Origin of the sequence: Clostridium coskatii, from assembly GCF_001675205.1 — a bacterium.
Lineage (GTDB): Bacteria > Bacillota > Clostridia > Clostridiales > Clostridiaceae > Clostridium_B > Clostridium_B ljungdahlii.
On sequence record NZ_LROR01000038.1, the window covers coordinates 57,672 to 115,342 of the forward strand.

53 protein-coding genes and 1 pseudogene (2 of these 54 cut by a window edge) are annotated in these 57,671 nt (G+C 30.1%); 10 read left to right on the top strand and 44 right to left on the bottom strand.

The genetic code is table 11. From position 1 onward, the window contains the following. From CLCOS_RS07625 to CLCOS_RS07665, 11 genes and pseudogenes are all read right to left on the bottom strand, one after another. Positions 1 to 355, bottom strand: the 5' end (the start) of a protein-coding gene (locus CLCOS_RS07625) for a class I SAM-dependent methyltransferase (protein WP_063600563.1). The gene continues 401 nt to the left of window position 1, outside the view; the window shows 355 of its 756 coding nt (coding positions 1-355); the start codon lies at positions 353 to 355; the stop codon falls past the left edge of the window. Positions 356 to 580: 225 nt separating this feature from the next. After that, the gene (locus CLCOS_RS07630; RefSeq protein WP_153042918.1) at positions 581 to 1,051 is read right to left on the bottom strand and encodes an NUDIX hydrolase; all 471 of its coding nucleotides are present in this window, start codon (positions 1,049 to 1,051) and stop codon (positions 581 to 583) included. Positions 1,052 to 1,180: 129 nt separating this feature from the next. Next, positions 1,181 to 1,423, bottom strand: a complete 243-nt coding sequence (locus CLCOS_RS22960) for a GrpB family protein (RefSeq protein ID WP_082853507.1) — start codon at positions 1,421 to 1,423, stop codon at positions 1,181 to 1,183. Positions 1,424 to 1,437: 14 nt separating this feature from the next. After that, a complete protein-coding gene (locus CLCOS_RS22965; RefSeq protein ID WP_063600565.1) occupies positions 1,438 to 1,641 on the bottom strand; it encodes a GrpB family protein in 204 nt (67 codons plus the stop codon). Positions 1,642 to 1,772: 131 nt separating this feature from the next. Continuing rightward, entirely contained in the window at positions 1,773 to 2,216 is a 444-nt protein-coding gene (locus CLCOS_RS07640; protein ID WP_013239111.1) for an NUDIX hydrolase, read from the bottom strand. Positions 2,217 to 2,324: 108 nt separating this feature from the next. Beyond that, entirely contained in the window at positions 2,325 to 2,555 is a 231-nt protein-coding gene (locus tag CLCOS_RS22780) for a hypothetical protein (RefSeq protein WP_023161873.1), read from the bottom strand. Positions 2,556 to 2,564: 9 nt separating this feature from the next. Then, positions 2,565 to 2,843: pseudogene (locus tag CLCOS_RS23170) on the bottom strand (hypothetical protein); the annotation flags it as partial. Next, positions 2,844 to 4,796: a GTP-binding protein gene (locus CLCOS_RS07650; protein ID WP_063600566.1), complete on the bottom strand. Its 1,953-nt coding sequence runs from the start codon at positions 4,794 to 4,796 to the stop codon at positions 2,844 to 2,846. It lies immediately after the preceding pseudogene. A 298-nt stretch (positions 4,797 to 5,094) separates the two neighbouring features. Then, positions 5,095 to 5,829 carry an ABC transporter permease gene (locus CLCOS_RS07655; protein WP_013239113.1) on the bottom strand — a complete coding sequence of 245 codons (735 nt, stop codon included), beginning with the start codon at positions 5,827 to 5,829 and terminating at the stop codon, positions 5,095 to 5,097. Beyond that, a complete protein-coding gene (locus CLCOS_RS07660) occupies positions 5,829 to 6,671 on the bottom strand; it encodes an ABC transporter ATP-binding protein (RefSeq protein WP_063600567.1) in 843 nt (280 codons plus the stop codon). The genes CLCOS_RS07655 and CLCOS_RS07660 overlap by 1 nt, the downstream gene beginning before the upstream one ends. A gap of 143 nt (positions 6,672 to 6,814) precedes the next feature. Beyond that, positions 6,815 to 7,822 (bottom strand): LytTR family transcriptional regulator DNA-binding domain-containing protein, encoded by a 1,008-nt coding sequence (locus CLCOS_RS07665; RefSeq protein WP_063600568.1) that lies wholly within the window; start codon positions 7,820 to 7,822, stop codon positions 6,815 to 6,817. Positions 7,823 to 8,028: 206 nt separating this feature from the next. Between CLCOS_RS07665 and CLCOS_RS07670 the strand changes: the two genes are divergently transcribed. Continuing rightward, positions 8,029 to 8,949, top strand: coding sequence for a DMT family transporter (locus CLCOS_RS07670; protein ID WP_063600569.1), 921 nt, complete (start codon positions 8,029 to 8,031; stop codon positions 8,947 to 8,949). A gap of 5 nt (positions 8,950 to 8,954) precedes the next feature. Here CLCOS_RS07670 and CLCOS_RS07675 read toward each other — a convergent pair whose 3' ends face one another. The 7 genes from CLCOS_RS07675 to CLCOS_RS07705 all read right to left on the bottom strand — a co-directional run bounded on the left by CLCOS_RS07675 (position 8,955) and on the right by CLCOS_RS07705 (position 19,840). Next, positions 8,955 to 9,827 (bottom strand): cation diffusion facilitator family transporter, encoded by an 873-nt coding sequence (locus tag CLCOS_RS07675; RefSeq protein WP_063600570.1) that lies wholly within the window; start codon positions 9,825 to 9,827, stop codon positions 8,955 to 8,957. Positions 9,828 to 9,849: 22 nt separating this feature from the next. Then, a complete protein-coding gene (gene pglX / locus CLCOS_RS07680) occupies positions 9,850 to 13,374 on the bottom strand; it encodes a BREX-1 system adenine-specific DNA-methyltransferase PglX (RefSeq protein WP_063600571.1) in 3,525 nt (1,174 codons plus the stop codon). A 333-nt stretch (positions 13,375 to 13,707) separates the two neighbouring features. Then, positions 13,708 to 14,028 (bottom strand): hypothetical protein, encoded by a 321-nt coding sequence (locus tag CLCOS_RS07685; RefSeq protein WP_063600572.1) that lies wholly within the window; start codon positions 14,026 to 14,028, stop codon positions 13,708 to 13,710. A gap of 66 nt (positions 14,029 to 14,094) precedes the next feature. Next, a complete protein-coding gene (locus tag CLCOS_RS07690) occupies positions 14,095 to 15,240 on the bottom strand; it encodes a YibE/F family protein (RefSeq protein ID WP_013239120.1) in 1,146 nt (381 codons plus the stop codon). 42 nt (positions 15,241 to 15,282) lie between these two features. Beyond that, positions 15,283 to 17,526, bottom strand: coding sequence for an ATP-dependent Clp protease ATP-binding subunit ClpA (clpA, locus tag CLCOS_RS07695; protein ID WP_063600573.1), 2,244 nt, complete (start codon positions 17,524 to 17,526; stop codon positions 15,283 to 15,285). Positions 17,527 to 17,528: 2 nt separating this feature from the next. Beyond that, positions 17,529 to 17,828 carry an ATP-dependent Clp protease adaptor ClpS gene (locus tag CLCOS_RS07700; RefSeq protein WP_063600574.1) on the bottom strand — a complete coding sequence of 100 codons (300 nt, stop codon included), beginning with the start codon at positions 17,826 to 17,828 and terminating at the stop codon, positions 17,529 to 17,531. 293 nt (positions 17,829 to 18,121) lie between these two features. Next, complete coding sequence (locus tag CLCOS_RS07705; RefSeq protein WP_063600575.1) at positions 18,122 to 19,840, bottom strand: cell wall-binding repeat-containing protein; 1,719 nt, start codon at positions 19,838 to 19,840, stop codon at positions 18,122 to 18,124. A gap of 560 nt (positions 19,841 to 20,400) precedes the next feature. On the opposite strand from CLCOS_RS07705, the gene CLCOS_RS07710 reads away from it, so the two are divergent. Continuing rightward, positions 20,401 to 20,607, top strand: a complete 207-nt coding sequence (locus CLCOS_RS07710; RefSeq protein ID WP_063600576.1) for an alpha/beta-type small acid-soluble spore protein — start codon at positions 20,401 to 20,403, stop codon at positions 20,605 to 20,607. A gap of 58 nt (positions 20,608 to 20,665) precedes the next feature. On the opposite strand, the gene CLCOS_RS07715 is transcribed toward CLCOS_RS07710, so the two are convergent. Further along, positions 20,666 to 22,660: a methyl-accepting chemotaxis protein gene (locus CLCOS_RS07715; protein ID WP_063600577.1), complete on the bottom strand. Its 1,995-nt coding sequence runs from the start codon at positions 22,658 to 22,660 to the stop codon at positions 20,666 to 20,668. A 287-nt stretch (positions 22,661 to 22,947) separates the two neighbouring features. Between CLCOS_RS07715 and CLCOS_RS07720 the strand changes: the two genes are divergently transcribed. Continuing rightward, positions 22,948 to 23,493, top strand: a complete 546-nt coding sequence (locus tag CLCOS_RS07720) for a flavodoxin family protein (RefSeq protein ID WP_063600578.1) — start codon at positions 22,948 to 22,950, stop codon at positions 23,491 to 23,493. 67 nt (positions 23,494 to 23,560) lie between these two features. On the opposite strand, the gene CLCOS_RS07725 is transcribed toward CLCOS_RS07720, so the two are convergent. The 7 genes from CLCOS_RS07725 to CLCOS_RS07750 form a co-directional block, all read right to left on the bottom strand. Then, a complete protein-coding gene (locus CLCOS_RS07725; protein ID WP_063600579.1) occupies positions 23,561 to 24,730 on the bottom strand; it encodes a CynX/NimT family MFS transporter in 1,170 nt (389 codons plus the stop codon). Between the two features lie 238 nt (positions 24,731 to 24,968). Then, positions 24,969 to 25,175, bottom strand: coding sequence for a helix-turn-helix domain-containing protein (locus CLCOS_RS07730; protein ID WP_063556455.1), 207 nt, complete (start codon positions 25,173 to 25,175; stop codon positions 24,969 to 24,971). A 12-nt stretch (positions 25,176 to 25,187) separates the two neighbouring features. Further along, a complete protein-coding gene (locus tag CLCOS_RS07735; protein WP_063600580.1) occupies positions 25,188 to 25,700 on the bottom strand; it encodes a DUF2975 domain-containing protein in 513 nt (170 codons plus the stop codon). 69 nt (positions 25,701 to 25,769) lie between these two features. After that, positions 25,770 to 26,300: a DUF2975 domain-containing protein gene (locus CLCOS_RS07740; protein WP_013239129.1), complete on the bottom strand. Its 531-nt coding sequence runs from the start codon at positions 26,298 to 26,300 to the stop codon at positions 25,770 to 25,772. 103 nt (positions 26,301 to 26,403) lie between these two features. Then, entirely contained in the window at positions 26,404 to 26,565 is a 162-nt protein-coding gene (locus CLCOS_RS22345; RefSeq protein ID WP_192847885.1) for a hypothetical protein, read from the bottom strand. 427 nt (positions 26,566 to 26,992) lie between these two features. Further along, the gene (locus CLCOS_RS07745; protein ID WP_063600581.1) at positions 26,993 to 27,886 is read right to left on the bottom strand and encodes a hypothetical protein; all 894 of its coding nucleotides are present in this window, start codon (positions 27,884 to 27,886) and stop codon (positions 26,993 to 26,995) included. Further along, the gene (locus CLCOS_RS07750) at positions 27,883 to 28,401 is read right to left on the bottom strand and encodes a helix-turn-helix transcriptional regulator (RefSeq protein WP_013239132.1); all 519 of its coding nucleotides are present in this window, start codon (positions 28,399 to 28,401) and stop codon (positions 27,883 to 27,885) included. The genes CLCOS_RS07745 and CLCOS_RS07750 overlap by 4 nt, the downstream gene beginning before the upstream one ends. 250 nt (positions 28,402 to 28,651) lie before the next feature. Here CLCOS_RS07750 and CLCOS_RS07755 point away from each other — a divergent pair, with 250 nt between their 5' ends. From CLCOS_RS07755 to CLCOS_RS07770, 4 genes are all read left to right on the top strand, one after another. After that, entirely contained in the window at positions 28,652 to 30,550 is a 1,899-nt protein-coding gene (locus tag CLCOS_RS07755; protein WP_063600582.1) for a sigma-54-dependent Fis family transcriptional regulator, read from the top strand. 238 nt (positions 30,551 to 30,788) lie between these two features. Beyond that, a complete protein-coding gene (locus tag CLCOS_RS07760; RefSeq protein ID WP_013239134.1) occupies positions 30,789 to 31,844 on the top strand; it encodes an NAD(P)-dependent alcohol dehydrogenase in 1,056 nt (351 codons plus the stop codon). 606 nt (positions 31,845 to 32,450) lie between these two features. Continuing rightward, positions 32,451 to 34,352, top strand: a complete 1,902-nt coding sequence (locus tag CLCOS_RS07765; protein WP_063600583.1) for a sigma-54-dependent Fis family transcriptional regulator — start codon at positions 32,451 to 32,453, stop codon at positions 34,350 to 34,352. 250 nt (positions 34,353 to 34,602) lie between these two features. Further along, complete coding sequence (locus CLCOS_RS07770) at positions 34,603 to 35,769, top strand: iron-containing alcohol dehydrogenase (RefSeq protein WP_063600584.1); 1,167 nt, start codon at positions 34,603 to 34,605, stop codon at positions 35,767 to 35,769. A 338-nt stretch (positions 35,770 to 36,107) separates the two neighbouring features. Here CLCOS_RS07770 and CLCOS_RS07775 read toward each other — a convergent pair whose 3' ends face one another. The 5 genes from CLCOS_RS07775 to CLCOS_RS07795 form a co-directional block, all read right to left on the bottom strand. Then, positions 36,108 to 36,323 carry a heavy-metal-associated domain-containing protein gene (locus tag CLCOS_RS07775; protein WP_013239137.1) on the bottom strand — a complete coding sequence of 72 codons (216 nt, stop codon included), beginning with the start codon at positions 36,321 to 36,323 and terminating at the stop codon, positions 36,108 to 36,110. Positions 36,324 to 36,357: 34 nt separating this feature from the next. Further along, the gene (locus CLCOS_RS07780) at positions 36,358 to 38,808 is read right to left on the bottom strand and encodes a heavy metal translocating P-type ATPase (RefSeq protein ID WP_063600585.1); all 2,451 of its coding nucleotides are present in this window, start codon (positions 38,806 to 38,808) and stop codon (positions 36,358 to 36,360) included. A gap of 224 nt (positions 38,809 to 39,032) precedes the next feature. After that, the gene (locus CLCOS_RS07785; RefSeq protein ID WP_013239139.1) at positions 39,033 to 39,299 is read right to left on the bottom strand and encodes a metal-sensing transcriptional repressor; all 267 of its coding nucleotides are present in this window, start codon (positions 39,297 to 39,299) and stop codon (positions 39,033 to 39,035) included. 120 nt (positions 39,300 to 39,419) lie between these two features. Next, complete coding sequence (locus CLCOS_RS07790) at positions 39,420 to 40,250, bottom strand: HAD family hydrolase (protein ID WP_082853509.1); 831 nt, start codon at positions 40,248 to 40,250, stop codon at positions 39,420 to 39,422. Between the two features lie 196 nt (positions 40,251 to 40,446). Continuing rightward, entirely contained in the window at positions 40,447 to 41,355 is a 909-nt protein-coding gene (locus CLCOS_RS07795; RefSeq protein ID WP_063600587.1) for a WG repeat-containing protein, read from the bottom strand. A gap of 493 nt (positions 41,356 to 41,848) precedes the next feature. Between CLCOS_RS07795 and CLCOS_RS07800 the strand changes: the two genes are divergently transcribed. Further along, a complete protein-coding gene (locus tag CLCOS_RS07800) occupies positions 41,849 to 42,565 on the top strand; it encodes a TerC family protein (RefSeq protein WP_063600588.1) in 717 nt (238 codons plus the stop codon). 153 nt (positions 42,566 to 42,718) lie between these two features. On the opposite strand, the gene CLCOS_RS07805 is transcribed toward CLCOS_RS07800, so the two are convergent. From CLCOS_RS07805 to CLCOS_RS07825, 5 genes are all read right to left on the bottom strand, one after another. Beyond that, on the bottom strand, positions 42,719 to 43,168 hold the full coding sequence (locus tag CLCOS_RS07805; protein ID WP_063600589.1) for a PadR family transcriptional regulator: 450 nt from the start codon (positions 43,166 to 43,168) through the stop codon (positions 42,719 to 42,721). A gap of 5 nt (positions 43,169 to 43,173) precedes the next feature. Beyond that, complete coding sequence (locus tag CLCOS_RS07810) at positions 43,174 to 44,025, bottom strand: DegV family protein (RefSeq protein WP_013239144.1); 852 nt, start codon at positions 44,023 to 44,025, stop codon at positions 43,174 to 43,176. Between the two features lie 517 nt (positions 44,026 to 44,542). Further along, positions 44,543 to 45,658 carry a uroporphyrinogen decarboxylase family protein gene (locus CLCOS_RS07815; RefSeq protein WP_063600590.1) on the bottom strand — a complete coding sequence of 372 codons (1,116 nt, stop codon included), beginning with the start codon at positions 45,656 to 45,658 and terminating at the stop codon, positions 44,543 to 44,545. A gap of 76 nt (positions 45,659 to 45,734) precedes the next feature. After that, entirely contained in the window at positions 45,735 to 46,910 is a 1,176-nt protein-coding gene (locus CLCOS_RS07820) for an MFS transporter (RefSeq protein ID WP_063600591.1), read from the bottom strand. An 86-nt stretch (positions 46,911 to 46,996) separates the two neighbouring features. After that, complete coding sequence (locus CLCOS_RS07825) at positions 46,997 to 48,109, bottom strand: uroporphyrinogen decarboxylase family protein (RefSeq protein WP_063600592.1); 1,113 nt, start codon at positions 48,107 to 48,109, stop codon at positions 46,997 to 46,999. 150 nt (positions 48,110 to 48,259) lie between these two features. On the opposite strand from CLCOS_RS07825, the gene CLCOS_RS07830 reads away from it, so the two are divergent. Continuing rightward, the gene (locus CLCOS_RS07830) at positions 48,260 to 49,825 is read left to right on the top strand and encodes a PucR family transcriptional regulator (RefSeq protein ID WP_063600593.1); all 1,566 of its coding nucleotides are present in this window, start codon (positions 48,260 to 48,262) and stop codon (positions 49,823 to 49,825) included. Positions 49,826 to 49,873: 48 nt separating this feature from the next. On the opposite strand, the gene CLCOS_RS07835 is transcribed toward CLCOS_RS07830, so the two are convergent. Beyond that, entirely contained in the window at positions 49,874 to 50,665 is a 792-nt protein-coding gene (locus tag CLCOS_RS07835; RefSeq protein ID WP_013239149.1) for an ABC transporter substrate-binding protein, read from the bottom strand. Between the two features lie 97 nt (positions 50,666 to 50,762). Then, positions 50,763 to 51,032 carry a hypothetical protein gene (locus CLCOS_RS07840; RefSeq protein WP_013239150.1) on the bottom strand — a complete coding sequence of 90 codons (270 nt, stop codon included), beginning with the start codon at positions 51,030 to 51,032 and terminating at the stop codon, positions 50,763 to 50,765. 346 nt (positions 51,033 to 51,378) lie between these two features. On the opposite strand from CLCOS_RS07840, the gene CLCOS_RS07845 reads away from it, so the two are divergent. Next, complete coding sequence (locus CLCOS_RS07845; RefSeq protein ID WP_063600594.1) at positions 51,379 to 52,407, top strand: AI-2E family transporter; 1,029 nt, start codon at positions 51,379 to 51,381, stop codon at positions 52,405 to 52,407. A 208-nt stretch (positions 52,408 to 52,615) separates the two neighbouring features. On the opposite strand, the gene CLCOS_RS07850 is transcribed toward CLCOS_RS07845, so the two are convergent. The 6 genes from CLCOS_RS07850 to CLCOS_RS07875 all read right to left on the bottom strand — a co-directional run. Then, positions 52,616 to 53,047, bottom strand: coding sequence for an MOSC domain-containing protein (locus CLCOS_RS07850; protein WP_063600595.1), 432 nt, complete (start codon positions 53,045 to 53,047; stop codon positions 52,616 to 52,618). 28 nt (positions 53,048 to 53,075) lie between these two features. Then, complete coding sequence (moaC, locus tag CLCOS_RS07855) at positions 53,076 to 53,552, bottom strand: cyclic pyranopterin monophosphate synthase MoaC (protein ID WP_013239153.1); 477 nt, start codon at positions 53,550 to 53,552, stop codon at positions 53,076 to 53,078. A gap of 23 nt (positions 53,553 to 53,575) precedes the next feature. Next, positions 53,576 to 54,064: a MogA/MoaB family molybdenum cofactor biosynthesis protein gene (locus CLCOS_RS07860; RefSeq protein ID WP_013239154.1), complete on the bottom strand. Its 489-nt coding sequence runs from the start codon at positions 54,062 to 54,064 to the stop codon at positions 53,576 to 53,578. Positions 54,065 to 54,135: 71 nt separating this feature from the next. Further along, positions 54,136 to 54,405: a hypothetical protein gene (locus tag CLCOS_RS07865; RefSeq protein WP_013239155.1), complete on the bottom strand. Its 270-nt coding sequence runs from the start codon at positions 54,403 to 54,405 to the stop codon at positions 54,136 to 54,138. Positions 54,406 to 54,705: 300 nt separating this feature from the next. Beyond that, positions 54,706 to 56,640, bottom strand: a complete 1,935-nt coding sequence (locus CLCOS_RS07870) for an LTA synthase family protein (protein WP_063600596.1) — start codon at positions 56,638 to 56,640, stop codon at positions 54,706 to 54,708. Between the two features lie 115 nt (positions 56,641 to 56,755). Beyond that, positions 56,756 to 57,671, bottom strand: the 3' portion of a protein-coding gene (locus CLCOS_RS07875; RefSeq protein WP_063600597.1) for a HAMP domain-containing sensor histidine kinase. 611 nt of this gene lie beyond the right edge of the window; only the last 916 of its 1,527 coding nucleotides appear in the window; its start codon lies beyond the right edge, outside the window; it ends in the stop codon at positions 56,756 to 56,758.

Below are 57,671 nucleotides of genomic sequence, written 5' to 3' on the forward strand. Positions count from 1 at the left end.
TTTCATATTTGTTCATATCAATTTTCAATACATCACCAACTATAAAATCAATATCAACATTGGCTTCATCTGCAACTTCAAGTGCATACTTTTTATTATCTTCTAAAATATCAAAGATTGTAACTTCTGAACCAAAAATTGCTAATGGAATTACTTTTTTACCACATGAACCGCAAATATTAGCAATTTTAATGCCTTCATAAGTATCAAAATAGCCTGCATATCTTTTCAACATTCTTATCGGATCTTCTAAACCTTTCTTAGCTCTATCATATGGTTTTCCTGATGTATTTACCCAAAAATCATATGCATTATATTCCCAAGCCTTTTTATTTTGTTCACTATAATCTATCATATAATCTCCTTTACAAATTTACCATTTATCTGTATGTTATATAATTTACTTTTCCAAAGTCATTAATAAAATTAATAATTTTATGTCCTCATTTTGATTTACCCATTGTTTTATGTTATCTAAAAAATATGAAATATCCATTTTAACCTCCATTTGATTTTAAAGTTGCAATTTAATAATCAATATAAGAACATTGTGAACTATGGGCATACTCATTTAACAAGACTATTCTTTCGATATAATATGAATAATATTTTCATTTATTTTGGTTAAATTAGTTTTTAAAAAGTTAGGCACAATATTTATATGCTCCAATTCATCAATAGGTATCCACTGTAAAATTTCCTTTTCACCTTGGTCGGTATATGTAGCATCTAAAATATTTATTCCATCAATGTATTTCATTAAATAAAAAAACACAATTTCGTGATGATGTTCTCCTGCTATTTCAAAAAACTTTTCTTGGATAAAGGAAAGTCTATCAATTTCAAATTCAATTCCTGTTTCCTCATAGGACTCGCGGATAACGGCTTCCTCCGAGGTTTCATTTATTCTAACTTTTCCCCCAACTGTATAATAACATGGATAATCTTCATGTTTTGCCATAAGTAACCTGTTGTCTTTGATAATAATTGCCGCAACCCTATAAACAAAGCAACCTTGATTGGTTTTAAATACTATATCTTTATTTTCCACATACATACTCCTGTTCATTATATAAACATTCTTTTCTTCATCATAAATTATAATGGTTCATATATGATGATTTTACGATTAGTGAATTATATTAAGAATATTCCACAGTAAAATAATTTCTAATTATGCTTATTTGATTATGTCACCCTTGTATTTCCCTGAATCAATTTTTTGATATATCATTCTTACAAAACTTTCTTTTTTATCTGTATATGTATTCCTATCATCCGGGTATTGCTTTGCTAAAGATATTTTCAAATCACTATACTCTTTAGCATACTCTTTATGCTCATTTAGGAAATCTCTGAACCGTGTCACAAAATAAAAGTCAACATTGTTTGATTCATAACAATGAATGTGCCTTAATGAAATCTCTCCTTCACCTCTTAAAACAAAAGATACCTATTCTTTTTGTTGTTTTGTGTACCACAATAATCGTAACCTGCCTTTTTCATTCCTTCTATGTTCATATCTTCAAATGATTTTAGTACTATAGCAATGTCAAGTATTGGCTTAGCGTAGATACCACTAATTGAGGTGCTGCCTACATGCTGTATATCATTTACGTTATCCCCGAAAATTTCTTTCAATTATTTTTTTACTTCTTCAAATTCCTCTTTCCATTCTTCACAATGAGGCAATAGTCTAACCTTATGACGCTCAACTCCTTGCATTATTACTCCTCCTAATATCGTAGAATAAGAGCATTCCATCTTAACAATTAAATTTTCTTGCTAAGTCTTTTATTAAGTTCCCAAAGTGCTACTTTATTTCCATCCCATTTTAAACATGAAATAGCATCATTATAGCTCATCCACCTATATTCTGTATGTTCATGTGAAAGTATTAATTGCTTATCTATTATCTCAACTCCATAACAATTTTCAGGTATAACATAGATATTTTCATTCCAATAAATACTATCTGCAAATTCTTCAGCAGGAATTGAATTAACTGTGTCTAACTTCACATATGGTAAATCCTTAGAAATTCCTCCTTCTTCCCATGCTTCTCTTTTAGCCGATTCCATTATCGTTTCACCATCTTCTCCGCCACCAGAAATAGCTTGCCACCAATCTTCATCGTTTCTGTGAAATATAGCATATTCTATACCTTTATCATTTATATAATAAGGAAATACTAAAACTTGACATGGTGCTCTCATACTTACCCCCACTTTCTTATATTAACTTATAGTTCTTGCATAATATTTTATATTTTTAAAGTTGCAACTTAATAAACAATAATAAGAATATTACGTCGTTAAAGATAGTTAAACCCAAATATTAACCGGATTGTCATGAGGTATTCGATCAGATTTTAGTTTACTTAAAACTACACTTGTATTAAGTTCTGGATATACTTCATTTATTATATCTAAGGTCTCCATTATAATAACTAAAGTATTCTCATATGCCTCCTTTGGTGGATAGGTAAAAATATCTCTAAATCTTTGTTCAATATTTTCAGGTTTAATTTTAAAAGTCTCAAGTGATTTATACATCCATTTAAATGTAGGAAAGTATAGTTTATTTAAAGCAAGAAGTATTAAGAATATATTCTTTTGTAAATTTGCAATATGCTCATATATTAATGTTGAATTTTGCCTTTGGATATAAAGTTCAGCTTGAGTACTATCAATTGATTGCAGACTTTCTTTAATATTCTTTATTGCAAGCTCCTTTGGATAGCCTTTTGCTCTATCCTTCCAAGAATATACTATTTTTTCACCAAACAGTGGTATGCAAGTTCTTATAAATACCCCTTCAAATGATTTTCTAAAAACTAAAATCTACTTTAAGCAGTGCATATATTCTCTTGCTCTATCTCCTTTTACTAAAAAGGGCTGTCCTTTAGAACAAAATACTGAAGTAGATGTATATTCAATATCTGCATTTTTATCATAGCCTATCTTTTCAATAACTTCTTCTTCATTATGGCAAATATCATATCCATCCAATACAAAATTAATTTTACCTCTTCCTTTTGTAAAAGAAGTAAATTCCACAGCATAATTCATAAATGTAGATACTGGCCCTCTGCCTGTTATAATAATTTCACCATTTAAATTGTCGGGATTTTCAAAAGAGCCTTTTAACTTTTGTATATCGGATAAAACTCTTCCCATATAATCTGCACTTACCTTAATCTTAAATCTATAATAGGGTTCTAAAAGTATGTTTTTCACACCTTCAAGTCCCTGTCTAAGTGCTCTAAAAGTTGCCTCTCTAAAATCTCCCCCACAGGTATGCTTAACATGGGATCTTCCTGTAATAAGTGTAATTTTTATATCAGTTATGGGAAAGCCTGTTAAAATACCATGATGATCCTTTTCATAAATGTGTTTGCCTATCAATTTCTGATAATTTATGTCTAGGTCATCTGCACTGCACTCATTGTAAAATGAAATACCACTATTTCTCTCTCCTGGCTCCAATTTAAGGTATACTTCTGCATAATGTCTTAAAGGTTCAAAGTGTCCGCAGCCATAAGAAGCTTCTACTATGGTTTCTTTATATAAAATTTCACAAGGTCCAAAATCTACGCTTAAATCAAATCTTTCCTTTACTAGTTCTTTAAGTACTTCCAGCTGAATTGTTCCCATAATATTTACCTGTATTTCACCTAGCTTTTCATTGCAACTTACTTTAAGCGCAGGATCTTCTTCTTCTAAAACTTTAAAACAAGCTAATACATCTTTTTCATTTAAACCTTTGTCAAATATTACTCTTGATTTTAACGCTGGAACCATCTCATAATTAACTTTTCTATGGCAATTTCCAAGTCCACACCCTACAATTGAATCTGATAGGCCTGATACTGCAGCAAGTTCTCCTGCTGATGCTTCATCTACTGTTTTAAATTTGTCACCATTACAGATCCTAATTTGTGTTACTTTTTCATAGCAATCCTGAGATGTATTCACTGCAATTTCATCTCTAACTTTTAAAGTACCTTCTAGTATTTTTATATAAGTAATTTTATTTTTTTGCTTGTCATGGCGTATTTTATACACAATTCCTTGAAATTTTTCTCTATCATTGTAATTTGTAAAAGTAAGCACATCTAATTTTTCTAGAAAATCATCTATTCCTTTATCTTGAAGGGCAGAGCCACTCATACAAGGAAATAATTTACTCCTAAATATCATATCTCTTATAGAATTCAGCCACAGCTGATTTTCAAAATCTTCTTCTATATATTTTTGAAGAAGTTTATCACTGCGTTCTGCTGCAAACTCCATAATCTCTTTACTGATTTTATCTAACTGTACAGATTCAGAAATAAAACATACATCTTCTGTTAAGTTTACTCTAATATCTTTAAGTATACCTTCTACATTTGCTCCAATCCTATCTACTTTATTTATAAAGAAAAATGTAGGTATCCCATGTTTTTTCAAAAGCTGCCACACTATCTCAGTCTGTGCCTGAACACCTTCAACTGCACTTATGATAACAATGGCATAATCCATTATTTCAATAGTCCTCTCCATTTCAGATGAAAAATCGGCATGTCCAGGTGTATCTACCAAATAATAATTAGAAGATTTATACTTAAATACAGCTTGATCGGAAAATATGGTAATTCCTCTATTCTTCTCTATGTCATTATTATCTAAAAATGAATCCTTATGGTCTACTCTTCCTAAATTTTTAATACTCTTTGTATGATACAAAATTTGCTCAGCTAAAGTAGTTTTTCCTGCATCTACATGAGCAAATAATCCAATTGTCTTATTCATATGCTACCCCTCTTAAAAGATGTATAATGTATGTACATTTCATTCTAATATATTGTAGCATAAAAAAAACAATATTTTATACGTCTATTATAGCTAAACAAAACTGAAAATAATATATCCAATCGCTATCATTGCTAAAACCCCCATCTTCTATCAAAATGGGGGATAATCACTGCTACGTGCCTGGATAAGTTCTTCCCTTAAAGGATAACGTATTCTAAGTGCTAAAGACACTAAGAATACTGTTAATAAGGTTCAGCTGGAGAAAGTCATCCTTATAAACAAACTCCATCTGAACCTAAGAATCACTTGATATTCCATTTCTATTATAAACATACGCAAAAACCAAAGATGAACCTACTATCCATGCAAAAATTACAAATATATTATAACCAGAACCTTCAAGTATGTTTTTGCCATCAAAAACTTTTTTAAGAATTATCATTGAATTGTAATTTGGCAGCAAAGTTGCAATTTTATAAAAAGTTTTATTTAATCCTGAAAGCAGAGGTATCATAAATAGAAACATGCATAGAGGGGTACCAATAGTCCCTGTTGCCATTTGATTTTTAGATACAATTCCAATTACAGCTCCAATTTCTACCATACTAATTAAAACTACAATCGTTATAATAAAATACATTAACAAATACTGCATTTGAATTTTCAACATGAAAAATATAGCTATATTTACAATTACTGAAATAAAAATAGTTATAAGTGCCTTTCCAATTAAAAATTCTGCGGGAGAAAGCGAAGTTAACATAAGAGTCTTCAATGTATTTTTTTCCTTTTCCTCTGCTATTAACATAGCCATTATAAGTGTAGCCACCATAACTAAATTCATATTAAGTATGGTATTTAAGATATATATTTTTCCTTCTTGTGAATTCATTACATTTCTAAATATCTTTAAATATATAGCACAAAATATTACTGGAAGTGCAGCCATAAAAAGTACGTTTATATTCTTAGGCAGCTCCTTTAACTCCTTGCTAAATAATGCATTTACTCTTCTCATTGAAAATTCCATTATAATTCCCTCCCTGTAATATCTAAAAATATTTCTTCAAGATTTGGCTCCATTGAATGAATGGATAAAATCTCTCCATCTTCCATCCAGTTTTTAATTTTAATTGCTCCATCCCTATTATTCTTCACGGTTACTTCTTCATTATCTCTTAAGACAACTTTGATATTGTCTTTTGCATATTTTAACTTTAATTTTTTAGGGGCTCCTATATCAACTATCTCTCCTTCATTTAAGAAAGCTACTCTATGACACAGCTTGTCAGCTTCATACATATTATGAGTAGTTAAAAATATAGTTGTCCCTTCTCTATTAAGCTCAAGAAGCAGTTTGTAAACTTCTAAAGCCGTGCCAGGATCTAAAGCTGACGTAGGTTCATCAAGAAATAACAATTTAGGTTTGTGAATCACTGCTCTTGCTATCATAAGTCTTTGTTTCATTCCTTTAGATAGTTTCTTCACATCCCTTTTTCTATACTCTGTCATTTTCACTTTTTCAAGTATTTCATCTACATTTTTCTTTTTTACTCCGTTTATATTTGCAAATAGTATCAAATTATCTTCAACTGTAAGTCTTTCATATAACCCACTGTTATCTGAAAGCACTCCTATATTTTTAAAAATATCTTTTTTTTGTGAACGTAAACTTTTATTAAATATTTTCACATCACCGCCTGTTGGCACTAATTGGCATGTAAGTATCTTAATTGTAGTAGTTTTTCCAGCTCCACTTGGTCCTAAAAATCCAAATATTTCTCCTTCTTTAACATCCAGAGTTAAATCTTTAATTGCTGTATTTTCCCCAAAATCTTTTCTAAGATTTTTAATAGAAATAATATTTTCCATAGCTAAAAACTCCTTTCAGTTTTACTATGGTTAATTATTATACAAATGCTGCTATTAAACCATAAAATCAACATGAAAAGAGTAATACAACTTATGAATGCTGCTTTTTTAAAGCTGAATTTTCACATTTTGAGTTAAAAATATCATATATTTAGGATATCTTTTAACTCTTTCATTCTCCCTTTTGAAAGTGGAATAGAACTTTTAGTTTTATCATCGAGACTTAAACTATAACTATTTCTTGTCCACATCACAACTTCACGTACCCTTTGAAGATTTACCAAATAAGATCTATGACATCTAAAAAATCCAAAATGTTTTAGCCTTTTTTCCAGTTCTGTAAGTGGCAGCATACATGGAAACTTTTCTCCTTTTATGTTTAAGTTACTTACACCCTGTTCACTTTCTACATAATCTATTTCCATAGGATCAAAGAGAATCATTCTTTCATCAATTTTAGCAGGAATCTTTTCAATTTTATATACTGTCTCATCTCCACTATCTGATTCTTCCTTGCTGTTTTCCTCTCCCTGTATTTCTTTTAATCCATTTTCATCTATGCTATAGGATTTTCCACCAAGAAGTAGTATATCCTTAAAAGATACAGAAGTATTGACTACAATTGCACCACCTGAAATCAATTGATCCATACTTTGTATTATAAGTTTTGCATCATATCTGTCCATGTTAAGTATAGGTTCTTGAAATATTAGAAATTTAGGTTCTTTAAGCAATTCCCTTGCAAAACTAAGTCTCCTTTTTTGAGAATAAGTAAGCTTGTTTATTTTAGTATTTTCAATATCTATAAGAGCAAGTTTTACCATTATCTCCTTATAATTAACTTTAGAATTGGTTATATTTTTATAAAATTTCATATAGAATTTTACAGTCATATTTTCATAAAAACCTTCTTTTCTAAATACAACACCTATGTGTTTCATATTTTTTCTTATATAAGTTTTGTTACCTTCTCCATGAATATATATCTTTCCCTTAGTAGGTACCTCTTTGTCTAAAATAAGATCAATCAATAAATCACTTATTTGATCACTACACTCTATATTTATCAAATTGCCCTTCGCAACTTTAAATGTTATATTATTTATTACAATATCGCCTTTTACCTTATATAACTCACTTATTTCCAGCAAAACTAACCATCCTTGTACGATATATTTAGATTGGTGAAGTCAACCTATAAAACTCTTTTAAAATATTTCCAAATATCACAGTACAATTATAAATTAAGTACAATTGTAACTCAACTTTTATTTAATCTATATCCAAAATTTTACCTTCACTTAATTTTTAAAAAATGTATAATATAATTATTGCTTAAAGAAAGGAATTGACAGAATTGGACAACAAAAGTTTTTTTACAAATAAAAAAATAGTAATACTACTTGCATCTTTTTGCTGCATACTATGGGGAAGCGCCTACCCTGGAGTTAAAAGTGGGTATGCCCTTTTTAAGATAGGCCCAAAAGATATATTTTCAGAATTGTCTTTTGCCGGCTACAGATTCATACTTGCAGGATTAATTGTTTTAATAGTAGCTTTATTTTCTTCTAAAAACATATTTTCAATAACTAAAAAAAATGTCAAACAGATTATACTACTTGGTTTGACTCAAACTACTCTTGAATACATATTTTTCTATATTGGACTTGCTAATACCACGGGTTCAAAAGGCTCTATAATGAATTCCACTGGTACATTCTTCAGTGTAGTACTGGCCCATTTTTTGTATAAAAATGATAGGATAAATACTAAAAAAGCTATAGGCTGTATACTTGGTTTTATTGGTGTGCTAATTGTAAATTTCAGCAGTGAACTTTTGAGTTTTAGCTTTAAATTTACAGGTGAAGGTTTTATCATATTATCTGCCTTTGTATTTTCTGCATCTTCAATTTACGGAAAACAAATCTGCAAAAATATAGATTCAGTGCTTGTAACAGGGTATCAACTCCTTATAGGAGGTTTAGCTCTTTTAGCTCTTGGAATTTTCAATAAAGGCTACGTGACAAACTTCACAATTGGCTCTACTGCTATTTTATTATATTTAGCAATACTATCAGCTGCCGCATTTTCAATTTGGACAGTGCTATTAAAATATAATAAGGTTGGATTTATTTCCATGTTTAATTTTGTAATTCCTGTGGCAGGTACCATTCTATCTTCTATATTTTTAGGTGAAAGTATCATTAATGTCGAAAACATTGCAGCCCTTGTGTTTGTATGTATAGGAATTTTTATAGTAAATAGGGATTCAAAATAATAACATTATTTTGAATCCGGTTCTACATGTATAATTGCGTGTTTGATTTTAAATTCTCTATTTAACATTTCTTCTATTTCTTCTGTGATTTCATGGCTTTTAACTACAGTAAGCTTAGAGTTAACTCCTATTACAATGTCAAGCAAAATATTATTACCATGAACACGTGCTTTCGTACCTTTAACACAGCTAACGCCATCAATTTCCTTTATTTTAGAAACTATACTATCTAACTGTTTGCTGTCAAAACCATCTGTTAAATTATGCGCTGCTTCTTTAAAAATTTCGCCACCTGTCTTACAAATTAAAATTCCCACCAGTACTGCTGCTAGGGGATCTATCCAGGGGAATCCAAATTGAGAAGCTATAATTCCAGCAGCAGTGCCCATTCCTACCCAAGCATCTGAAAGATTATCTTTTGCAGCAGCCATCAACGCAGAACTTTTGATTCTAAGTGCAATCCTTTTATTATATACATAAACTGCATATATAAGTATTGCACAAATAATGGCGACCACTGCTGAAATAATATCTGGTGCCTTGTTCTTTAAAAAAATAGTGGAGTACACTGCATTGTAAATTACATCTAAACCTACGCCTATCATTATGATAGAAGCAACAAGTGAGGATACAGTCTGTGCTCTTAAATGACCATAGGCATGATCATCATCTGCAGGTTTTATAGATATTTTGAGTCCTATAATAATAGCAAGTGATGCAATTATATCCGTCGAATTATTTATTCCATTAGCTATGAGTGCTTTAGAGTGATAAAAATACCCTAAAGTTAGCGTAATCATTGATAAAATTATATAAGCTATAATGCTAATACGTGCACCCTTTTCTGCAATTTTAAGATTCTTATAATCTTCATCCATACCTTTCTCCTTAAAATAAAAATCATATTTTGCACAGCAGCTCTTTAAACTTTTTATAGTTAGTTTTCACACCTTTATCCAAATTTATTTCTATTTTTGCAAAATCCATGTATTTCATCATTTCATCATACTTTTCCAGTTCATCTATTTTTTTAAGAAGTAATAAAAGCTCTTTTTGGGCTTTCTTTTTTTTCAAACATCCACAGCCTTCTTCCATTATATTAAGGAGCTTCTTCCTTTTTTTATACAACATACTTTTGAGCTTTCTTATATAAATTATGCTTATTTTAGATAAAGTATCTTTATCGTATCTATGCATATAAACCAGGCAATTAAATGTCTTTTCCTTGCCAGATGTAAACATCCAATATATAGGTCTCTTTTTATACATCTTTACATGATCTTTAAAAAAATCACATACAAAGTATCTTCTTATAGTATCTTGATCTGTTTCATTGCTCTTTTTTCCAAGAGTTTTTGCTATAAATTGAAGATTTTCTGATAACTTTTCTTCTCCAAAAGTAGCACTTACAAATTGTACAAATTTGTCTACTATATCATCTTCAAAATAGTGTTCTGAAATTACTGGGATTATATTATCCTCATCAGGTGAAAAAGTGGAGTAAAACCATGCATCGCTTTTTTCACTTTTAACCTTCCATTTTTCATTTTCAAGTTTCCATTTATTATGAAAATTTCCTCCAGCATATACAATTCCATCTACATCTAAAGAATACCTACCAAACATACATCCTACGGCATAAGAAATAAAGCTCTTTATATCTCTTGATAAATCTGCTTTTCTAATAGTCATTTCGCCATCTGGTACTTCTGGTGTCAATTCATTTTTAAGTCCATAAATTTCTATAAAAATTCGATTTAATTCTTCCTCATTAGATTTTAACCTAGCAAACTGTTTATCAGTAAATATTCTCCATATATCAAATGCATCTGACAAGTGAGTAGTATTTTTTTGATTTTCATTACTTTCCACTGATAACTGTTTACTATCAATTATCAATTTTCCACTCTTAACTAACAAAAGAGGATGCCTTGTAAAATTCCAGGAATTTTCAAAAAAGTCCCAATCCGATTTAGATATAACTATGCACTCCTTACACAGTAAATCTATTTTTTTTCTGACAATTATATTATTGTCCATATATATGGGAATTTGCTTAACAGTTCCTGCAGTTAAATTTAATGTTGGAGATATAAATTCAAAAATATTCCTCATTATTTTAGTATTAAAAAAAGCCAGTATATAATTGTAATCAGGCTTATTTTTCACAAATATAGAATCTGCAGATTGGTCAAAAATAAAGCCTTCGTTTAACACCCTTATAGTATTATTTCCTGAAGTTATCCTTTTCCAGCTTATACCTCTTTTAAAATAGAATCTCTCATTTCTTATAACAGCACCTTTTTCTTCTTTCAACTTTTCTCCATTGTTTTTCCAATAAACTACTTCTGAAATATTTCCATACCATTTTCGGGCGTCTCCTCCCATTTGATAGGGTATCCAATATTTCCTTCTATTACTTTTACCTGTGAAATTAATAGTTTCATATTCCACCTCAAACCACTGTCTTACATATTTATCATTATTTCCGGTCTGCATACCAGTGCAGGGGGATGAAACATCAGCTATAACTTTTGCTTCATTTAATACTTGAATTTCACTATCTGTAAGCCAGTAACCAAATCTATTTTGTGGAATGTTCTTCATTTTATCTTGCTTTACTTCATACCTGTAATCCACAGTTGGATTATTTATTGCTTCCTTAACCTTCTCTGGCTGGCTAAAAACTCCCTTAAAGCGTGACAGTTTAATATAATTTTCTTTAATTTGTGCATTATAATTTCTTAAAGTGAACGTACAGATTGGAACTGTTGCTTCTTCAAATGCAGAATACTCCAGCTGTATTAGATTATTTATGTTTTTATCATCTACTATAATTTTCCTGAGCTTTTTATAAGACTGTATGAACATCCACACAAAAGGTGTCATAAACCCCAATTGACCGCTCACCTTAACTTTTGAAAAACTATATATCATAAATGCAGAAAATATATCTGACTTTCCTTCTGGATACTTATCTCCAATATATTTAGCCAAAAGTGGATTTAAATATTTGTTTCCTATATAGGGTGGATTTGCTACCAAAATATCATAAGTTTTAAGCATTATTTCACTCTGCTTTATAAGCTGCGTCATAAGCTTTAAAACCTTTTTTCTTCTACTTTCTTCAATCACATTATTGGAAGTTTCATCCTTTATATACTCTAGTCTATCCTTAAAAAATTGCATATTGAATTTATCTAATTGTATAAGAGAACCATATATTTTTGCATCCTTAAAATTTTCTATGAAAGACTTTGTTCTCTCATAATTCTCTCCTGAATTTTTCCCAGCTATATAAGCTATGTCTTTATCGTCAAGACTATTAGTCTCTTGTATAGATACTATGTTAAACTTTATAGACTTTTCCTTTGTTCTATTAAGTAACTCTTTATCATACCTCATACCCCTCATTATAATTGAAAAACGTGCAAGCTGACATGCCCTGTCATCTATGTCCAGTCCATAAAGATTATTTTCTATTATAAGAGTTGGTATATCCGCCTTTTTATATCCACATTTTACATATATATCATATAACAAATCAAACATATATATGAGTATGTGCCCCGAACCGCAAGCAGGATCAAAACACTTTATTTGTTCAACCTTCAATTTTTTATCTATATAAGGTTTCAGTTTATGACCTATATCCTCTTTTTTCTGTGAATTCTCTATATAAAATTGCCACTTTACCTTTAAATCATTGTGTTCTGGATGTGACTCTATCCAATATCTTCCCAGAGAATTTTCAACCATATATTTTACTATCCAATCTGGTGTAAACAGCTGTGTTGCACAGGGAATTTCTTCTTTAGTATACTTCTTTTTTGATTTTATTATCCTATTTTTTTCTTCAAGTTCATAATATTCGTAAAGCCATCCTATAATTTCTATGTCCTTCCAATCGTTTTCAGATATAATATTTTTGTCTAATAGATTTTTTATAAAAGAACCTTCTTTTATAAGTTTATGTGGGAAGAGTAATTCTACATAATTTTCTTTATTTTTAAACACACAAGGCAGTATTTTATTTAAACTGTTCCATTCAGTTATTATTATATACTTAAATAATTCATCTACATTTGCATTTAATTTCATTTCATCAATTTTTTCATTATCTATATTAAACTTCAAATCATTTGCTTTCGCTAATATATTCATTCCAATGTCAGCTGGATTAAAGCAAGATAATACTCCTATTTTGGTAGAAATATAATGATTCACTTCCATAAATCTAATTGAAATAAATCTATTAAACCAAATATATGCAGTTTCTTCAATGATTTTGTTATAAGCATCATTATCTTTTTCATTTAAGCTTTCAATTTTATCCTTTCCCATATCATATAATGATGCTTTAATTTTTACTTTAAGTTCTTTTCTACTTCGAATGGCAAAATTTTTTATTATACTTTTGTTCACTTTTGCACTTCCTAACTTAATGCATTTTCAAAGAAATAACTAGTGAGTATACTAGTCTATTTTCTTTCAAACACCTAAATAAAATTTCTATAAAAAACACTATTAAAATCATTATATCAAATGATTTTAATAGTGTTTTTAAATTACTGTCTATCAATGAATCTTACTTAGTGGGATTTTGTTTCTCCCACTAAGTTTAGATGAATTATCTAGGGGCGTAGCTACTGTTAGCTCCCACTTTGATAGAAAAGCAGGTATCCCAAATCTATGATTTGGTGATAATCGCTTTCACAGAGTGCGTGGGAGTGTTACAGTAGGTAGCCATCAGATAAATTACTCTTTTTTATCAAAGTCAAATGTATCTTTAATAGAATCCAATACTGATTTTACAGTCTTATTAGCCAGTTCTTCTATTTCATCCATTACTTCATCGTTACTTTTTATTCTACTTATATATATATCCAATTCTTCTTTTGCAAAATTTCTTACGGTTTTTAAAACCATATATTCTTCGTTATCTTCTTTAGGAATTATAGTATCCCCACTTTGTATATTTGTAAATATAGGATTATCTGAAGTTATTTGACTTTTTAATTCTTTTTTATTTTCTCCATTTTCATCTAAAACAACATAAAAATTTACAACAGTTTCCATTAATGTTCATCTCCATATTTTCAAATTGTTTCACTGTATTATAATATTGTTTTAGATGAAAAAATGTTACTTTTCCTTACCTTTGTTCAGTTTAATTAAAAACGCTGTTATAACTGCTGTTATAGGTACTGCAAATATAAGACCTATACTTCCTGCCAAAGCTTTTAAAACTTCAGAAGCAATAATATCCTGATCCAAAGCTGTAGAAATAGATGTACTATAAGAATAAGATGAAATCATAATCATTATGTACATGGCTCCTCCAACATAAGCAAGTATCAAAGTATTGGCCATAGTGCCCATAATATCTTTTCCCACATTCATACCCGATTTCACAAGTTCCTTCATAGTCATATCAGGTTTTACCTCTTTTATTTCCATTATAGAGGACGCTATAGACATACTTACATCCATAACTGCCCCAAGTGCTCCCATAATTATTCCTGCAAACAACAAACCTGAAAAATTGAAATTGGCATTTTGTGAAGTATATATAATAGACTGCATTTGATCATCAGTAAGTCCATTTAACATCATCATAGAGTTTGAAAAGAACGCTATGGCCCCTGCAATAAGTACTCCACCAGAGGTTCCTATAATAGCAGCAAGTGTTTTTTCATTTTTACCACTTATTATGAGTAGGTTCACTATGGTTACAAAAATACATACTGCAATAGATACTATCATTGGGTTAAATCCCTGTAGTATAAGTGGTATAAGCACTTTTATTACCACAATTCCAGTTATAGCTAAAGTTATTACGGATTTAAAGCCTTTTAAGCCACCTATAGCTATAAGCAATATGATTAGAAATGCAGCCAATCCATATAGATATTTATACCTTACTATCTCATAAATATAAGCTTTTTTCACCTTGTTTTTTGAATCATATTGTATATTAACTAATACTTCATCTCCTACTTTTGCAAAGCTCTGTGTACTACTTCCTTCATCTTTGATTTGCCCACCTGCAAAATTTTGAACTGTAATCACCTTGCCTTTAAGACTTCCTGATGTAATTTTTACATCTGCATTAGAAAATCTTTGGGAATTCTTGTCTCCACCTGCATGTATTTTAATAACTTTGCCATGAACTGGTTTATTATCGGTGTCTGAAGTCCCGCTTGCCATAACTTTTGCAGAAAACATACCTGCAGTCATTACAATAAAAGCCAACAAACTAATTACAATAATCTTGCTTACTTTTTTCACTTTAACTCATCCTTCCGTCATAGATCCCCTCTAATATTTAACTTATTCTCCTTCTACTTTAATCTTTATGCTATCATTTTCTATATCTATGACGCTAACGGTATCTTTAATTTTATTGTCAAAGAGCACTTTATCTACAAAATAAGGCTTTATTTCCTGCTTAACTATCCTCATTATCTCTCTTGCACCATATTCTAATGACACACCTTTTTGTGCTAACCATTTATAGCAATTATCTGTAACTGTTATCTTTATATTCTTAGTTAAAAGTTGCTTTTCAAATTCACCCATAGCCTTCTGTGCTACACGGTATGCCATCTGTTCATTCATTCCGTTAAAAAATATTATTTCATCCAATCTATTTCTGAATTCTGGAGAAAATACTCTATTTACCTCCTGGGAAATTGCATCATCTTTTACAATTCTATTTCCAAATCCCATAAGTGATTTTCCTAAATACCTTGCTCCTGCATTTGAAGTCATTATAAGTATTACATTTTTAAAATCAGTTTTTCTTCCAGTATTATCCGTAAGAGTAGCATAATCCATAAGCTGCAGCATTATATTAAGTACATCTGGATGTGCCTTCTCTATTTCGTCTAAAAGCAGCACACAGTAAGGAGTTTTCCTTATAGTGTCTGTTAAAAGTCCACCTTCTTCATATCCTACATATCCTGGTGGAGAACCAATAAGCCTTGCCACTGTATGCTTTTCCTGATACTCACTCATGTCAAATCTTATTAGTGGAATATTTAAAGCATTTGAAAGCTGTTTACTTATTTCAGTTTTTCCCACACCTGTTGGGCCTACAAAAAGGAGATTTGCCACGGTTTTGTTGTCTTCGTTAAATCCAGCTCTAGACCTTTTAATTGCCCTTACTACAGCCTTTACAGCTTCATCCTGCCCAAATATCTTTTCCTTAAGAATATTATCTAAATTCTTAAGAACTTTTGTCTCATCCTGTGACAATGTTCTTTCTGGTATCTTTGCCATAGATGAAATTGTCTTTTCTATATGCTTTTTTTCAATAACTATTTGTTCTTCATCTTTTCCATGAAGCCTTGCATAAGCACCTGTTTCATCTATTACATCTATAGCTTTGTCTGGCAAATACCTATCATTTATATATTTTATGGATAAATCTACTGCTGCTTTTAAAGCTTCATCTTCATAAACCACATTGTGAAATTTTTCATACTGTCCTTTTATTCCTAGAAGTATATTATAAGTATCTTCTGCCGTAGGCTCCGGTACTTCTATTTTTTGAAATCTTCTAGCAAGAGCTCTATCCTTTTCAAATATCTTTTTGTATTCATCATAAGTAGTAGATCCTATAAATCTAATTCTTCCACTAGTCAAAAAAGGCTTTAAAATATTTGCAGCATCAAGAGATCCACCAGATACAGATCCTGCTCCTATTATAGTGTGTATTTCATCTATATATACTATAGCCTTATCTTCTTTTTCTATTTTCTTCAATATATTTTTTACTCTCTCTTCAAAATCTCCCCTATACTTAGTACCTGCTAAAATAGAACCCATATCTAAGGAATATATTTTACTACCTTTTAAATTTTTAGGCACTTTGCCATCTGCAATCAGGCTCGCCAGTCCTTCTGTGATGGCTGTCTTTCCAACCCCTGGATCTCCAACATGAATTGGATTATTTTTGTTTCTTCTTGAAAGCACCTGAATTGTTCTACTAAGTATATCATCTCTGCCAATCAAGGGATCTATTTCACCATTTCTTGCCTTTTCAGTAAGTTCTACTGAGAAATCTGCTATTTGAAAAAGTAAAGGCATATCCTGTTCATCCGATGAGTAGTATATAGCATCATCTTCAATATTATAATTAAACATATTTGCTGGAGTTCCATGAGTTATATAATTTAATATATCTATTCTCTTTATCCCTTGTTTTTTTAGAAAAAAGCTAGCAAAACTTTGCTCTTCATCATATATTGATATAAAAATATCTCCTAATTTTATTATTTCCTTTTCAGCTGCTAAAACATGTTCGCCTGCAGAAGTTAATATATTTTGCAAGCTTACAGTTTCCAGCGGCTCTTTTTTTTCTGTAACTTGTATATTATCACTAAAATACTGTAGCAAATCATTTTTTATATCCTGTACACTTCCACCGCATCCTTCTACTATTTCCATTCCTTCCGGGAAAAATAAAGCAGCGTATAATAAATGTTCTGGTGTAAAATATTCATGCTTACAATATTTTGCTTCATTGTAAGCTGCAGTCATAATTTCATTTACTATTCTATCTAGTTTCATAATTATTCCTCTTCCATACTAAATTTTAGTGGGAACCCACTGCTCTCCGCCATCTTTACAGCTTGCATTATTTTAGTAGCAGCAATATCATAAACATATACACCTGCTACTCCTATGCCTCTTCTATGTACATCATACATTATTTTGGTAGCTTCTACAGCACTTTTTTCAAATATTTTTATTAAAACTTCAACTACAAATTCCATAGTAGTGTAGTCATCATTGTGTATAATGACTTTATACATAGAAGGTGGTTTAATTTTCAATTGAGGATTTTGCTTTAAAACAGTTTTTTGCGTCATTTTAACAACTCCATAGGCGTAAGGCATTTTAAAAAAATAACCAGTCAGTATACTATCCTATTTTCTTTCAAATGTCTAAATATATAATACATAAAATCATTTTAACATAATTTAATTTCAAAGTGTACAATAATGAATTGATATTACTGGAAAAGTAGATCACGGGAGCTTCAATTATACACATTTGGAAAGCAATTAATTGTATGCATATAAAAAACCAACCTCCAATCGTTAGATTTGAGGTCTAACTTTTGGGAGTCGGTTCAAAGAAGATGCTTTTTACATGATATTTTTTACTTTACAGGATAATAACTTCCCATATCAATATTAATAAGTTTTAAAGATGAATCCTTGTATTTATAAGATCCTTTCGCCCATCCAATTACATCTGCATGACAGCTTCCCGATATATCTTCATAAACCTTTAATTCATATACTCCATCACCATCTATGTCAGACACTGTAAATCTTGGTCCATGACCTATATATGGATCTACACTTTCTCCATCCTTTTTAATATTTTGTATACCTTCATCTCCTGTCAAATCCACAGAACAAGTCTTATCAAGAGATTTTGAGTACATTTTAAATGTATCGTATCCATCAAGGTTAAAAGAAAGATCACTTTCAGGAAAAGGATTTAAAGAATTTTCGGCACCATATTTTCCAAGTTCAACAAATTTATTATCTTTTAAAGTTTCTATATCACAAGTTTGTATACAACTATTTCCCCCATTTTCAACTACTGCTGTAATATCTGGGGTTCCATCTCCATTTATATCTGCAAGTACGATATCACCTTTTCCAGATGAAAAGTCTTTAATAGTCTTAGAATCAATTACTTTTCCATCTGAAGCATCCTGCACATATAATATTGGACTTAAATCATCACCTTTACAGGCTAATATAACATTTTCAGGTTTTCCATCATTATTTACATCAGCAGTTTTAAAATTAATTATTTTGTTTCCTTGAAAATCTCCATCAAGATCTAATTTAGTGCCATTAAAACTATTTTCTATAGAAGAATTTACAGAGCCTTGTCCACCCAAAATATATAGGCTTGTGTATTTTGAATCATCTATATATTTTTTTTGTACATTTGCATTTACTCCATCAGTTAGAATTATAGGTGCATTTAATTTTGAAGCAAGTGCACTACCGGATAAAGCATCTGGGAAATTTTCACCATTAGCTAAAATTACGCTTTTAGAATCCAAATTAAAATAGTTAGCTATTTTAATTGAAGTTTCATACCTATTGCTGCCGCTAATTCTAACTAAATCATCACTTTTTATATAATTCATAGCATTTTTAAGCTGACCTTCAACTTGACTATCTAATGCGCCTGTTCCACCAACTATATAGATCTTAGATGGATTTATAGAAGTTATCTTCTGAATTATGCTATCTGGAATAGAATTAGATAAACTCATAAATATAGGATATCCTTTAGACGCTGCTACACTTGATATACTAAGTGCATCTGGAAAATTTAATCCATTTACAAGCACTACAGGAATACCTTTTGAAGGATTTATTTCATCAACTATAGAATTGTTGGTTTCAAATCTATTCTTTCCTCCAAGTCTTTTTATATTGTTAAAATCTAATTTATTCAAACAACTTATAACCTGTGGACTTACAGATGCGTCTCCTCCTAAAACATATATGGTTCCATCTTTAGATACATAATTTTCTATATAACTTAAAGAGTCATCCTGAGAAGGATCATTAACATCATCCATAAGTAAAATAGGTGCATTTAATTTTTTTGAAAGCACAGAACCCGCAAGAGCATCCGGAAAATCTTTTCCTGATGCCAATATAACATTCTTTACTTCCTTTGAATCAAATTGTCTGCTTATATTTGCAGAGGTTTCATACCTGTTAACACCATATATTCTAGAAATATTGTAATACTTTCCACTGTCTGCAAAAACATTATGGAAAGATGATGCTATAATGGCACAGGTTAGAGCCATAGTTACTTTGATAAATTTTTTGTTCATAATATTGGTCCCCTTTTGTATAATCTAGGTAAAAATATATGTATTATTTCATCTCCTCATATCTGGCGATACATACATAAGTTCTTCTAAAATTTATTATATTATTTATATTTTACTATGAGATTAAAGTAACTGTCAAATAAACGAATAAATTACTTCACTGTACTCAATTACCTAGAATAATTGAAATCATAAATTCATGCTTAATTCACAAATACAATCATAGACTCTCTAACTTAAAAATCAAATTATATGCAGGGATATTTTTACAATAATGAAGCTCATTTAAATGTTTTGTATATAAGTCTTAGTAAAAAAATTTTAAAAAATCTAGAACTTTTGAATTGTTTGAGGTACGAGTTTTCAAAAGTTCTCAGTATTTTTTAATTTTTTTGCTTAGCCTTATCAAAATATTTAACCGAGCTGAAGATTGCAAAAAATATCTGGAGTATAATTTGATTTTTTGCTTAGAAAGCCTATGGGATACTTTAATGAACAATTTACTAAGTATATCTTTACTTAAAAGTATAAAACTAATATTGAAATGGAGGTGTTACTTTATGAGTAGGAGACCTTTAGTTCCAGAAGCAAAGCCAAAACTGGATAAATTAAAAACAAAGTATTCAAACGAATTTGGTATGGAATTTAACGACAGCTATAAGGGAAACAAGGCTTCAAAATTAAATGGCCATAATGGCGGACTGGTTGGCGGCTTAATGACTAAAAAAATGGTAGAGGAATTTGAGAAAAATTTAATAGATAAGTAATTGTAAAAAACAGTTAGTATCCTTAGGGCTACTAACTGTTTTTCAACTATCATATTTTCTAAAGTTTAAATTTAGTAACCTCTTTTTTCATATCATTGGTCATATCTGCCAAAGTATGTGCTGTTGCTGCTACTTCCTCAGTTGATGCATTCATTTCCTCAGACGATGCTGCTATTTCCTCAGATGAAGCTGAAACTTCTTCTGCAACAGAAGATATTTCTTCAATCTTGCCAAGTATAGCAGACTTTTCATTGTCAATATTTGCTGTTAACCCATTAACTATATTAATTTTGGAACCCATTTGAGTTATTTCATTGACTATGAGCTTGAATGAATCAATTGTAGTATTTACAATTGAAATTTGTGAATTTAACTCACTTTTTATTTTCCCTGATGATTTTACCATTATGTTTGAATCATCTGATACATTATTTATCAATGTGCTTATGTTTTTTGAAGATTCCGTTGTTTGCTCTGCCAATTCCCTAATTTCTTCCGCAACTACTGAAAAACCTTTACCTGCCTCACCTGCCCTTGCTGCTTCAATTGCTGCATTTAATGCAAGAAGATTGGTCTGCTCTGCTATACTATTAATTAAACTTGTTATTTCATCTATCTGCTTTATATTCTGACCAAGGGTAGTAGTCTTTGATATAAAATCATTAAAAGAATCACTTAACTTATTCATAGACTGGACAAGTTGTTCCATTTCAGTATTACTCTTTGCAGACATAGTATTTATACCCTTTGCATTAGAATCAACTTCTTTTATAGAATTAATGATTTCAACTAGTTCGCTTCCAAATTTATTTAGTATATCTGTAATGTTTACTAAATTTTCTGCCTGGGAACTTGCACCCTTTGCAACGTCCTGCATTGACGTTGCTATATCACTTGATGAAGATGCTATTTCTTCTGATATGGAAGATAAATTGTCCGCATGGCTGTTAATTTCTGAAGAGTTCATTCTAATATTCTTTATCATACTTATAATTGATTCCTGCATCACCTTTATAGCCCTTGCTAAGGTACCAGTCTCATCCTTAAGTTCCAAATATTCAGGACTTATTTCTGAACTCAAATCACCAGAAGATATTACCTCCAAATATTTAATTCCTGCAATAATATTCTTTATAATCTTGCTTGCGAGAATAAATACAAAAGCTAATCCTAAAATTATAAAAATTATAGATGCTGTACTAGTCCATAATCTTAACGTATTTGTACCACTTAATACTTCGGCTTTTGGTGAAGTAATTCCAATGGACCAATTAGTGCCATTAACAGGTGCATATCCTAAATATTTGATTACGCCACCATAAGTATATTCTCCAACTCCAGCTTCACCGTTCATCATTTTTTTCTCAATATCTGCAAAAGGCTTTAATTTGGCATCTTTTTTAACATCTTCATTAATATTGTCTCCCTTTAAAACCATTTGCTCATTTACGTTGGCAACTGCCGTACCTTGCTTATTTATCATAAATGCTTGTCCACTTTTTCCAAAGGTAATATCTTTTGTTATATCATTTAATGTCTTGCCATTTCTTACTGCAGTAATTACACCCACAATTTGACTTCCATTTTTTATAGGTGCAGCATATATTATAACCATAGTATTTTGTGTTTTACTTAAAATAGGATCAGATACGTTTTTTTCACCTGCCAGAGCCTTTTTAAAGTAATCTCTATTTTTAATATTAGCTGTTTTACCATTAGTATTTATAGCATTTCCATCTTTATCTACAATATTCATCTCAATATGTCCGCTTCTTTTTACTTCTGTATCTAATATAACCTTTTTATTCTCCCACGAATTGTTCATATCACTTATCTGTGTTTCGCTAGCTATAGCCTCCAAAGCATTCAACTGACTTTCCACTCTGCTGTGAACAGTTTTTGCAGACTCTTTTGCTATTTGAGGTAGAACTTCATTTACATTGCCAATTAATGCCTTCGACGAAGTATAATATGAAATTGTTGCCAAACCAATACATATAATTGCAAGTAATAATCCCATAGCCAACATTAACTTCGATTTAATACTTTTCATTTTGCATCCTCCTTTTTGATAACCTTTACAATAGTGAGTTATATAATACATTTCTTATATTAATAATAACATAATTTGATAAATGTTTGCACCGTTTCCAACTTATTTCCTGTATCTAATACTATTTGTCAAATCTAAACAAATTTAGTCAAACAATTAGAATAATATTACTTTCATTAGCTATAAAGTTTGATCATGCAAAGCAATGAAATATTGATATTGTCTTTATTTAGGACTATGATTATGTAATAATAATTATATTATAAAATTGAAGGGAGATATTACATATGAAAAAAGTAATATTGTTAAGCGGAAGTCCAAATCCAGAAGGCAACACTGTGCAAGTCCTTAAAGAATGTGCAAAAGTAATAGAGCAAAATGGTGTTTCAGCTGAAGTTGTGTCCTTAGCTGGAATGAACTTAAAAGATTCCATGAACCCTCAAGGAGGCTATAATGACGGATTTGACGAAATAATTGAAAAAATAAAAGGGGCTAAGGGACTCATTGTAGCATCACCTGTTTATTGGGGAACTGCAAGAGCAGAGCTCATGACAGCACTTCAAAGAATCGCTATGGCATCTATGAAAAGTGGAAATTTCTTATCCAGAATGGTAGGCGGACCTATTGCTGTTGCAAGGCGTGCTGGCCAGACATCATCAATACAGGAAATGCTTATGTTCTATCTCTACAATGACATGATCATACCAGGCTCAACATACTGGAATGTAGTCTTCGGGCAAAAACCTGGTGAAGCTTTAAAAGATGAAGAAGGAATGAGAACAGTAAAGAGATTTTCTGAAAATATAGCTTATTTGGTAAATAAACTGGATTAGTGCTATAGGAAATGAGCATGGATTTTTGTGCAGCAAACACAGTCTATGCTCATTTCTCATTTTATAACTATATCGTTACATCTTCTCCTGCTTTATTTCCTACAATAAGAAGACATATTACCATAATAATTAATCCCGTAAGTGGTATATTCCAGGAGTGAAATAAGTCAAATACACTTCCAATTATAAAAGGTCCGATAGCTGCTAGGGTATAACCTAATGATTGTGCCATTCCTGATAATTTTGCTGCCTCTCCTGCCCCACTGCTTCTAAGTCCAATAAAGGACATTGCAAGGCTAATGCATCCTCCTGAACATAAACCGCATAGGAGAACAGAAACTACAATAATCATAGTACTGTTTGCAATCAAAAACATGAATATACTAACTGCATAAATACAGGAAATGGTACCTGTTACTAGCTTCTGATTTTTTCTTCTTACTGCTAGTAAAGGAACAACAAAAGATGCGGGAATCGCAACTATTTGATAAGCCGAAGCATAATATCCTGCAATTTCAACGTTAATTCCTTTTGCCTGTAAAATCGTAGGAAGCCAGGCCACAAAACAATAATACAAAAGCGATTGTATACCCATATACAAAGCAACATACCAGGCAATAGATGACTTGTACACATTTTTCTTAGGACTATCATTTGCAAATTGATTTTTGCCTTTCAATTGTAAATTCCACTGAAAAAGCCAGATTAGCATAGTAACAATTACAAGTACAAGCCAAATTGCCAGTGCATCTTTCCAACCTAACCCTACATCTTCTGAAAGTGGCACACTAATTCCAGAAGATATACCTGCAAAAATAGACATTGAGGTAGTAAAAATACCTGTTATCATTCCAATCCTTAAAGGAAACTCAGATTTTATAATACTTGGAATCATTACATTACCCACTGCTATTCCTATACCAATAATGGCTGTACCAATAAATAAACCTGCTGTCCCTGCAAAAGAACGAATCCCAATTCCAACTGCCATAAAAATTAATGCATAGAACATAAGGTGTCCTGAGCCATATTTTTGACTTAGCTTACTTACAAAAGGTGATACAACAGCAAATGCAATCAAAGGAATGGTTGTAATAATTCCTGATGAACTTGCCGAAAGATTTAACTGTGTTTTTATTATACTGATAAGTGAACCAACTCCAGTAATAGGTGATCGCAGATTAAATGCCATAAATATAATTGCAATAATTAATAAAGTTTTATTTTTTCCATTCATTTTAAAATTCTCCTTATCGTATTTTTAACTGTAAAATACAATAAATCTATTTGTCTGCAATAAGAGCCTGAATAATTTGGGAATTAAATACAGGCAAAAATGGCATAAAAATCATTTTAAAATTCCTTCCTCCTGCTTTAATTTACTCATTTCTATAGTAAAACTTTTTAATAATTTCCTATATACATCATATTAGCATTTTACACCTTATTATTAAATAGTTTTATAAGATTACTAATTATTCTTTTTTATATTCTAATAAATCTGCAGGCTGACAGCTGAGTTCACGACAAATTGCCTCAAGTGTTGAAAATCTTATTGCCTTTGCTTTGTTATTCTTGAGTATTGACAAATTGGCATTAGTAATTCCTACCCTATTTGCAAGCTCTGAAAGGGAAATTTTATTTTTTGCCATCACTACATCTAAATTAACTATAATTGCCATAATATATCCCACCTAAATAGTTAAGTCATTTTCATTTTTTATTTTTATTGCCCTTTTTAAAAGTTCCGCAATAGTAGCAAAAGTGCATGACAACATTATAAATGCAAAAATATCAAACTTTAAATTACCATACTTATCAAATACAAATATTATTTTCAAACTTCCATTAATTTTATCATTTATCATATTTGCAATACCTAACAATAAAGTATAAACCCCTACTCTATTAAAACTCTTTACATTGTGAATAATAAAAACTTTATTATCCATAATTCTGTCAACTATATTTTTCAGCTCATATATTATTAATACAGCTATTATACAGTTTATTTCAGCAAAAGCAATAACCTTTGTAGTAACATCCAAGGTATTCCAAATTAAAAGTCCTGGTATTCCAATTAGGCCCAAAACTCCAATTACTAATAGAAAATTAAGAAGTAAATATAAAAAAGTCAAAACTCCATTATTCTCTTTATTAATTGAATCTAAAAAATTGTATTTAATAATACTTTTTTCATCACCCATATTTATCCATCTCCCTGCTTTAATTTACTCATTTTTATACTAAAATTTTATTTTTTACCATCACTACATCTAAATAGTTAAATCATTTTCATTTTTTATCTTTACTGCCTTTCTAAGCACCTCCCCAATAACGAGAGAAATACATGCTATTATTATAAATACAAAAATATCAGGTTTCAAATTTCCATCATCCCCAAATCTAAACAGCATTCCATCAAGCTTAAATGGCGGTTCACAATATGCATTTATTATACTATTTGCTTCATATACAATACCCCCGAGGAAAACATAAATACCTACTTTAGTAAATCCATCTGCATTTTCAATAATAAATATCCTATCTTTTTTAATTCTCTCTATTACATTCTTTAACTCATAAAGTATAAGGCTAGTTAATGCTAATTCCAACTCTAAAAAAATCAAATGTTTTATAGGAACATTAAAAGGTAGTGCTAAAAAAAATGGAAATATTAACATACTACTTAAACTCATTACAAAGAAAATATTTAGAATTACATTTAAAAAGCTTATTATAAAGTTTTTTTCTCCATTAAATCTAACAATAAGTTTTCCCATTAAATTTATTTTTTTACAAAACATATTATATTCATACCTCCAATTATCATATATTTCTTAAATTACGCAGTCTATTCTTCTCCTGTCTGTTCAATTACTTTTACTTCTCTATTAAGCTCTTGAATTACTATAGAAGCTTGTTTTTTGAAAGCATCTCACCTGGTCCATCTGCAAAATTACCATTTTTTAATTGTTCAGGTCTACTTTCAATCAAAAGTAAATCTGGTCTTAAATTTTCAATAACTGATTTTAAATTTAAATAGGAATAAGGTGTTGAATCTAACATCATGTTATGATACGTTCCTAAAAAATAAATCTTTTCACTACCTTTTATATATTCTCTAAAATAAAAATTTCTTGAAAAAAACACATAATGTAATCTGGTATAATCATAAATACTACAAGTACTATACAAATTACAGATAATACACAGTTTCTAAATATTTTGATGTACTTTCTCCCCATTATCCATACTACCCCCTTGTATGAATTTTATATTTTATTGTATTATATAGCAGTTTTTATTAAAATTCAATAGCTTTTTATTGTTTTTCAATATAAAATTATCGTATTTTAATACGTTCCTAATCATATCATTGTAATAAAATAGATGAAAATTATAAGGGAATAGAGAAATTTAATGGACAAAAATAATAGACCATATGGTGGAACTAATATCCATCATATGGTCTTAGTTAGTAACCAAAATAAAAAATTTATGAATTCAATTGGTTTATTGCCAATTTATTTAAATGTAATTTATTTTTTAAAATAATCACTGATACAACTCCAAATGTAAACATAGAAGTTGATAACTCAAAAGAATGCCCTATTCGAACTGATACTGGCATATAAGAATTAGGAAATATTAATGGAGATGTTATTAATATGCTAAAAATTAATCCTGTTGTTATATAAGTCAACCAATTTTCAATACCTAATGAATAAATTATTATAATAGCTAAGATAGACCATAAAATTCCTCTAAATAACTGAAATAAAATTATCACTGGATCTTGGCTTGACATGTGTGTGAAAAAACTTATGATGTGTGTACTCCCAGTATAATAATATCTCACATCGGCAAATTGCCATGCAACAAAATATCCAAATACAAAATAAATGATAACATAAACAATGGATAAGAGTATCATATTTGGAATTGCACTTATAATGATGGTTTTTATTTTAAGATTACTATATTGGAAATTTGTTTCTCCTTTAAATTTTCCAAGAATTAAAACTGCCAACAACGAAAATACAAAGATGTATATGGCACCCGAAGTAACATTTCTTATTAATTCTTCTAAAGGCATTTTTACAGCACTATTGAAATACAAAGTTTCTATTTGAGTCATAAAATATTGTGTTCCCCAAAAAATGATAAAACTAACTGCTACAAGCTTATAACTTCTCAATCTGGATTTAACAATAAACAAGGTTAATATTATTGTATTTAGAATACAATAAATTAATACTGGTATAACTGTATTCTCTGTAGACTCAGGACCATGTTTACCTCCAATAAGTATAGACGAAACTGCCATACTTATAAACATTATTGTAATTAACAAAATTACTTTTAGTGATAAAATTATAACTTTTTTCATAATAGACCCATCCTCTCTTTATAAATATTTAACCATTGAATATCTACTTCAAAATGCATAATTGAAGCTTCCAAAAGTATATCCATAAATTTATTTCTTTTTGTCTTATTAATATTTTTTATTTTATTAAATTCATTTAGTTGCTTTTCTATGATATCTATTTGTTTATCTATGTACTTTTTTGCATCCTCATTTTGGATTTGTGTAAGAAACATCATTTTTAAATAAAATTCATCCTTGGTTTGTCTCATTACGACTGGTTCTGATAACCACTTATATAGCTCATTTTTGCCTTTATCTGCAATTGTATAAACAAATTTATCTGGTCTATTTTTTTGAGATATTTCCTTCTTCACTATTTCATTTTCGCTTTCCATTTTTTTTAATAAAGTATAAAGCTGACCAATGTTTATGGACCAAATACAACTTACTGATTTTTCAAATTCTTTTTTTATTTCATAGCCATACATTGGCCTTTCATTAAGTAAACCTAATATAGCATGTTTTGTTGACATTAATAGTACCTCCTAAAAAGTAAATTTATATATTATCAGTATAATATATTATATGTAATATATTATGCTACTAATATATAATATGTCAATAAAAACTTTGGAAATTTTAATTAATATCTACTGTGAATAAATTAACATTTACGCCCAAGTTATGATAAAATTATATATTATAATTTCAAAATAAATATAACTATAAATTAATACACTAGTATAAAGTTATTTATGATATACAAAGGAAGGTAATCTAATAATGTTTAAATCATCTACTCATAATGAAATAGTTAGTAGGTCTCTTAATAGGTGCATTAAATATCATATGGAAAAAGGTATCCCAAAGCCTAAACGAAATCTTAACCGTAAAGAATTGGACAACTTAATAAAAGAAAACAGCTATATTATAGAAATAGCAAGACCATTTATGGAAATACTTTATGATTTTCTAAATGGATCAGGTTTTTCATTATATCTTACAGACAAAAATGGAATTGTATTAACTATTATAGGTGACAAAGATATATTAATAGAACAGGCAAAAGCTGGAATTGTGGAAGGTGCTGATATGAGTGAAAAAAGTGCTGGTACAAATGCAATAGGAACTGCTCTTTTTGAAAATTTGTCAGTTCAAGTTTCAGGCAAAGAACACTTTATAAATATTTTTCAAATTTGTACATGCTCTGCATCTGTCATACACAACGAACAAGGAAATATAATCGGATGTCTAAATCTAACTGGAAAACGTCAATTGGCTCATCCCCATACATTAGGCCTTGTTGTAGCAGCAGTAAAGTCCATTGAAAACCACTTAAAATTAAATAAGTCTCAAAATGAATTATTTAAAGCATACCAATACTTAAATAAAATCATGAATTCCATAGATTTTGGAATTTTAGCTGTAGATAACAATGGGATCATTAAAGCTATAAATAACAGTGCATGTAATATGCTTTGTATAGACCAAAAAGATATTATAGATAAAAATGCATATAAAGTTTTATATAATTGGCAATATATACTTAATGAACTTAAATCAGGAAACTCATATGAAGATAAGGAAATTTTATATTCGGATAAAAGAAGAAGATTTAATTTGAATGTATATCCTATAAGGGATAAAAGTAATACCGTAACTGGTATGGTAGTTACATTTAAAGACATACAAAATGTATACAACTTGGTTAACAAATACACAAGTGGATCTGCTACTTATACATTTGATGATATAATTGGCAGCAGTGAAAAAATGATAAATTTAAAAAAACAGTTAAAAAGTATATCTAACAGTCCTTCCACTGTACTAATTCAAGGCGAAAGCGGTACAGGTAAAGAACTTATTGCGCAGTCCATCCACAATGACAGCAGCAGAAAAAATAACAGCTTTATAGCAATAAATTGCGGTGCCATACCCAAAAATTTAATAGAAAGTGAATTATTCGGATATGAAGATGGATCATTCACAGGTGCAAAACATGGAGGGCGTGCAGGAAAATTTGAACTTGCAAATGGTGGTACTTTATTTTTAGATGAAATTGGGGAAATGCCTTTAGATATGCAAGTAAATCTTTTAAGAGTTCTCCAAGAAAGCTGCATTACAAGAATAGGCGGGAACAGATGTGTAAAAATAGATATAAGAATCATTGCAGCTACTAATAAAAATTTGAGGGAAGAAATACATAAAGGAACTTTTCGTGAAGATTTATACTATAGACTAAATGTAATACCTATATATGTACCACCACTGCGGGAAAGAGATATGGATATTAAAATACTGATAGACTATTTTTTAAAGATAAAGGCTTTTAAACTAAAAAAACCCATTCCAATAGTAAGACCTGATATATATCAAAAGCTGTTAAATTATAATTGGCCCGGAAATGTGAGAGAATTAGAAAATTGTATTGAAAATATCGTAAATATGAATGGAAATACATCTTTCAACTTTGAAAATAGTATTTCAGTAAATAAGCAAACTAGTCCTTGTACTACAAAATTCGAGTATGATATATGTTCATTAAAGGATTTGGAAAAAGAAGCAATAATAAATTGTATGAATAATTGTAATGGTAACATTGCAAAAGCTTCTAAAATTCTGGGGATAAATAGAAGTACTTTGTATACAAAGATAAAAAAATATCAAATTAACTTTTCTTAAAGTGTATGTAAACACAACTTTGTTGTAAAAAGCAACATTATTTTCTTAAAAAATGTTGCTTTCTACAACATTTTTCAATTATCTATATTAACCTTATAAAGTCCTAACCCCCTAAATTCAACCTTTTCATGATAAAAAATATACTGGCACAACATTTGCTTATATATTTAAATAGATATTTAAAAATACCATTTTATTTACTAAAATTTTTATATTTAATTTATTAGGAGGTTCTATTATGAAAGGTTTTGCAATGTTAGGTATTAACAAATTAGGATGGATTGAAAAGAAAAACCCAGTGCCAGGTCCTTATGATGCGATTGTACATCCTCTAGCTGTATCCCCATGTACATCAGATATACATACGGTTTTTGAAGGAGCACTTGGTAATAGGGAAAATATGATTTTAGGCCATGAAGCTGTAGGTGAAATAGCCGAAGTTGGCAGCGAAGTTAAAGATTTTAAAGTTGGCGATAGAGTTATCGTACCATGCACAACACCTGACTGGAGATCTTTAGAAGTCCAAGCTGGTTTTCAGCAGCATTCAAACGGTATGCTTGCAGGATGGAAGTTTTCCAATTTTAAAGATGGTGTATTTGCAGATTACTTTCATGTAAACGATGCAGATATGAATCTTGCCATACTCCCAGATGAAATACCTTTAGAAAGTGCAGTTATGATGACAGACATGATGACTACTGGTTTTCATGGAGCAGAACTTGCAGACATAAAAATGGGCTCCAGCGTTGTAGTAATTGGTATAGGAGCTGTTGGATTAATGGGAATAGCCGGTTCCAAACTTCGAGGAGCAGGCAGAATTATCGGTGTTGGAAGCAGACCTGTTTGTGTTGAAACAGCTAAATTTTATGGAGCAACTGATATTGTAAATTATAAAAATGGTGATATAGTTGAACAAATCATGGACTTAACTCATGGTAAAGGTGTAGACCGTGTAATCATGGCAGGCGGTGGTGCTGAAACACTAGCACAAGCAGTAACTATGGTTAAACCTGGCGGCGTAATTTCTAACATCAACTACCATGGAAGCGGTGATACTTTACCAATACCTCGTGTTCAATGGGGCTGCGGCATGGCTCACAAAACTATAAGAGGAGGATTATGCCCCGGCGGACGTCTTAGAATGGAAATGCTAAGAGATCTTGTTCTATATAAACGTGTTGATTTGAGTAAACTTGTTACTCATGTATTTGATGGTGCAGAAAATATTGAAAAGGCCCTTTTGCTTATGAAAAATAAGCCAAAAGATTTAATTAAATCAGTAGTTACATTCTAGAAATTCATATAAAAAAACTGTCGCATTAAAAAAATGTGACAGTTTTTACTTAAAATATTGGACAAAAGACTTCCTTTCTTATAGATGCAAAAAATAATCAATCCGATTCATAATTATAAACAGAGTTCTTGGCATCAGGTTGAGTTTTGACTCCACCTAATGCTTAGAAATCGTTATCCAGGCGCGTAACAGTGCTTATCCCCAACTTTGATAGAAGATTTGGGTGTTAGCAATGGTAGCGATCGGATAAACTGATAAATATTCGTATTTTTAATTGGAAATTTAAGATTTAATTAATATCTACTATGAGTAAGTCAACATATATACCTAAATTATGATAAAATTATATATTATAATTTCAAAATAAACACAACTATGAATAATACACTAAAATAAAGCTATTTATCTGATGGCTACCTACTGTAACACTCCCTCTTCTATCAAAGTGAGAGATAACAGTAGCTACGCCCCTAGATAATTCATCTAAACTTAGTGGGAGAAACAAAACTCTAAAGAGAAAGCGACTATCATCAAATCAAAGATTTGAGATATCTGCTTTTCCCACTAAGTAAGATTCATTGATATAAAAAGGAAGGTAATCTAATAATGTTTAAACCATTTACTCATAGTGAAATAGTCAGTAGGTCTCTTAATAGATGCATTAAATACCATATAGAAAAAGGTATACCAAGACCTAAACGAACACTTAGCCGCAAAAAATTGGACAACTTAATAAAAGAAAACATCGATATTATAAAAATAGCAAAACCATTTATGGAAATACTTTATGATTTTTTAAGTGGATCAGGTTTCTCATTATATCTCACAGACAAAAATGGAATTGTATTAACTATCATAGGTGACAAAGATATTGTAATGGAGCAGGCAAAGGCTGGAATAGCAGAAGGTATTGATCTGAGTGAACAAAGTGCAGGTACAAATGCAGCAGGAACTGCTATTTTTGAAAATTTGTCAGTTCAACTTTCAGGCAAAGAACATTTTATAAATACTTTTCAGATTTATACCTGCTCTGCATCTGTCATACATAACGAACAAGGAAATATAATCGGATGTCTAACTTTAACTGGAAAACGTCAATTGGCTCATCCCCATACATTGGGTCTTGTTGTATCAGCAGTAAAGTCCATTGAAAATCACTTAAAATTAAATAAGTCTCAAAATGAATTATTTAAAGCATACCAATACTTAAATAAAATCATGAATTCCATGGATTTTGGAATTTTTGCTGTAGATAATAGCGGAATAGTCAAGGCTATAAATAACAGTGCTTGTAATCTCCTTGGCATAAACCAAAAAGATATTATAGATAAAAATGTTTATAAAGTTTTACACATATGGCAGTATATACTTGATGAACTCAAATCAGGCAATGTATATACGGATAAGGAAATTTTATATTCGGATGAGAAGAAAAGATTTAATTTAAATGTATATCCTATAAAAGATAAAAGTAATATTGTAACTGGTATGGTAGTTATATTTAAAGATATACAAAATGTATATAACTTGGTTAACAAATATACAAGTGGATCTGCTGCTTACACATTTGATGATATAATTGGCAGCAGCGAAAAAATGATAAATTTAAAAGAACAGTTAAAAAATATATCTAATAGTCCTTCTACTGTATTAATTCAAGGTGAAAGTGGTACAGGAAAAGAACTTATTGCCCAGTCAATTCACAATGACAGCAATAGAAAAAACAAAAGCTTTATAGCAATAAACTGCGGTGCCATACCAAAGAATCTAATAGAAAGTGAATTGTTCGGATATGAAGATGGATCATTTACAGGTGCAAAACGTGGAGGCCGTGCAGGAAAATTTGAACTTGCAAATGGAGGTACTTTATTTTTAGATGAAATTGGAGAAATGCCTTTGGATATGCAAGTAAATCTCTTAAGGGTTCTCCAAGAAAACTGTATCACAAGAATAGGTGGAAATAAATGCATCAAAATAGATGTAAGAATTATAGCGGCTACCAACAAGAATTTAAGGGAAAAGATAAAAAAAGGAACTTTTCGTGAAGACTTATACTACAGACTAAATGTAATACCTATATATGTGCCACCACTTCGGGAAAGAGATATGGATATTAAAATACTAATAGACTATTTTTTAAAGATAAAAGCTTTTAAACTTAAAAAACCCATTCCAATAGTAAGACCTGATATATATCAAAAGCTTTTAAAACATAATTGGCCTGGAAATGTTAGAGAATTAGAAAATTGTATTGAGAATATTGTAAATATGAATGGAAATACATCTTTTGACTTTCAAAATAATCTTTCAGTAAATAAGCAAACTAATCCTTCTTGTACTACAAACCTTAAATATGATATGTGCTCATTAGAAGAATGGGAAAAAAAAGCAATAATAGATTGTATAAATAATTGTAATCATAATATGTCAAAAGCTTCTAAAATTTTAGGAATAAATAGAAGTACTTTGTACACAAAGATAAAAAAATATCAAATTATTTTTTCTTAAAGTGTATATAAAAACAACACTGTTGTAAAAAGCAACAGTATTTTAAGAAAAATTGTTGTTTTTTGCAACAGTATTTTTAAAAATAACTAAACTCTATAAAATATCCATCTAAATTCAATCTTTTCATGATAAAAAATATACTGGCACAATACTTGCTTATATATTTAATTAAATATAAACCAAAAAATCTAATTACCCCAATAATTAAATTCTAGAAAAGTAATATAACTTAATAATAAGGAGGACAAAAATGGGAAGATTTACTTTGCCTAGGGATATTTACTTTGGTGAAAATGCCTTAGAAAATTTAAAAAATTTAGATGGAAATAAAGCAGTAGTTGTTGTAGGTGGAGGATCTATGAAAAGATTTGGATTCTTAGCCAAAGTTGAAGAATACTTAAAAGAAGCTGGTATGGAAGTTAAATTAATAGAAGGTGTTGAGCCTGATCCATCTGTTGATACTGTTATGAATGGTGCTAAAATAATGAGAGACTTTAACCCAGACTGGATAGTATCAATAGGTGGAGGATCTCCCATAGATGCTGCTAAAGCAATGTGGATATTTTATGAATACCCCGACTTTACATTTGAAAAAGCGATAGTCCCTTTCGGAATTCCTAAATTAAGGCAAAAGGCACAATTTGTTGCTATACCTTCTACAAGTGGAACAGCAACTGAAGTAACATCATTTTCTGTAATAACAGACTATAAAGCTAAAATAAAATATCCTCTTGCAGATTTTAACCTTACCCCTGATATAGCTATAATAGATCCGTCCCTTGCAGAAACAATGCCTAAAAAGCTTACAGCACACACTGGAATGGATGCTCTTACTCACGCAATAGAAGCATATGTTGCAAGTTTACATTCAGATTTTTCAGATCCACTTGCTATGCATGCTATAACCATGATTCATAAATATTTATTGAAATCCTATGAAGAAGATAAAGAAGCTAGGGGCCATATGCACATAGCTCAATGTTTAGCTGGAATGGCATTTTCAAATGCACTCCTTGGAATAACTCATAGTATAGCACACAAAACTGGCGCAGTATTTCACATACCTCATGGGTGTGCTAATGCCATATACTTACCTTATGTTATAGATTTTAACAAGAAAGCTTGTTCAAAAAGATATGCTAAAATAGCTAAAAAGCTCCATCTGTCAGGAAATAATGAAGATGAATTAATAGATTCATTAACTGAAATGATTCGTACTATGAATAAAAAGATGGATATTCCTCTCACTATAAAAGATTATGGTATAAGCGAAAACGGCTTTAATGAAAACCTAGATTTTATAGCTCACAATGCTATGATGGATGCCTGCACTGTAGCCAATCCTAGAGCAATAACTGAGGAAGAAATGAAAAAACTCTTGCAGTATATGTATAATGGGCAAAAGGTTAATTTCTAGTTTAAAAGTTAATGTATTTATATTTAGGAAAATATATACAAACTAAAGCAGTATGCTCCCCTTAGAGTAGACAGCCCCAATCTGTTTATAATAAGGGGAGTATTTTTATCCGATCGCTACCATTGCTAATATCCCCATCGCACACAGCGAAAGCGACTATCACCAAATCAAAGATTTGAGATATCTGCTTTTCTATCAAAGTTGGGGATAAGCACTGCTACGCGCCTGGATAACGATTTCTCCTAAAGGATAACGCCTTCTAAGTGCTGAAGCACTAAGAATCCTGTTAATAAGCATCAGGTGGAGTCAAAAACTCAACCTGATGCCAAGAACTCTGTTTATACTTGCTCTATGGAAACAACTTCATAACCCACATCTTCAATAGCAGATTTTATGTCAGCATCTTTAATTTCACCACTAGATTCAACTAAAGCTGTTTTAGAATCTAAATCAACAGACACATTGGATGCACCTTTAAGTTCCTCCAATGCTGTTTTTACATGATTAACACAGTGTCCACAGCTCATTCCTTCAACAATTATCTTCTTTTTCATAACTTATTCCACCCTTCATTTTATAAATGTTTATTTATATTGATGGCTTAAAGCCTTTCAATCTTAAAGCATTACTTAAAACTGATACAGAACTTAAACTCATGGCAAGAGCTGCTATCATTGGGTTTAAAAGTGGTCCTCCAAATATGTGAAGTACTCCCATAGCTACCGGAATTCCTAAACTATTATAACCAAAAGCCCAGAACAAGTTTTCCTTTATATTTTTTATTGTTTTCTTGCTTAAATCTATAGCTGTGACCACATCCATTAAATCACTTCTCATTAAAACTATATCTGCAGACTCCATAGCTACATCTGTACCAGACCCTATAGCTATACCTATATCAGCCTGTGCTAAAGCTGGTGCATCATTTATGCCATCTCCAACCATGGCAACTTTCTTGTTTTCACTTTGAAGTTTTTTAACTTCATTAGCTTTATCTTGTGGTAAAACTTCTGCAAGTATTCTATCTATTCCAACCTGCTTAGCTATAGCTTCAGCAGTTTTCTTGTTATCTCCAGTTATCATTGCCACTTCAATTCCCATAGAATGAAGTTTATCTATAGCCTTTTTACTGTGTTCTTTAACCGTATCTGCTACAGCAATTACACCAATTGCCTTATTTTCAAGAGCTACATACATAGGAGTTTTGCCTTTATCTGCTAAAACTTGTGATCTTTCCTCTAATTTTTCTAAAGAGATATTACTTTCAAGCATAAGTTTTCTATTACCAAGCAATATTTTACTGTTTTCTATATTAACTTCTATTCCATGACCTGGTACAGCTTTAAATGACTGTAATTTTTTTAATTCAATTTTCCTATTTTCAGCTTCTTTAACTATTGCTTCCCCCAAAGGATGCTCTGATGATTTTTCACCTGAAGCTGCTAATTGAAGTAAATAGTTTTCATCTATGTCTGGAATTGTAACTATATCTGTAACCTTTGGATTACCTTCAGTTATAGTTCCTGTTTTGTCAAATACTATAGTTTGAATTCTATGCGCTGTTTCCAGTGCAGTACCACTTTTTATAAGCACACCATATTCAGCACCTTTTCCGGTACCAACCATAATAGCAGTTGGTGTTGCCAATCCTAAAGCGCAAGGACACGCAATTACTAACACTGATATAAATATGGTAAGTGAAAATACTCCTGTTTCACCATATATGTACCAAGCTAAAGCAGCAATTATAGCTAATGCCATTACTACCGGTACAAAGTATCCTGATATAACATCTGCTAATTTTGCAATAGGAGCCTTTGACCCCTGGGCTTCCTCTACTAATTTAATAATTTGTGCCAGTGCTGTATCCTTACCAACTCTTGTAGCTCTATACTTAATAGAACCATTTTTATTTATACTTGCTCCAATGACCTTATCAGAAGGATTTTTTTCTACAGGTATACTTTCACCTGTAAGCATGGATTCATCTACTGAAGTAATTCCCTCTGTAACCTCTCCATCTACAGGTATTTTTTTACCAGGTTTTACTACAATTATATCTCCAACTTCAACTTCATCTATAGAAATTTCTATTTCCTTATCTTCTTTAATTACAGTAGCAGTTTTTGGTGCAAGCCCCATAAGCTTTTTTATAGCTTCCGAAGTTTTTCCTTTAGCAACAGATTCCAGATATTTACCTAATGTAATAAGAGTAAGTATTGTACCTGCTGATTCAAAATATAAATGATAGTTTGTGTTTCCTATAAAAATTTCATATACTGCAAAAACACTATAGATAAAAGCAGCAGATGAGCCTATTGCTATAAGTGAATCCATATTGGGACTTCTTCTAAATAATGATTTAAAGCCAACAGTAAAATACTTTCTACCAACAATCATTATAGGTAATACTAAAAGTAACTGTATTATGGAAAAAACTTGCGGATGATTCATTGGGTCTATAGCCTGTGGAAGCATATATCCCAATTTTTCACTAATCATTGGTACCATAGCTATTATAAGTAGTGGAACTGCAAATACAGCAGATATTATAAATCTATTCCATAACGACTTTGCTTCTTTTTCTTTTTTTCCCTTATCTGTATCTACAGAAATTTCTTCTTCTAAAGCTTTATATCCTGCTTTTTCTATTGCCTTTTTTATATCCTGAACATTAACCTTTGAAGCATCAAATGCTATACTTAGCTTTTCCGTAGCAATATTTACATTTGCTTCATATACGCCTTCTAGTTTTTTTGAAACTCTTTCTACTGCTTTAGCACAAGCTGCACAGGTCATTCCTTCTATCTTCAAGGTTTTATTTGTAGTATCAATTAAAGCTTTATATCCAGCTTTATCTATTGCACACTGTATATCTTGAACATTAACCTTTGACTCATCAAAACTTACACTTAATTTTTCTGTTGCCAAATTAACATTAGCATCTAACACCCCATCTAGTTTTTTTGAAGCTCTTTCCACTGCTTTAACACAAGCTGCACAAGTCATTCCTTCTATTTTTAATGTCCTTTTTATCATTGCTCCTTCCTCCTTCTGTTTTGATATGTATAACTTTAAAACTACTATCTATATTTTGAGCTTTTACATTCAATATTATATTTACCCCCCACCTGTGGGGTGGTATTTTCCTATAACTTATCATTTATAATTTTATTTTACACCTCCTGCATTGCTAGATGTAAAACGTTTAGTATAAGATGAGAAGCAAGAGGAGGCATATCTATAATTTTTTAAGTTTTATATTATTCTTTTAGTAACTTTGAAAGTAAACCTATTATTTCGTCTACCTTTTCATCACCACTATTGTTAATAAAAGCATCTTTTACACAATTATTAAGATGTTGTTTTAGAATAAGCAAATTAGCTTTTTTTAGCAATGATTGAGCTGCAACCATTTGATTAGATATATCAATACAATATCTTCCTTCCTCAATCATTTTTATTATACCTTCTATTTGTCCTTTTGAAGTTTTTAAAGCTTGTATGGCCTTCTTTTTTTCTTCGTTCATTTTCTCCTCCCTCCCCCCTATAGGGGGTGTGGTTATATTATATATTATTTCTAAATTTAATTCAATATCAGTTTAACACTACTATACCATCTTCAAATCTTTATTATACATTCATCTTCTTTAACTATTACAAATATTATTCTCAAGAAATTTAGCCACTCCATCCTCATTATTTGAAGCAATAATTCCTGTAGCCAACTTTTTTAATTCATCATATGCGTTTTTAACTGCATATTTTTCATCCGCAAATTTAAAAAGTGGTGCATCATTTAAATTATCTCCAAAACAAATAAGCTTGTCTGCCTTCAAACTTTCCTTTAAGTATTTAGCTGCTAAGCTTTTATTAGCATTATAATTCATTGATTCAAGCCAGAAAAAACCTTTTGCATATATCTCCTCTGTGTAATGAAAACTGCCCTTTATTACTTTTGTAAATAATTGATATGTGTCATCCAAAACACCCTTTGCTTCTATTGCAAAAATATTTATTATATTATAATTAACTATTTCTGAAAAATCACTTACCTCAGTAAGCCTTGTATCACCATGCTGTATTCTTGAATTTATGTATATGTCTTGTCCTTCATTAAAAATTCCCCTATAAAATATCTTTTTATTTCCAGCTGAATCTACTGCAGACACTATAGGTGAGATTTTTTTTAATTTATAATATTTTAAAATGAAATAAACAGTACACTCATCTAAATAGTTTTCTACTATATTTTTAGCCAAAGTAGTATCATATATAAAAGCTCCATTATTTAAAATAATAGGTATATTTAGATTTAATGGTTTCAATATACTTTTACAAGCTTCATAGGACCTAGCTGTAGCAATAGTAAATTTTAATCCTGAATCTATTAACTTATTTATAATTCTAATTGAATTTTTGCTTACGACTTGATCTGAATTTAATAAAGTTCCATCCAAGTCCGAAATATATAACTTCAAAATATTCAGTCCTCCAAACGCATTTATAATAATTAAGTCACAAAACCTATTATATATCTAATAACCATAAAAATATAGACTCAATTTTTTAGTTGAAAGTTGAGTTATATTCAATAATAAATGAGCATGGATTCACTCTTACACAAATCTATGCCCATTTCCCCTTTAATTTTTAACTTTTAATTTTTTATTGCATTTACTGTTCTTCCCAAATTCTTTTTCCGTCTTTATCAATATATATATATTTATCATCCAATATTACCATAGCTGCTCCATTACAAAAATTATTTACATCATCAAATTGAGGTTTCAATACAAATTTTCCACTTTTATCAATGCATCCCCATTTATCCTTTATTTTTACAAAGGCTCGTCCTTCACTAAAATTAAGAGCTTCATCAAAAATAGGATCTATTACAAACTCATCTTTTTTATTTATGTATCCACATTTTTCATCTATCTTTACATTAGCTACGTCTTCATAAAAACCATCTGTGCTATCATATTCGAGCCCTATAACTAAATTACCTGATTTATCAATAAATCCATATTTAAAATTTTTCATAACTTGAGCTAATCCTTCATGAAAATCAAAAACACAATCGAAATCACAGTTTATTACTTCATTTCCTTTGCTATCAACATATTTCCACTTATCACCATTATTTACCCTAGCAACCTCTTCTGAAAAACTAAAGGCATTTTCGTATTTCAATGCTATTGGGTAATTTCCCTTTTTATCCAAAAAACCATACTTACTATTTTTGTTTACCAGTGCCATTCCATTTGAGAATTCATCAATAAAATTAAAACTTGGTTCTACAACCATATTATCATTATGGTCAATAATACCCCACTTTTCCTTTATTTTTACAGGAGCAAATCCATCAGAGAAATTCCATGACTGTTTATATTTATAGTCTATAACTGTTTTTCCATTGCAGTCTATATATCCCCATTTATTGTTCATCTTAACAGCAGCTAAACTATCCAAAAAGTCCCATGCATATTGAAATACAGGTTCTATGATAACTTGTCCATTATTATCTATATAACCCCACTTATCATTTAACTTAATTCTAAATAAATTAGTATAGTTTTTCATTTAATTTCCCCCTATTTTGCAATCGTTTTAATTTCATATAAACAGAGTTCTTGGCATTAGATGGGGTTTTAAAACTCCACCTGATGCTTAGAAATCGTTATCCAGGGACGTAGCTGCTCTTTACTCCCACTTGAAGAAAAGCAGATATCCCAAATCTTCGATTTAGTGATAGTCGCTTTCGCTGTGTGTGGGAGTATTAGAGCAGGTAGTCATCGGATAAATATCTATTCAAATTTAATTTTATCACACATAGGAATTAAATAAAATAATAAGTCAGAATTTTCTATACTAATCATTGTTTAAAATATATGTGGATATGGAAACCACATTATATGATAAATTATTTTGCTTTATATACTTTATATCTTAATATTTATGTGTTACAATAAACTATAGGAAAAATAAATAAGTAATATTCATTATATTTAATGAATATATTACTTTATACAATACTAACTTAATTTAAAATTAGGAGATAAAAGGAGTAAAAAGCGTGGATAATTTAACTACTTTTTTGCTAGGAGCTCTACAAATTACTTTATTAGATATAGTATTAAGTGGTGATAATATCGGAGTTATAGCACTAGCAACTAAGGATTTACCAAAGAAACATGCAAAATCTGCTTCTATGATTGGAGTATTTGCTGCGATTTTTCTAAGAATAATATTTGCTTGCCTCATCACTTACATAATGTTAATAGAATGGCTTCCTATAAAATTAATAGGTGGAATTTTACTTATAAAAATAACCTGGAATTTTATAAGTCCTAAATCGGAGAAGGAAAATTTAAAAATCAGTCCTTCAAATAAATATTTTCGTGCAATATCAAGTATAGTAATAGCTGATGCTACCATGAGTCTAGACAATGTACTTGCAATAGCTGCTGCTGCTCATGGACATGTACCCAGTATAATATTTGGATTAGTATTAAATATTCCTATAATATTTTTGGGGAGTCAGTTTGTAGCAAAGCTTATGAATAAGCACCCTATGGTAATATACTTAGGAGGAGCTGTACTGGCCCATACATCCTTAAATATGATGCTAGAAGACAAAATATTGGCAGGTTTCACATCACCTGTACTAACAAATATAGTATCCTTTGGCTTTGCAATTATAGTACTTGTATATGGATTATATAGAGTAAACAAACCTGTAAGTTATTCCTTTAAAAAATTTAAGGAAGATTATTTTAAAAGTAACAGTTAATATAATAAGCCAATATGTTGTATGTAAATTTCTTAGTACAACATCCCCTTATGAATCGTTATTCAGGTATATACCAACGCTAATACTCCCACTTTTGGACAAGTGGGAGTATTAGCGTTGGTAGTCATCAGCCAGATCTTTATTTTTTTCTAGTTAATCATACAAATCTTTATATACAATTTTAAATACTTCTAGAGAATCTTCTATTTTATCTCTTAGAAGATTTTTTCTATTTTTCAGTTCACATACTCCTAAATCCGTAAGAGTATATATTTTTTGCATTTTATTTTTAGAGTCATCCCATTTTCCAATTACCAATTTATCCTTTTCCAGTTTTCTTAAAATTGGGTAGATTCCCCCCGTACTTGGTATCCACCTTCCACCTGTTCTTTCTCCTATTTTATGCGATATATCATTTCCATTAGTAGGACTTATACTTAAAATATAAAGTGTATATATAGGAAGAAGTCCTTTTGTAAAGACCTGACCTACAGCTTCTTGTTCCTTTTTTACCTTTTTTAATTCTGCCAGCTTCTTTTTGTATTCTTTATAAAGAAATCTTTCTTCTTTCTTTGTATTTCCTTTAAAATCAAAGTCACTCATAAAATTTATTCTTCCTCAAATAATACTAAACCAACTAATCCAGGTCCGCTGTGAACTCCTCCTACAGGACTTAGTGCTCCCCCAAAAATTGCAGAAGTTACATTTTTATGATTCTTTATTGAATCAAATATTTTTTTTGAATCCTCTAGTGCATGACCATGTACAATACACAGTTTACACTTTTTTTTGTCAAGAATTCCATTTGCAATTTCAACTAACCTACTTAAGGATTTCTTTCTTCCCCTTACTTTATCATAAGTATAGTATTTTCCATCATTATTATCAATTGATACAATAGGTTTTATATTTAAAAGTTCCCCAATTGTACCTGCTACTTTACCTATTCTACCACCTTTTTTTAAATATTCTAAAGTTCCAACCACAAAAAATAGATCTATCTTACTCCTTACTATTGGTATTGTCCTAACTATCTCATCAAAACTTACACCTTTTTCTATGAGTTTTGCACAATTAGTTACTATAAAACCCTCTCCAAGAGAAATTGATTTAGAATCAAATATATATGTTTTAATTTTAGGATGATTTTCACTTACTAACTTTACTCCATTATAAAAGCCAGTTAATCCAGCTGAAAGAGTTACAACTATAGCATGTGTGTAATTTTCTTTTTCTAAATTTGTAAACAAATCTTCCATTTCACTCATAGATGGCATAGACGATGTAGGTATTTCTTTATCTAAGTTATCATATACATATTCTGGAGTTATAGTTACTTTATCTATAAATTCTTTGTCTTTATATATTATCCTATAATGAAGTACTTTTATATTATATCTTTCTATAGTACTGTTACTCAAATCACTAGTACTATCTGTTATGAGTGCAATCTTTTCCAAAACTTGTTCCTCCCTACTTAGGCATTTTCAAAAAAATATTTGTCGCATCCTTAACTTGTTATTTTCTTTCAAATGACTTATCAAAATTTGTCCGATAATTACCTGCTCTAATACTCCTACATACTATATAAAAGCGACTATCACCAAATCAAAGAATTTGGGATATCTGCTTTTCTTCAAGTGCGAGTAAAGAGCAGCTACATCCCTGGATAACGATTTCCCCTAAAGGATAACGCCTTCTAAGTGCTGAATCACTAAGAATCCTGTTAATAAGCATCAGATAGAGTTAAAACTTCATCTGATGCCAAGAACTCTGTTTATCACAATAATTATATCACTCACACAGTTATTATCAATAGTGATATATATCTCTATTGATAATAACTTGTCTTATTTGTTAACTATCAATTTTTCATTCTTAATTGTTAACTAAAAAATATAGCACCATTGCAGATTTACTACAATGATGCTATATTTAGCATAAATTTGATAAATATATTTATTCAATTCAGACATGCTAGTTGTCAAGAGCAGCTGCAACCATAGCCTTTACATTTTCAACTTTAGCATTTGGAGGTATGCTGCATCCTGATGACATAATAAGTCCTTGAGTCGCAAATTCTTTAATTAATCTTCTGGCATACTTATAAACTTCATCTGGAGTCCCCAAAGTTAAAAGTGAAGGTGCAACATCTCCCATAAAACACATATGCCCTCTTAGCACTTCTCCAGCTTTAAAAATATCCGTTGTGCTATCTGGTGAAAAAATGCATTTACCTTTAGGTAAGTCAAGGAAATAATTTATAAATCTATCCCAACTCATGTCCATATGAAGGTAAGCAATGGAACCTTCCTCTGCAATAATATCTACAATTCTTTTTGTGTACTTCCATGAAAATCTTTCAAATGCCTTTAAAGAAAGAAAATCACCTGCTTCCCTAGCCCCTCCTACAAATACTGCTAAAGGTTTTACTTCACGAATTCGCTTTCTTAACACCTTCTCATTTTCCTCTTCTATAACATCCATAGCTGCCTGAACCTTATCAGGAATCTTGTGTAAATCGATAAGAAATTTAGATATTCCTCGTCCGGGACACAAAGCACCAAATGGTGCACCAGACATTACACTGCCCTGGCATAAGGGAACAATCCCTGCATCAACAAAATTCTGCTCTATTTGTGGAGCAAATTTACTGAAATATTCTACTTCCTTAAGCCCTTCAGGTATATGCTTTTTGGCATATTCCATAAAAAAGTAATTCCATCCTTTATCAATTATAGTATCATAGTCATCTTCCGTCATATATGACTTTTCATCAATCTGCCAAATCATGTTATCAGGCAATTCTCTTCCTGGTACTTTGATTTTAGAAAGGAAAAATGCACCCATAGATGGCGGGTATGTCCCAGGTATCTCTATGCTGTCAATATCTCCAAGTTCCTGCATACCCTTTAATAGTTCCATATTTCCATACACTACATCATTGACAAGATCTGATAGCTTTCCTCCTCCGTTCTTAGTACAAAAAGCATCTGCATTAAGTACAATTGGTACCCTGTCAGTCTTTTTCATATTTATTACATCTTTAAGTCTATTAAGATGTTCATCATACAACTCTTTTCCAGTTTTCATATTAATCCCCCAATTTAATTGAAACTATTAACAATTTTTTATTTATTAAATAACAATAACTTTTATCCAAATAATTTTAAATTGAAACCTTTTGTTTTTTAGGAGTCTTAAAATTTACCACTAAATGAATAACCGCATAAATAATAAAACATACAAGTGAAAATTCAAATGGAAATCTCAATGATGTTATATTAAATATTTTTTCAATAAATGCAAATACAAATCCTGAAACAAAACCACCTATACTCATAAATGCCATAACAATAGACATTGCAACAGCAGTTCCAGATGCTGGAACTGCTCTTCCCACCTGCATCATGATAGCAGTACCAGAAAGACTAAATCCTATACCAACAATAGTTGCTCCAATTATAAAAAGGATTAAATTCGTTCCATATGCAAAGAATATAAATCCCACAGCAGTTAATACAACACCTATAGGAATAGTGAATCTAGATAACATTCTAAATGCTGCACCAAAGACTGCTCCTGCTATCATTCCTCCAACTGTAAACATGGTAAGTGCCACTCCTGCTCCAGCAGCATTTCCATAATGATTTGTAAGCACTAATGAAGACATTCCTGTAAGCATTGGATATACTAATAACATTAAAATGCCATATATACTTGACCATATATATACATATGCCGGCATTTTAACTTTTTCAGAATTGGATTTTGCAGTCAGCGGAAGTTTTGGGAAGAAAAGTATAACTATAATAAGTGACACTGCACCTAAAAGATAAGCAAGAAAAGTAAATCTCCAATTAACTGCACAAAATATTCCTCCAAGAAGTTGAAATACTATGCCGCCAACGTTTCCAACAACAACACCTGCACCCATAAGATTTTCCGCTTCTTTTGGTTCAAAAAGAGTTAATGTAAGAGCACCACCAAGAGGTGACATTATTCCAAGCCCCGCTCCCAAAATTCCTCTCATAACAAGAATTAAACTAAAGTTACTTATAAAATAAGGACCAACTCCACCTATTAAAAATAGAACTATTGCAATAATAGTAAGATTTTTATAAGTTATAACCGTGCCAGCTAGTTTCCCTGATATTAATGAAAATGGAATTAAAAGCAAAGTAGGTATAGTAGCAATAAGTACAACTACACTAAAAGGTAAATTAGGATAGGCTTGAGATATATTTGCCAGCGCAGGAGAAGTAGTTCCCGTTGCCATTATCAAAAATCCAAAAGAGAGTATTGCAAATATCCATAATGACTTCTTTCCACTTACATTTTCCATTATTTCACTCCTTTTATTTTAATAATCATTCAAATCGTTTACATCAAACCTGTTACTTATACCATTTTTTATTCGCAATATACACTTTATGATTCTAAAGCAGCTGCAACCATTGCTTTTACATTCTCTATTTTTGCATTTGCCGGTATGCAGCATCCTGCAGCCATAATAAACCCTTGTGATGCAAATTGGTCAATCAATTTCCTGCTGTACTCATATACTTCATCAGGTGTACCTAATGTTAAAAGTGAAGGTGAAACATCTCCCATAATGCACATATGTCCTTTAAGTACTTCTCCAGCTTTAAAAATATCTGTTGTACTGTCAGGATGGAAAATACATTTGCCTTTTGGAAGATCACATAAATAATCTAAAAAACGATCCCAACATAAATCCGAATGAAGATAAACATTTGCCCCTTCTTCAACCGCAACTTCCACACCTTTTTTTAAATATGGCCATGCAAATTTTTCAAAAGCTTTTTGTGATATAAAATCTCCTGCCATACGCGATCCACCTGAAAATACTGCTAAAGGTTTATCAGCACGTATTGCTTTTCTTAAATCCTCATAACCTTCTTCAGCCATAACGTCCATTACAGCTATAACTTTATCAGGTATTCTTATCAGGTCTTTCACAAAATTTTTTATTGAACGACCAGCAAACAGGGTTTCATAAGGAGCTCCTACCATAGCATTACCTATTATTGCTACAATACCTGCATCTTTATAACTCTGTGCTATTTTGGGCTGTACTTTTATTATATCCTCCATTATCTTTAAAGGATCTCCTAATCTATTTTTACAAAAATCTATATAAAACTTATTCCAGCCTTTATCAATTATAGTGTCATAATCATCTTCTGTCATAAATCCAACTTCATCAATTTGCCAAAGAGCATCGTCAGGTAATTCACGTCCAGGTAACTTAATATTCGAAAGGAAAAAGGCTCCTTTAGTTTGAGGAAAACATCCATATCCCAATGTACAATCAATATCACCAAAGGACTTCATACCTTGAAGTAATAGTTCGTTTCCATATTCTATATTTGTCACAAGATCTGCTAGCTTTCCTCCTGCTGTTCTAACACAAAAAGAATCTGCATTTAAATTAATAGGTGTCCTGTCTGCTTTCTTCAGTGCTATAACTTTTTTAAGTCTTTCTAAATGCTCATCATATAGTTCTAATCCATTTTTCATATAACTCCATACCCCCCATTATTATAGAATTACTTTATTTATATCTACAATTATACTTATCTAAATCTTACAAGTCATCCTACAAATGTTAAAAAGTAAGTTTACAAAACGTTACACTTTGTAATATACTTTATTATGAGGTGATTTCCTATGAATATAGATATTAAAGCTCTTTCATCTAAATTAGTACAGTATACTCACAAATTAATACTAAAAAATGAAAAATCCACAAAGATTAACTTAGTTAAGTTACTTCTAAGTGAAATGAAATCCTTTAATCCAAACACTTTATATGTTGGAGACGCCTCAGATTTAGCAAATCTTCACCCCATAAACTACCCAGTAAACCTTTTGTGTATAAATCATTATAAAGTTCCTGACCATTTTAAAAATTCAAATATTATTTTGATTGATACGGATAAAAATAAATATATTCTTTTCAATGAAATACAGGATATTATCTTCGACCTTAAAAATATAGATATATATATGGAAGAACTATTAGATGCACTCATACATGAAAAAGGTATTCAGCATATTATAGATATTGGATTTAAACTTGTCGGGAATCCTATTATATTTAATGATACTAGCAGCAAAATTATAGCCAATTCTATATGTAACAAGTCCATTGGTCATTACTGGGATGAACATATAAAGAGAGGTTACTTTTCCAATAACGCCATGAATTCTGCAAAATTTAATAGAATATGGGAAAAAGTTGATAGTCAAAACTGTCCTGTTATGGTAAAAGGTATAGATGATAATAATATGATTATTGAGAAAGTTACAATTGATAATGTTCTCATAGGATATATAGCAGTTACTGAGGCAGAAAGGCCTTTTAAAGATAGAGATATTGAATTGGTTTCATTATTATGTGACGTAATCGAGACTCAAATGAGAAATGACAAATTCTACAAATACACTAAAGGTACCACTTATGAAAGCTTTCTAAAAGATTTGTTAGATAACGCTGTTACAGATAAGGAACTAGTGATGAATAAAATACGGTCTTTGAATTTTGATATTAGCTCAGGAGTTTATATACTTATTTTTGATATGAACCAGTATTCTCAAAAAAAAATACCACTAACATACTTGAGATATAAAATTTCTGGTATTGTTCAAGAAAGTAAATCGCTTATATATAATAATCACATTGTCTTGCTTATTAACCATAATACAAAAATTAGCATTTTTGAAAATGAATTTGAAGCTTTAAAGAAATTTCTTAAAAAAAATAATCTATATGCGGGGCTTAGTAACTGCATAACAGATTTTACAAATTTACAATATTATTATAAACAATCATTAAAGGCAATTGAACTTGGGGTTAGCCTTAATATTGACAAGGTGTTTTATATATATGAAGATTATGTAGTATACGATTTACTAGATAGTCTTTCTACTTATGAAAATATAGAGAGATTTTGTCACCCTTCTCTACATTTGCTAATTCAATATGATCGCAAAAATAATACCTGTTTAACTAAAAGCCTCTATGTATATTTGATGAATAATAGAAATCAATCAATATCTGCAAACATCCTGCACATACATCGTGCATCAATGTTTTATCGTATTGATAAAATAAAACAGATTATGAAAATAGATCTTAACGATCCCAATATTATACATCATATATACTTATCCCTTCATATCCTTGAATTAATGCATAAAAATGAATTTATATTTGAAATAAATAAACAATAGAAATTTAACAGGTTCCCTATATTTTAAACAGAGAACCTACTGTCAATATTATTTGTATATATCATATCCAAACCATTTAGTTGATAGTTTAGACATAGTTCCATCCTTTTTAAGATCATCTAATGCCTTATTTAAAGCTTCTTCTAACTTTTTATCCTTCTTTTTTATACCTATTCCTATAGGTTCTTTTGTAAGTCTATCCTTCAAAATAACATAATTACTTTTATCTTTTGAAATATAATATTGTCCAACTTGAGCATCGCACACTACTGCATCAATTCTACCTATGTTAACTTCGTGGAAAGCTTCTGTTATCTTGTCATATTTTTTAATTTCTTTTATTCCACTTACTTTTGCAGCAGCCTGTTCCCCTGTAGCCCCAAGTTGTACACCTACTATCTTACCTTTCAAATCATTTTTAGTTTTTATAGAACTATTTCCAGCTTTAGTTATTATTATTTGTCCACCATCAATATAAGGTCCTACGAAATCTATTTTCTTTTTTCTCTCATCAGTTATACTCATAGAAGCTAATATAACATCAAATTTTCCTGACTGCAGTGCTAGAACTATACCATTAAAATCCGTGACTACTATATTTAGCTTTACCCCTAATTTTTGAGCAAGTGCATTGCCTAAATCTATATCAAATCCAGACAATTTGTTCTTGTTATCTCTAAATTCCATAGGTGGATAGGAATCATCTAATCCTATAGTTAATTTACCTGCATCCTTAACTCTATTAAGGGAATTGTCCTGTTCTCCTGCATTAGTACCACATCCTGTAAAAAGTGTAAACACCATAATTGCACTTAACATTATCATACCTATTTTTTTCATATTTTTTGCCCCCTCATTTTTTATAATTATACATTTAATATTATAATTATGCAATAGTAATATTAAAAAATTGGGAAATAAAAAATATGTATTTCACTTAATATATTTTCTTAGGAATAAATGCTATACTGTATTTCATAGGTATATTATTTTTTAGCAAAGGTTTCTTTTTAGTTATTTGATTTATCTCTTCTAAAGTTTTTGCAGTAAATACAATCTTTCCGCCCCTTTTACTATTGTAAATACCACCACATATTAAATATTTATTTGAATTTATATTGAAATTATTTACTTTAGTTTTCTTATATAATTCTTCAGATTTATCTCCCTTATAATTTATACTTACAAATATATTATAATTACTCATTTTACCTCCTAAGATTGATAATTATTAATTGATAAACAAAGTTCCAATCATTATGTTGTCCTAAAATCATTATACCGAACATATGTTTGTATGTCAAATATTATCTACTATAATTATATTTTATATTGGAGATTTAATGCCTAGAATGCAAATCTTACATTGATTAAAAAATTTATAAAAATATTCCTTTATGTGAGTTAACTTAAAGACTAGAATCGTTATATTAATATAAAATTAAAAATTATTATCAAAATTACTTGTTTTTATATCAAATACTACTTGAATTTTGGATAAAATACTTTTTATAATATATAATATAATGACAATAAATTTAAGGAGAGATTAGATGTCTTTTATAAAAGAATTTTTTTCAAAAGAATCCACAAAACGAGTACTTTTTTTCGCTTGTATAATACTAGTGATTTATTGGTCTAAATCTATAATGGATTTGTTCCTGCTAACCTTTTTATTTTCCTATATAATGAATAGTCTTCAGAATTTTCTGTTGAAATACATTAAAAACGTTACTGCGACAAAAGAAAAAATTACAACAATTATTTTATATTCGCTGTTGCTTTTACTTATTGTATTATTAGTTGTAAATTATATTCCTCAACTAATAAATCAAACAAAATATATGATAAATCATGCTTCCCAATTTCAAATACATCCTACTAGTACTAATTCCCATTTAGACATATTCCAAAAATATTTAGTAAGTATGCTAGGGCAAATAGACATAAAAAGTTACTTGAGATCTGGTTTCAATATATCACTTCAACTAGCAACAAATGTAGGAAAATGGAGTGTAAATATATTTATTTCTATAATGCTAAGTTTATTTTTCATACTTGGGAAACATAATATTATTGAATTCTTGAAAAAATTTAAAGACAGCAAAGTATCAGGGTTATATAATTACTTGTGCTTTTTCGGTAAAAACTTTTTAAATTCTTTTGGAAAAGTAATGCAAGCTCAGATTATTATAGCATTCTTTAATACCATTATATCTGTTATAATGCTTTCCATTATGAACTTTCCACAATTAGTTACTCTTGGATTTATGATATTCATACTCAGCTTAATTCCTGTAGCAGGAGTTATAATATCACTTATTCCTCTTTCTATGGTTGCCTTCAGTATAGGTGGATTTACAAAAGTTATATACGTACTAATTATGGTTGCTATAATTCATGTTATTGAAAGTTATGTTTTAAATCCGAAATTAATGTCTTCAAAAGTAAAACTTCCTATATTCTTTACATTTATAATACTTATAGTTTCAGAACATATAATGGGTGCCTGGGGATTTCTCATAGGTATTCCGCTCTTTATGTTTATACTTGATCTTTTAGATGTAAAAATTCACGACTAATAAAATAGTTTCAAGCAAAAAATAAACTTATACTTCAGATATTTTTATAAACACAAGCTCGTTAAATATTCTTGCTTATTATAAAAATATTCCTTCGTATAAGTTTATTTTTAGTTAAAAGCCATATCTAAAATTTGTAATTTGAAACTTATTAAATCAAATCCTAATCATCCATAACTATTAATTATTAACTATTAACTGTATCTATTTAAACTATAGTTATGCTATCTCCATCGGATATCCATCCTTCTTCAATAACTCTTGTAAATATACCTTCTCTTGGCATAATACAATCTCCTACCTGCTGTCGTATAGCACATCCTTTATGACATTCCTTACCTATCTGTGTTACTTCCATAAGTACTTCACCTATTTTAAGTCTAGTACCTACAGGAAGTTCATAAAGCACAATACCTTCTGTAGTAAGATTTTCTGCAAATTTACCACTAGATAAATTTGCAACCCCCTGTGCTATCATTTTATCTATACTTTCTTGCGCAAGTAAACTAACTTGCCTATGCCATTTTCCTGCATGAGCATCATTTTCAAGACCATTATCTTTTTTAAAGAACCCTCTACCTATAGGTTTTTTTATTTCACCTTTTTTTTCACTTATGTTTACTGAAATAACCTTGGCCATAGTTTTCCTCCTAACTATATAAAATCAATTAAAATTCTCTCTTAAATATACCTGATTTTCCCCCACTTTTTTCAAGAAGCATAATATCGGATATTACCATTCCCCTGTCAACAGCCTTGCACATATCGTATATAGTGAGAGCTGCTGTACTAACTGCCGTTAATGCCTCCATCTCCACTCCTGTCTTTCCCACAATTTTCGTCGAAGCTTCAATGTCAACTTTATTTTTTTCAAAGTCCAATACAAACTTTATGTCACATCCAGATATATTTAATGGGTGGCACATGGGAATTAAACTTGAAGTATTTTTTGCAGCCATTATTCCTGCTACCTGAGCTACAGAAAGCACATCTCCTTTTTTTGCCTTTCCCTGTGCAATTATATCTAAAGTTTCCCTTTTCATGTATATGGAAGCTGCAGCCACTGCTTTTCTTTCAGTATTACCTTTTTCACTTACATCTACCATTTTAGCTCTGCCTTGATCGTTTATATGCGTAAGTTCCATAAATCTGTCCTCCTTTGTTTAAGTTATCTAGCACATTCAGAATCCCAACCCATGAGTATGTCAATTCCATGCGGAAGTGCCGGCAATATAAATTGAAGGTTTTCTACAGCACCCTTTGGACTTCCTGGAAGATTTACAATTAAAGTTTTCTTCCTTATTCCGCTAACTGCCCTAGACAACATTGCCTTTGGAGTTACACTTAATGATTTCATTCTCATTGCCTCAGCAATTCCTGGCACATTTTTATCTATAACTTCTAAAGTTGCCTCTGGTGTTACATCTCTCACAGAAAATCCAGTTCCTCCATTAGTAAGAATTAAATTTAACTTCAAGTCGTCACAGATATAACACAATTGTTTTTTTATCTCTTCTATTTCATCTGGTATAACTTTATAATACTCAACTTTATATTGGGATTTATCTAACATATTTTCTATAGCAGGGCCCGTTTTATCTTCTCGCTTCCCCTGGGATCCCTTGTCACTCATCGTAATTATCGCTGTATTTATCATATGCTAACCTTTATTAAAAGGTTTTCAACTCCTTTCATTTAAAAACTGCACTAAGCAGTTTTTAATATATTTTACTTTTTAACTTCATCATATTCTACATCTATAACCTTTTTATTAGAGAAATTAAATGGGTCTTCTTTATCGTCAACCATATTATTCATATTTTCCATTTTAGATGAGGTATTTTTCTTACTTTTAAAATATTTTTTTATTTTTACAAATGCAAATAATACAGTCCCAGCTACCACAACAAAAGGCACTATTCTTACTAAAATAAAAGCTACCACTAATACCAACAATACTTTCCAAATCACCGGAAAACTTTTATTTACAAAATCCATATTATTTCCTCTCTTCCTCCATTTATTAGTATAACTCAATTATAGCATATAATTTAAAATAGTAAAAAATAATTTAAATAAATTATTTTTTACTATCTCTTTCGAATGTTTTTTATTTTATAAACTAATTCCTTCAAATCAACATATACCAAAACCACTAAACTTATAGGTATAATAAATATAAATATAGTAAAAATAAACTGTAATATACTTTTAATTATCATATATCATTTTTCACTTTAAATTATATATCTATAAATATTATGCTTAAAGTTCACTTCATATACTAAATAAATTTAATTAATTTGTTTTTTGCTGATCAAAAGTTTTTATTAAATTGTGATTCTGAAGTTCATCACAGTATTCTAATTCTTTAGTATACTCTTCTTTTTCCTTTTTAAGTGCATCCGTTTCTGAAATTTTATTTCCTGTTGCTAAATCATAATAAGTATTTGTCCAAGACACATATAAATTTTTTCCATCTATAAATGAACCATTTCTAAAAACAACTTTTCCACTGTCCCCATTTAACATATCCTTACCAAACATATAGTTTTTAGGCAAATTATATAAGTTTGCTAAAGTAGGATATAAATCCATCTGACAGGTGTACTTATGGTTAACTCCTGCATATTTATCTTCTGGAAAATGGATTAGTAAAGGTACTTTTTGGTATTTAAACCAAGTATAATCATCATTTTTGCTTTCATTCTCAAAACTAAAAAGCTGACTTTCATTATCCTTTGGTATAGCAAAGTGATCTCCATACAGTGCCACAATAGAATTTTTCATCATTCCTTCTTTTTCCATCTTATCTAAAAACTCTCCAAGCTGTGCATCTGTATAATGTATAGCTTGTAAGTAATTGCCAAGAAGAGTGCCTTTATATTGACCTACGTCAAAACTTCCATACTTATCCACGGCATCATAAGGATAGTGACTGGTTAGTGTTACTAAGAAAGAATAATACGGCTGTTTAAAAGTCTTCATCTTTTCAAGGGACTGATTTAAAAATGACTTATCACTAATTCCAAGTCCTATCTGTTCACTTGCATCAAAGCTGTGCTCTCCAAAAAAGTCATCAAAATCCTGAGCTTTATACATCACATTTCTATTCCAGAATCCTTCAGTATTACCATGAAGGGCTGCAGTATAATAATTTTTATCTTTTAGTTCACTTGCTATAGAGTCATATTTATTTCCACTATAAGTATAGTAAGCTGCTCCTGACTGTGCAGGATACAGTGAATTATTTGACATAAGCTCTGCATCAGAAGTGTTCCCCCCTGCAACTTGATAATAGTAATTATCAAAATACATACACTTATTTACCCATCTATTTAAATTTGGTGTTATTTCTTGTCCATTTATTTTTTGATTTATAACAAACCCCTGAAGCGCTTCTACCTGAATTACTATTAAATTTTTTCCTTCAGCCAGGCCTTTAAAATTAGTTTCTCCTGTGGTATTATTATTGTTTTGTAAAAAAGTTTTTACCTTATTTTCTTCATCTGTAGATAATTTTTTTGAATTTTTAAGACTAGTACTTATATAGTTATATGAATCTACGATATGGAAATTCACATCTCCTATCATTGTAGTTAAATATATTCTGTTACTCATGGCAGTTAAAAGCGTAGGTTGTTCTTTAGATACTCTATAAAATGTTTTTGCATTGATACCTACTCCTACTGCTAAAATTACTATAAAGATCACCAGTCTTCTTCTCATAGGCACTATACCGAACTCTATCTTTTTATATTTTCTCTTTAAAGGTACTAAAATAAGTATATCTACCAGATACCACAAATCTTTAACACTAGCTACACTAGTTACACTTGCAGACACCCCTTTTAACAGCTTAGCATTTTTTATAGCTGCTACCGTAGTAATGTCCTTAAAGTATCTATAGTACATCAAATCTGCTATAAGTATTAAACTTAGTATTATATCTACTGTATATAAAAAACTTATTCTGCTCTTCTTTTTAAGAATTAGTGAAAAACTTATCAATATCAATATAGAAGCAGCTATTGCAAGTCTTACAGACATTGGTACAAAGCTAGATGAGATATTTTTTTCATAAGATAATAACTTCCAAAAAATTATAATAAAAAATAAAATTATATCTGCATTATCAAATAGTAAACTAATTGCAAGATTAAATGGTCTGCTGTTTCTTATATCTGCTGCAAAGTCAAATAATTTACTATTTTTTATATCCGTAATCTTCATTTTTTCTCCTTTATATAATCGAATATTTTTTAATTTACAAAGAGAATTTTACAGTATATAAGTGACACTTGCATGGCAAGGATGTTAACAAATTATTAATAAATTGTTAACATCCTTAAACTTTACATATAACAAAATAAAATTTTACACCATTGTCTGTGTTTTCAACACCATATTTATATCCATGAAGTATCAATATATTCTTCACTATAGCAAGGCCTATCCCCGTACCGCCTAACTTTCTATTTCTTGATTTATCTAGTTTATAAAAGTTATCCCAAATTTTCCCTAGTTCTTCTTCTGGTATACCCTTTCCTGTATTTTCTACAGACACAATAGTTTTATCAGACTCTTCTTCAATAGCAAAAGTTATAATTCCTCCTTCATAAGTATTTTTTATAGCGTTAGTTGTAAAATTGGTTATTACTTGCTCCATTTTATCCCAATCTGCCCAAATTTTAGTTTTTGTTATAATGTTGCAATTTATGGTTATACCCTTATCCTTTATGACTTTATAAAACCTTCTTATTACACATTCTATAAGATCATCTATAAAAAACTCCTCTTTAGAAAGTTTCATGGTTCCAGATTCAAGATGGGATAAGTTTAACATATCTGATACTAAATTTGCCATCTTATTACTCTCATCTATTATGATATCAATGTATTGATCTCTTTCACTTTCTTGAAATATTCCATCTTTTAACCCTTCTGCATATCCTCCTATTAGATTTATTGGAGTTTTAAGTTCATGGGAAACCGCAGCTATAAATTCCTTTCTAGCCTTATCTATATTTCTTTCTTTTTCTATATCCTTTTCCAGTTTCTCATTAGCTGCATTAACTGAAGTTAGCGCTTTATCTAAATTGTATGATAAGAAGTTTAAAGTACTTGCCAAATTTCCTATTTCATCTTCATTCTTAATATTGCACTTTTCTGAAAAATCAAGTGCTGCCATTTTCTTCGCAGTATCATTTAACTTTACTAAAGGCTTTGAAACCATATTAGTATACATTAAACATAATATTAAA

What these genes read in the sequence shown, in the direction of transcription:
- CLCOS_RS07640 (WP_013239111.1), bottom strand. Translation starts at nt 2,216, where the DNA reads ATGAGAGCACCATGTCAAGTTTTAGTATTTCCTTATTATATAAATGAT.
- CLCOS_RS22780 (WP_023161873.1), bottom strand. Translation starts at nt 2,555, where the DNA reads ATGTATAAATCACTTGAGACTTTTAAAATTAAACCTGAAAATATTGAA.
- CLCOS_RS07650 (WP_063600566.1), bottom strand. Translation starts at nt 4,796, where the DNA reads ATGAATAAGACAATTGGATTATTTGCTCATGTAGATGCAGGAAAAACT.
- CLCOS_RS07655 (WP_013239113.1), bottom strand. Translation starts at nt 5,829, where the DNA reads ATGGAATTTTCAATGAGAAGAGTAAATGCATTATTTAGCAAGGAGTTA.
- CLCOS_RS07660 (WP_063600567.1), bottom strand. Translation starts at nt 6,671, where the DNA reads ATGGAAAATATTATTTCTATTAAAAATCTTAGAAAAGATTTTGGGGAA.
- CLCOS_RS07675 (WP_063600570.1), bottom strand. Translation starts at nt 9,827, where the DNA reads ATGGATGAAGATTATAAGAATCTTAAAATTGCAGAAAAGGGTGCACGT.
- CLCOS_RS07685 (WP_063600572.1), bottom strand. Translation starts at nt 14,028, where the DNA reads ATGGAAACTGTTGTAAATTTTTATGTTGTTTTAGATGAAAATGGAGAA.
- clpA (WP_063600573.1), bottom strand. Translation starts at nt 17,526, where the DNA reads ATGAAACTAGATAGAATAGTAAATGAAATTATGACTGCAGCTTACAAT.
- CLCOS_RS07700 (WP_063600574.1), bottom strand. Translation starts at nt 17,828, where the DNA reads ATGACGCAAAAAACTGTTTTAAAGCAAAATCCTCAATTGAAAATTAAA.
- CLCOS_RS07705 (WP_063600575.1), bottom strand. Translation starts at nt 19,840, where the DNA reads ATGAACAAAAAATTTATCAAAGTAACTATGGCTCTAACCTGTGCCATT.
- CLCOS_RS07710 (WP_063600576.1), top strand. Translation starts at nt 20,401, where the DNA reads ATGAGTAGGAGACCTTTAGTTCCAGAAGCAAAGCCAAAACTGGATAAA.
- CLCOS_RS07715 (WP_063600577.1), bottom strand. Translation starts at nt 22,660, where the DNA reads ATGAAAAGTATTAAATCGAAGTTAATGTTGGCTATGGGATTATTACTT.
- CLCOS_RS07720 (WP_063600578.1), top strand. Translation starts at nt 22,948, where the DNA reads ATGAAAAAAGTAATATTGTTAAGCGGAAGTCCAAATCCAGAAGGCAAC.
- CLCOS_RS07725 (WP_063600579.1), bottom strand. Translation starts at nt 24,730, where the DNA reads ATGAATGGAAAAAATAAAACTTTATTAATTATTGCAATTATATTTATG.
- CLCOS_RS07730 (WP_063556455.1), bottom strand. Translation starts at nt 25,175, where the DNA reads ATGGCAATTATAGTTAATTTAGATGTAGTGATGGCAAAAAATAAAATT.
- CLCOS_RS07735 (WP_063600580.1), bottom strand. Translation starts at nt 25,700, where the DNA reads ATGGGTGATGAAAAAAGTATTATTAAATACAATTTTTTAGATTCAATT.
- CLCOS_RS07740 (WP_013239129.1), bottom strand. Translation starts at nt 26,300, where the DNA reads ATGTTTTGTAAAAAAATAAATTTAATGGGAAAACTTATTGTTAGATTT.
- CLCOS_RS22345 (WP_192847885.1), bottom strand. Translation starts at nt 26,565, where the DNA reads ATGATGTTAGATTCAACACCTTATTCCTATTTAAATTTAAAATCAGTT.
- CLCOS_RS07745 (WP_063600581.1), bottom strand. Translation starts at nt 27,886, where the DNA reads ATGAAAAAAGTTATAATTTTATCACTAAAAGTAATTTTGTTAATTACA.
- CLCOS_RS07750 (WP_013239132.1), bottom strand. Translation starts at nt 28,401, where the DNA reads ATGTCAACAAAACATGCTATATTAGGTTTACTTAATGAAAGGCCAATG.
- CLCOS_RS07755 (WP_063600582.1), top strand. Translation starts at nt 28,652, where the DNA reads ATGTTTAAATCATCTACTCATAATGAAATAGTTAGTAGGTCTCTTAAT.
- CLCOS_RS07760 (WP_013239134.1), top strand. Translation starts at nt 30,789, where the DNA reads ATGAAAGGTTTTGCAATGTTAGGTATTAACAAATTAGGATGGATTGAA.
- CLCOS_RS07765 (WP_063600583.1), top strand. Translation starts at nt 32,451, where the DNA reads ATGTTTAAACCATTTACTCATAGTGAAATAGTCAGTAGGTCTCTTAAT.
- CLCOS_RS07770 (WP_063600584.1), top strand. Translation starts at nt 34,603, where the DNA reads ATGGGAAGATTTACTTTGCCTAGGGATATTTACTTTGGTGAAAATGCC.
- CLCOS_RS07775 (WP_013239137.1), bottom strand. Translation starts at nt 36,323, where the DNA reads ATGAAAAAGAAGATAATTGTTGAAGGAATGAGCTGTGGACACTGTGTT.
- CLCOS_RS07780 (WP_063600585.1), bottom strand. Translation starts at nt 38,808, where the DNA reads ATGATAAAAAGGACATTAAAAATAGAAGGAATGACTTGTGCAGCTTGT.
- CLCOS_RS07785 (WP_013239139.1), bottom strand. Translation starts at nt 39,299, where the DNA reads ATGAACGAAGAAAAAAAGAAGGCCATACAAGCTTTAAAAACTTCAAAA.
- CLCOS_RS07795 (WP_063600587.1), bottom strand. Translation starts at nt 41,355, where the DNA reads ATGAAAAACTATACTAATTTATTTAGAATTAAGTTAAATGATAAGTGG.
- CLCOS_RS07805 (WP_063600589.1), bottom strand. Translation starts at nt 43,168, where the DNA reads ATGAGTGACTTTGATTTTAAAGGAAATACAAAGAAAGAAGAAAGATTT.
- CLCOS_RS07815 (WP_063600590.1), bottom strand. Translation starts at nt 45,658, where the DNA reads ATGAAAACTGGAAAAGAGTTGTATGATGAACATCTTAATAGACTTAAA.
- CLCOS_RS07820 (WP_063600591.1), bottom strand. Translation starts at nt 46,910, where the DNA reads ATGGAAAATGTAAGTGGAAAGAAGTCATTATGGATATTTGCAATACTC.
- CLCOS_RS07825 (WP_063600592.1), bottom strand. Translation starts at nt 48,109, where the DNA reads ATGAAAAATGGATTAGAACTATATGATGAGCATTTAGAAAGACTTAAA.
- CLCOS_RS07830 (WP_063600593.1), top strand. Translation starts at nt 48,260, where the DNA reads ATGAATATAGATATTAAAGCTCTTTCATCTAAATTAGTACAGTATACT.
- CLCOS_RS07835 (WP_013239149.1), bottom strand. Translation starts at nt 50,665, where the DNA reads ATGAAAAAAATAGGTATGATAATGTTAAGTGCAATTATGGTGTTTACA.
- CLCOS_RS07840 (WP_013239150.1), bottom strand. Translation starts at nt 51,032, where the DNA reads ATGAGTAATTATAATATATTTGTAAGTATAAATTATAAGGGAGATAAA.
- CLCOS_RS07845 (WP_063600594.1), top strand. Translation starts at nt 51,379, where the DNA reads ATGTCTTTTATAAAAGAATTTTTTTCAAAAGAATCCACAAAACGAGTA.
- CLCOS_RS07850 (WP_063600595.1), bottom strand. Translation starts at nt 53,047, where the DNA reads ATGGCCAAGGTTATTTCAGTAAACATAAGTGAAAAAAAAGGTGAAATA.
- moaC (WP_013239153.1), bottom strand. Translation starts at nt 53,552, where the DNA reads ATGGAACTTACGCATATAAACGATCAAGGCAGAGCTAAAATGGTAGAT.
- CLCOS_RS07860 (WP_013239154.1), bottom strand. Translation starts at nt 54,064, where the DNA reads ATGATAAATACAGCGATAATTACGATGAGTGACAAGGGATCCCAGGGG.
- CLCOS_RS07865 (WP_013239155.1), bottom strand. Translation starts at nt 54,405, where the DNA reads ATGGATTTTGTAAATAAAAGTTTTCCGGTGATTTGGAAAGTATTGTTG.
- CLCOS_RS07870 (WP_063600596.1), bottom strand. Translation starts at nt 56,640, where the DNA reads ATGAAGATTACGGATATAAAAAATAGTAAATTATTTGACTTTGCAGCA.